The 57,671-nt window shown below is 39.2% G+C and carries 51 protein-coding genes, 2 tRNA genes, 1 rRNA gene and 1 riboswitch (1 of these 55 running past the window's edge); of the genes, 18 read left to right on the top strand and 36 right to left on the bottom strand.

Annotated elements, in window-relative coordinates; all coding sequences use genetic code 11:
- Positions 1–725: the 5' portion of a pyruvate dehydrogenase (acetyl-transferring), homodimeric type gene (gene aceE, locus DPV97_RS02810; RefSeq protein WP_070713593.1), read on the bottom strand. The gene continues 1,942 nt to the left of window position 1, outside the view; the window shows 725 of its 2,667 coding nt (coding positions 1–725); it begins with the start codon at positions 723–725; the stop codon falls past the left edge of the window.
- Positions 726–1,032: 307 nt separating this feature from the next.
- On the opposite strand from aceE, the gene mgsA reads away from it, so the two are divergent.
- The gene (gene mgsA / locus DPV97_RS02805) at positions 1,033–1,491 is read left to right on the top strand and encodes a methylglyoxal synthase (RefSeq protein WP_070713591.1); all 459 of its coding nucleotides are present in this window, start codon (positions 1,033–1,035) and stop codon (positions 1,489–1,491) included.
- A 55-nt stretch (positions 1,492–1,546) separates the two neighbouring features.
- Here the strand turns inward: mgsA and DPV97_RS02800 are convergent, their stop codons facing one another.
- Positions 1,547–3,043 carry a YdgA family protein gene (locus DPV97_RS02800; protein WP_070713588.1) on the bottom strand — a complete coding sequence of 499 codons (1,497 nt, stop codon included), beginning with the start codon at positions 3,041–3,043 and terminating at the stop codon, positions 1,547–1,549.
- A gap of 270 nt (positions 3,044–3,313) precedes the next feature.
- Here DPV97_RS02800 and dnaK point away from each other — a divergent pair, with 270 nt between their 5' ends.
- The 3 genes from dnaK to dnaJ all read left to right on the top strand — a co-directional run bounded on the left by dnaK (position 3,314) and on the right by dnaJ (position 6,957).
- Positions 3,314–5,212 carry a molecular chaperone DnaK gene (dnaK, locus tag DPV97_RS02795; RefSeq protein ID WP_049381367.1) on the top strand — a complete coding sequence of 633 codons (1,899 nt, stop codon included), beginning with the start codon at positions 3,314–3,316 and terminating at the stop codon, positions 5,210–5,212.
- A 141-nt stretch (positions 5,213–5,353) separates the two neighbouring features.
- Positions 5,354–5,758: a GyrI-like domain-containing protein gene (locus DPV97_RS02790; protein WP_049381369.1), complete on the top strand. Its 405-nt coding sequence runs from the start codon at positions 5,354–5,356 to the stop codon at positions 5,756–5,758.
- Between the two features lie 62 nt (positions 5,759–5,820).
- Positions 5,821–6,957, top strand: coding sequence for a molecular chaperone DnaJ (gene dnaJ / locus DPV97_RS02785; RefSeq protein ID WP_070713585.1), 1,137 nt, complete (start codon positions 5,821–5,823; stop codon positions 6,955–6,957).
- Positions 6,958–7,031: 74 nt separating this feature from the next.
- On the opposite strand, the gene modC is transcribed toward dnaJ, so the two are convergent.
- The 3 genes from modC to modA form a co-directional block, all read right to left on the bottom strand.
- Positions 7,032–8,087: a molybdenum ABC transporter ATP-binding protein ModC gene (gene modC / locus DPV97_RS02780; protein WP_049381371.1), complete on the bottom strand. Its 1,056-nt coding sequence runs from the start codon at positions 8,085–8,087 to the stop codon at positions 7,032–7,034.
- Positions 8,074–8,790: a molybdate ABC transporter permease subunit gene (gene modB, locus DPV97_RS02775; RefSeq protein ID WP_261670310.1), complete on the bottom strand. Its 717-nt coding sequence runs from the start codon at positions 8,788–8,790 to the stop codon at positions 8,074–8,076. The genes modC and modB overlap by 14 nt, the downstream gene beginning before the upstream one ends.
- A gap of 93 nt (positions 8,791–8,883) precedes the next feature.
- Positions 8,884–9,645 (bottom strand): molybdate ABC transporter substrate-binding protein, encoded by a 762-nt coding sequence (gene modA / locus DPV97_RS02770; protein ID WP_049381375.1) that lies wholly within the window; start codon positions 9,643–9,645, stop codon positions 8,884–8,886.
- A 137-nt stretch (positions 9,646–9,782) separates the two neighbouring features.
- Here modA and modE point away from each other — a divergent pair, with 137 nt between their 5' ends.
- Positions 9,783–10,550 (top strand): molybdenum-dependent transcriptional regulator ModE, encoded by a 768-nt coding sequence (modE, locus tag DPV97_RS02765; RefSeq protein WP_049381377.1) that lies wholly within the window; start codon positions 9,783–9,785, stop codon positions 10,548–10,550.
- Between the two features lie 50 nt (positions 10,551–10,600).
- Here modE and yfbR read toward each other — a convergent pair whose 3' ends face one another.
- From yfbR to DPV97_RS02720, 9 genes are all read right to left on the bottom strand, one after another.
- Positions 10,601–11,197, bottom strand: a complete 597-nt coding sequence (yfbR, locus tag DPV97_RS02760) for a 5'-deoxynucleotidase (protein ID WP_049381379.1) — start codon at positions 11,195–11,197, stop codon at positions 10,601–10,603.
- 6 nt (positions 11,198–11,203) lie between these two features.
- Complete coding sequence (degS, locus tag DPV97_RS02755) at positions 11,204–12,226, bottom strand: outer membrane-stress sensor serine endopeptidase DegS (protein WP_049381381.1); 1,023 nt, start codon at positions 12,224–12,226, stop codon at positions 11,204–11,206.
- A 3-nt stretch (positions 12,227–12,229) separates the two neighbouring features.
- Positions 12,230–13,360 (bottom strand): bifunctional diaminohydroxyphosphoribosylaminopyrimidine deaminase/5-amino-6-(5-phosphoribosylamino)uracil reductase RibD, encoded by a 1,131-nt coding sequence (gene ribD, locus DPV97_RS02750; RefSeq protein WP_070713581.1) that lies wholly within the window; start codon positions 13,358–13,360, stop codon positions 12,230–12,232.
- Position 13,361: 1 nt separating this feature from the next.
- Positions 13,362–13,811: a transcriptional regulator NrdR gene (gene nrdR, locus DPV97_RS02745; protein ID WP_005695670.1), complete on the bottom strand. Its 450-nt coding sequence runs from the start codon at positions 13,809–13,811 to the stop codon at positions 13,362–13,364.
- Between the two features lie 77 nt (positions 13,812–13,888).
- Positions 13,889–17,248: an exodeoxyribonuclease V subunit gamma gene (recC, locus tag DPV97_RS02740; protein WP_070713580.1), complete on the bottom strand. Its 3,360-nt coding sequence runs from the start codon at positions 17,246–17,248 to the stop codon at positions 13,889–13,891.
- Positions 17,249–17,285: 37 nt separating this feature from the next.
- Complete coding sequence (locus DPV97_RS02735) at positions 17,286–17,552, bottom strand: DUF5374 domain-containing protein (protein WP_049364346.1); 267 nt, start codon at positions 17,550–17,552, stop codon at positions 17,286–17,288.
- Between the two features lie 13 nt (positions 17,553–17,565).
- Positions 17,566–18,252, bottom strand: coding sequence for a DUF2572 family protein (locus DPV97_RS02730; RefSeq protein WP_070713578.1), 687 nt, complete (start codon positions 18,250–18,252; stop codon positions 17,566–17,568).
- Positions 18,249–18,965, bottom strand: a complete 717-nt coding sequence (locus tag DPV97_RS02725; RefSeq protein ID WP_083313291.1) for a PulJ/GspJ family protein — start codon at positions 18,963–18,965, stop codon at positions 18,249–18,251. Before DPV97_RS02725 ends, DPV97_RS02730 begins: the two co-directional genes overlap by 4 nt.
- Positions 18,962–19,480: a prepilin-type cleavage/methylation domain-containing protein gene (locus DPV97_RS02720; protein WP_070713571.1), complete on the bottom strand. Its 519-nt coding sequence runs from the start codon at positions 19,478–19,480 to the stop codon at positions 18,962–18,964. The genes DPV97_RS02725 and DPV97_RS02720 overlap by 4 nt, the downstream gene beginning before the upstream one ends.
- A gap of 200 nt (positions 19,481–19,680) precedes the next feature.
- Here DPV97_RS02720 and suhB point away from each other — a divergent pair, with 200 nt between their 5' ends.
- The gene (suhB, locus tag DPV97_RS02715) at positions 19,681–20,481 is read left to right on the top strand and encodes an inositol-1-monophosphatase (protein WP_070713568.1); all 801 of its coding nucleotides are present in this window, start codon (positions 19,681–19,683) and stop codon (positions 20,479–20,481) included.
- Positions 20,482–20,525: 44 nt separating this feature from the next.
- On the opposite strand, the gene bioB is transcribed toward suhB, so the two are convergent.
- The 9 genes from bioB to ompA all read right to left on the bottom strand — a co-directional run bounded on the left by bioB (position 20,526) and on the right by ompA (position 28,551).
- Positions 20,526–21,542: a biotin synthase BioB gene (bioB, locus tag DPV97_RS02710; RefSeq protein WP_070713566.1), complete on the bottom strand. Its 1,017-nt coding sequence runs from the start codon at positions 21,540–21,542 to the stop codon at positions 20,526–20,528.
- Between the two features lie 73 nt (positions 21,543–21,615).
- Positions 21,616–22,245: a thiamine ABC transporter ATP-binding protein gene (thiQ, locus tag DPV97_RS02705; RefSeq protein WP_049366108.1), complete on the bottom strand. Its 630-nt coding sequence runs from the start codon at positions 22,243–22,245 to the stop codon at positions 21,616–21,618.
- On the bottom strand, positions 22,238–23,842 hold the full coding sequence (gene thiP, locus DPV97_RS02700; protein WP_070713561.1) for a thiamine/thiamine pyrophosphate ABC transporter permease ThiP: 1,605 nt from the start codon (positions 23,840–23,842) through the stop codon (positions 22,238–22,240). Before thiP ends, thiQ begins: the two co-directional genes overlap by 8 nt.
- 5 nt (positions 23,843–23,847) lie before the next feature.
- Entirely contained in the window at positions 23,848–24,846 is a 999-nt protein-coding gene (thiB, locus tag DPV97_RS02695; protein WP_070713559.1) for a thiamine ABC transporter substrate binding subunit, read from the bottom strand.
- Positions 24,847–24,881: 35 nt separating this feature from the next.
- Positions 24,882–24,974, bottom strand: a riboswitch (TPP riboswitch).
- Between the two features lie 144 nt (positions 24,975–25,118).
- On the bottom strand, positions 25,119–25,445 hold the full coding sequence (grxD, locus tag DPV97_RS02690) for a Grx4 family monothiol glutaredoxin (RefSeq protein ID WP_070713555.1): 327 nt from the start codon (positions 25,443–25,445) through the stop codon (positions 25,119–25,121).
- Positions 25,446–25,520: 75 nt separating this feature from the next.
- Positions 25,521–26,321: a TPM domain-containing protein gene (locus DPV97_RS02685; protein WP_005699433.1), complete on the bottom strand. Its 801-nt coding sequence runs from the start codon at positions 26,319–26,321 to the stop codon at positions 25,521–25,523.
- The gene (locus DPV97_RS02680; protein WP_014065676.1) at positions 26,314–26,763 is read right to left on the bottom strand and encodes a TPM domain-containing protein; all 450 of its coding nucleotides are present in this window, start codon (positions 26,761–26,763) and stop codon (positions 26,314–26,316) included. The genes DPV97_RS02685 and DPV97_RS02680 overlap by 8 nt, the downstream gene beginning before the upstream one ends.
- 9 nt (positions 26,764–26,772) lie before the next feature.
- Positions 26,773–27,354, bottom strand: a complete 582-nt coding sequence (locus DPV97_RS02675) for a LemA family protein (RefSeq protein ID WP_049364356.1) — start codon at positions 27,352–27,354, stop codon at positions 26,773–26,775.
- Between the two features lie 102 nt (positions 27,355–27,456).
- Positions 27,457–28,551 (bottom strand): porin OmpA, encoded by a 1,095-nt coding sequence (gene ompA / locus DPV97_RS02670; protein WP_049366778.1) that lies wholly within the window; start codon positions 28,549–28,551, stop codon positions 27,457–27,459.
- A gap of 400 nt (positions 28,552–28,951) precedes the next feature.
- On the opposite strand from ompA, the gene ydiJ reads away from it, so the two are divergent.
- Positions 28,952–32,029, top strand: a complete 3,078-nt coding sequence (ydiJ, locus tag DPV97_RS02665; RefSeq protein WP_070713550.1) for a D-2-hydroxyglutarate dehydrogenase YdiJ — start codon at positions 28,952–28,954, stop codon at positions 32,027–32,029.
- Between the two features lie 82 nt (positions 32,030–32,111).
- Here ydiJ and valS read toward each other — a convergent pair whose 3' ends face one another.
- From valS to DPV97_RS02640, 5 genes are all read right to left on the bottom strand, one after another.
- Positions 32,112–34,976 (bottom strand): valine--tRNA ligase, encoded by a 2,865-nt coding sequence (valS, locus tag DPV97_RS02660; RefSeq protein WP_070713548.1) that lies wholly within the window; start codon positions 34,974–34,976, stop codon positions 32,112–32,114.
- An 82-nt stretch (positions 34,977–35,058) separates the two neighbouring features.
- On the bottom strand, positions 35,059–35,286 hold the full coding sequence (locus DPV97_RS02655; protein ID WP_070713544.1) for an HTH-like domain-containing protein: 228 nt from the start codon (positions 35,284–35,286) through the stop codon (positions 35,059–35,061).
- A 20-nt stretch (positions 35,287–35,306) separates the two neighbouring features.
- Positions 35,307–35,747 (bottom strand): DUF5358 family protein, encoded by a 441-nt coding sequence (locus DPV97_RS02650; RefSeq protein ID WP_070713542.1) that lies wholly within the window; start codon positions 35,745–35,747, stop codon positions 35,307–35,309.
- Between the two features lie 9 nt (positions 35,748–35,756).
- Positions 35,757–36,065 (bottom strand): N(4)-acetylcytidine aminohydrolase, encoded by a 309-nt coding sequence (yqfB, locus tag DPV97_RS02645; RefSeq protein WP_070713539.1) that lies wholly within the window; start codon positions 36,063–36,065, stop codon positions 35,757–35,759.
- Positions 36,066–36,138: 73 nt separating this feature from the next.
- Entirely contained in the window at positions 36,139–36,570 is a 432-nt protein-coding gene (locus DPV97_RS02640; RefSeq protein WP_070713538.1) for a DNA polymerase III subunit chi, read from the bottom strand.
- Positions 36,571–36,808: 238 nt separating this feature from the next.
- Between DPV97_RS02640 and fumC the strand changes: the two genes are divergently transcribed.
- Positions 36,809–38,203 (top strand): class II fumarate hydratase, encoded by a 1,395-nt coding sequence (gene fumC, locus DPV97_RS02635; RefSeq protein WP_070713535.1) that lies wholly within the window; start codon positions 36,809–36,811, stop codon positions 38,201–38,203.
- Between the two features lie 111 nt (positions 38,204–38,314).
- Entirely contained in the window at positions 38,315–38,917 is a 603-nt protein-coding gene (locus DPV97_RS02630) for a chalcone isomerase family protein (protein WP_070713894.1), read from the top strand.
- Between the two features lie 38 nt (positions 38,918–38,955).
- On the opposite strand, the gene DPV97_RS02625 is transcribed toward DPV97_RS02630, so the two are convergent.
- Complete coding sequence (locus DPV97_RS02625; RefSeq protein WP_070713532.1) at positions 38,956–39,855, bottom strand: RimK family alpha-L-glutamate ligase; 900 nt, start codon at positions 39,853–39,855, stop codon at positions 38,956–38,958.
- Positions 39,856–39,986: 131 nt separating this feature from the next.
- Between DPV97_RS02625 and DPV97_RS02620 the strand changes: the two genes are divergently transcribed.
- Positions 39,987–40,250 carry a GrxA family glutaredoxin gene (locus tag DPV97_RS02620; RefSeq protein ID WP_005695639.1) on the top strand — a complete coding sequence of 88 codons (264 nt, stop codon included), beginning with the start codon at positions 39,987–39,989 and terminating at the stop codon, positions 40,248–40,250.
- Positions 40,251–40,306: 56 nt separating this feature from the next.
- On the opposite strand, the gene DPV97_RS02615 is transcribed toward DPV97_RS02620, so the two are convergent.
- From DPV97_RS02615 to rsgA, 6 genes are all read right to left on the bottom strand, one after another.
- A complete protein-coding gene (locus DPV97_RS02615) occupies positions 40,307–43,333 on the bottom strand; it encodes a glycoside hydrolase family 2 TIM barrel-domain containing protein (protein ID WP_070713529.1) in 3,027 nt (1,008 codons plus the stop codon).
- Positions 43,334–43,453: 120 nt separating this feature from the next.
- The gene (manA, locus tag DPV97_RS02610) at positions 43,454–44,653 is read right to left on the bottom strand and encodes a mannose-6-phosphate isomerase, class I (protein WP_070713525.1); all 1,200 of its coding nucleotides are present in this window, start codon (positions 44,651–44,653) and stop codon (positions 43,454–43,456) included.
- Between the two features lie 74 nt (positions 44,654–44,727).
- Entirely contained in the window at positions 44,728–45,228 is a 501-nt protein-coding gene (gene crr, locus DPV97_RS02605; RefSeq protein WP_049366136.1) for a PTS glucose transporter subunit IIA, read from the bottom strand.
- A gap of 59 nt (positions 45,229–45,287) precedes the next feature.
- A complete protein-coding gene (ptsI, locus tag DPV97_RS02600) occupies positions 45,288–47,015 on the bottom strand; it encodes a phosphoenolpyruvate-protein phosphotransferase PtsI (RefSeq protein WP_070713523.1) in 1,728 nt (575 codons plus the stop codon).
- Between the two features lie 79 nt (positions 47,016–47,094).
- Positions 47,095–47,352 (bottom strand): phosphocarrier protein Hpr, encoded by a 258-nt coding sequence (gene ptsH, locus DPV97_RS02595; RefSeq protein WP_005695633.1) that lies wholly within the window; start codon positions 47,350–47,352, stop codon positions 47,095–47,097.
- A gap of 152 nt (positions 47,353–47,504) precedes the next feature.
- Entirely contained in the window at positions 47,505–48,542 is a 1,038-nt protein-coding gene (gene rsgA / locus DPV97_RS02590) for a small ribosomal subunit biogenesis GTPase RsgA (RefSeq protein WP_049370934.1), read from the bottom strand.
- Between the two features lie 76 nt (positions 48,543–48,618).
- Between rsgA and orn the strand changes: the two genes are divergently transcribed.
- The 8 genes from orn (at position 48,619) to glnE (ending at position 57,387) form a co-directional block, all read left to right on the top strand.
- A complete protein-coding gene (gene orn, locus DPV97_RS02585; RefSeq protein ID WP_049366140.1) occupies positions 48,619–49,167 on the top strand; it encodes an oligoribonuclease in 549 nt (182 codons plus the stop codon).
- Positions 49,168–49,260: 93 nt separating this feature from the next.
- Positions 49,261–49,336 (top strand) — tRNA-Gly (locus DPV97_RS02580).
- A 19-nt stretch (positions 49,337–49,355) separates the two neighbouring features.
- Positions 49,356–49,431 (top strand) — tRNA-Gly (locus DPV97_RS02575).
- A 115-nt stretch (positions 49,432–49,546) separates the two neighbouring features.
- Positions 49,547–50,017: a tRNA (adenosine(37)-N6)-threonylcarbamoyltransferase complex ATPase subunit type 1 TsaE gene (tsaE, locus tag DPV97_RS02570; RefSeq protein WP_005695630.1), complete on the top strand. Its 471-nt coding sequence runs from the start codon at positions 49,547–49,549 to the stop codon at positions 50,015–50,017.
- Positions 50,018–50,028: 11 nt separating this feature from the next.
- The gene (locus DPV97_RS02565; RefSeq protein ID WP_049370450.1) at positions 50,029–51,642 is read left to right on the top strand and encodes an N-acetylmuramoyl-L-alanine amidase; all 1,614 of its coding nucleotides are present in this window, start codon (positions 50,029–50,031) and stop codon (positions 51,640–51,642) included.
- 8 nt (positions 51,643–51,650) lie between these two features.
- The gene (gene mutL, locus DPV97_RS02560) at positions 51,651–53,495 is read left to right on the top strand and encodes a DNA mismatch repair endonuclease MutL (protein ID WP_070713521.1); all 1,845 of its coding nucleotides are present in this window, start codon (positions 51,651–51,653) and stop codon (positions 53,493–53,495) included.
- A 1-nt stretch (position 53,496) separates the two neighbouring features.
- Positions 53,497–54,450 (top strand): tRNA (adenosine(37)-N6)-dimethylallyltransferase MiaA, encoded by a 954-nt coding sequence (gene miaA / locus DPV97_RS02555; protein ID WP_111382862.1) that lies wholly within the window; start codon positions 53,497–53,499, stop codon positions 54,448–54,450.
- A 3-nt stretch (positions 54,451–54,453) separates the two neighbouring features.
- A complete protein-coding gene (gene glnE, locus DPV97_RS02550) occupies positions 54,454–57,387 on the top strand; it encodes a bifunctional [glutamate--ammonia ligase]-adenylyl-L-tyrosine phosphorylase/[glutamate--ammonia-ligase] adenylyltransferase (protein ID WP_111382860.1) in 2,934 nt (977 codons plus the stop codon).
- Between the two features lie 158 nt (positions 57,388–57,545).
- On the opposite strand, the gene rrf is transcribed toward glnE, so the two are convergent.
- Positions 57,546–57,661: ribosomal RNA gene (rrf, locus tag DPV97_RS02545) — 5S ribosomal RNA — on the bottom strand.
- Positions 57,662–57,671: the final 10 nt, after the last annotated feature.

Here is a 57,671-nt window from a genome sequence, read left to right as displayed (position 1 = left end):
CCTTTCGCTTCGATTTCATCCATCTCACCGTCACCAAGGAAAGCATAAACTTTTTGATCTTTAGTGTCTTTTAAACCACGATTATCTAAATATTTTAAGAAACGAGCAGAACGGATAGCATTCACTGGACCTAGCCCCATAGATACCGTAGAGAATTGCCAGAATTCAGGCATTAATTTTGGGTGTGGGTAAGAAGAAAGGCCTTTACCTGGTTCACATTCCTGACGGAAATTATTCATTTGATCTTCAGTAATACGACCTTCAACAAATGCGCGCGCATACATACCTGGTGCAGCATGGCCTTGGAAGAAGACTAAGTCACCGCCGTTTTTATCTGTAGCAGCTTTGAAGAAGTGGTTAAAACAAACTTCATACATGCTTGCGGCAGATTGATAAGTTGAAATGTGACCACCTAATTCAAGATCTTTTTTCTGACCACGTAATACCGCCATGATCGCATTCCAACGTACAGCACTACGAATACGACGCTCAATAACTTTATCACCTGGGTATGCTGGCTGTTCAGAAACTGGAATGGTATTAACATAAGGGGTTGTTACACCACCTTTTGCAATGTTCACACCACCATTACGTGCCTGATCGATCACCTGATTGATAATGTAATGCGCTCGCTCTGCGCCTTCTGCACGAATTAATGAATCAACAGCTGACAACCAATCTTGTGTTTCAATTGGATCAATATCGTTTACTAAGGTATCTGACATAGTCTTTCCTTATTTTACTGAGTGAAAATAAAGTTTGGTCATGACCAAACACGAAAATAAAGCTTGTTAATCAATGTTACAAACATTTAACAAATCTTGTAAATTTTAGAAGATTTTTTGCAAGAAAGATAGTAGATTTTCACTGTTCTCATGCATTTCTTCTTGTTATTGCCATACTCGTTACTAAAAGTGCGGTCATTTTAGAAGGATTTTCTGGTTTGAGTTAAAACATGCTTTACATATTGCATTCAATACCCGCTTTGATCTAAAGTGTTTGCATGCTTTTGAGCTTTTTAGAGGACAAAATATGAATACTACAACTCGCCCAATCTTTTCTCATAAACGAATAGCGCTCGTTGCACATGATAGCTGCAAACAAAACCTGCTCAATTGGGTAAAGAAACACAAAGAAGCACTCGCTCCGCATCAACTTTATGCGACAGGTACTACAGGCCATCTATTGGAAAGAGAAATCGGACTCAAAATAGCCTCGCTATTAAGTGGTCCAATGGGAGGCGATCAACAACTTGGTGGACTGATTGCCGAGAAAAAAATTGATATGATGATTTTCTTTTGGGATCCGATGAATGCTGCCCCACATGATCCTGATGTAAAAGCGCTCATGCGTATTGCAACCGTCTGGAATATTCCAGTAGCGATTAATCAAAGCACAGCCGATTTCCTTTTAACATCAAGTTTATTTGATCAAGAAATCAATATTGATATCCCCGATTATGAAGGATATTTAAAAGCACGTTTAAATTAACCAAATAAAAAGGAGATAAATCACTTTATCTCCTTTCTGTTTATTTACTCGTTAATTATTTACCCTGCATTGTAGCGCTCATGATTAACATAAATAGCACACCTTGCACCTGCTCTTCTGGAATCACTTGACCATTAAGTTTTAATTCACCTTTTTCAAGTACTAAGGCTAGCGTCACATTTTTATCGTTATTCACCACAATATTTTGTGCCGCGGCTTGTTTGGCTTGATCTTCAATTTTCTCTTTAATCAAAGCTTTATCTTCTTCTGGAGCAAATTGTGTTATGATTTTTTCTGCTGTCGCTTTATCTACATGAATATGCACAGCAAAATCCGTAAATTGTTTATATAAACTCCCTTTCATTAAATCAAATTTCGGATCTTTCTCTAATGCTACATTTAAATCTAATGACACTTTACCTTGATTATCTGAAATTGACACTGGGTTAAGTTTAATTTGAGGCTGATTATTAAAAATAGCCATACCATGATTTTCAACCCATGAACTTAAAATTTCAGATACCACTTCATCCTTCACATTTTTATCATCACTTACTGACTTAAAGACGGTGAAAAGGGCTTCAATCAAAGCATTTGCTGCGTTCGCTTCAATATGGTTTAATTCACCATTATAAGTTAATTTTCCAAAATCCTTCCCATCAACAGCTATCGAGTCTACCGTATTTTCACTTTTGGCACTCACGAAATCACCATCGAGCGAAATATCAGATTTTGCTTTAAAACCCTTTTCGACTACAGTGCTCTCTTTTCCCGCATGATCGAGCGTAGCCATTTCAAAACTGTCAATTAAAGAAGTGCTTTTTCCCGTATAAATGTAAGCCCACTTAGTTGGATTATATGAACCTTCGACTTTCATGCCTTTCATTTTCATTGTGATTGATTTAGGCATATCTTCGCCATCTTGCTCCCCCATAACTTCTGGCAAGACGGTAGCACTCACTTCATTTAAGTTCATATCATATTTGCCAGCGAGATCTTTATTAACATCAAAGCCCATATTGATATTTGACCAAGTAACTTTCGTTCCTGGTGACTCTGGATCTGTTAGCTCTCCACCCGCTAATTCAACTTTACCCTTTGTCGATAAGTTATAGCCAGTAGTTGCTTGATATTGAACAGGTTTATCCGATTTAAGCAAATCAAATAAAGCTTGGGTTGTTTCATTTTTACCAATCACACCTTGTGCTGAAAACATTGTTGGTAAAAAGTTGAATTTTTCTAGCTGATTAAGAGGAAATGGACCATGATAAAGCTTAGTTGAAAATGGAATAGTAAATACCTTCCCCTCTTTGGGTAAAGATATAACCACTTCATCTTCCACTTGAGAAGTAAAGAAACCGCGCTCAAACTGTTTATTTTGATAAACAACCTTAAATGAATCAGATGAGCCTAAAGCCAGAGCTTGTTTATTTGCTAATTCAATTTGGCGTAAATATTCAGTTTGTGCTTTTTCGCCTGTAAACCAAGCCCCACCGACACCTACCGCACCGAGAGCCACAATCACACCTAATGCTACGGTTGATTTTTTCATTTCGATTCCTTTGTTAAATTAATAGATGATTAAAATTGTCGGCAATTTACCACAAAACACAAATTTTTTCTTATTTTTCAAAAATAATTTTATATCCCCCCCTTGAACTTCTCATCTCTGGACTTACTTTGTAAAACAAGAACGGAAATAACCGCACTTTAAAAGGAAGAAAAAATTTTAAATCTCGCCTCTTGAAATGCGAAAAAGCATCCACATCTTATTCATCGTAACAATTTACAACGAATTTAAAATTTAATTAGGAGTAACAAAATGGGAAAAATTATTGGTATTGACTTAGGTACAACAAACTCTTGTGTCGCGGTAATGGATGGTGATAAACCACGCGTAATTGAAAACGCAGAAGGCGATCGTACTACCCCGTCAATTATCGCTTATACAAATGATAACGAAATTTTAGTGGGTCAACCGGCAAAACGCCAAGCAGTGACCAACCCGAAAAATACACTATTTGCAATCAAACGTTTAATCGGTCGTCGTTTTGAAGATGCTGAAGTAAAACGTGATATCGACATTATGCCATTTGAGATCACCAAAGCAGACAACGGTGATGCATGGGTAAATGTAAAAGGTGACAAACTTGCGCCTCCACAAATCTCTGCAGAAGTATTGAAAAAAATGAAGAAAACTGCGGAAGATTTCTTAGGTGAGCCAGTGACTGAAGCAGTAATTACAGTTCCTGCATACTTTAACGATGCTCAACGTCAAGCAACAAAAGATGCAGGTCGTATCGCAGGCTTAGAAGTTAAACGTATTATCAACGAACCAACAGCAGCAGCATTAGCTTACGGTTTAGATAAAGGTCAAGGCAACAAAACTATCGCTGTTTATGACTTAGGTGGTGGTACATTCGACTTATCTATCATCGAAATTGATGAAGTAGGTGGCGAAAAAACCTTCGAAGTATTAGCAACCAACGGTGATACTCACTTAGGTGGTGAAGACTTCGATAACCGTGTAATCAACTACTTAGTAGATGAGTTCAAAAAAGAACAAGGCGTTGATTTACGTAACGATCCACTTGCAATGCAACGTTTAAAAGAAGCAGGTGAAAAAGCGAAAATTGAACTTTCTTCTGCACAACAAACTGATGTGAACTTACCTTACATCACTGCAGATGCTACAGGTCCTAAACACTTAAACATTAAATTAACTCGTGCTAAATTAGAATCTTTAGTAGAAGATTTAGTGGCTAAATCACTTGAACCTGTAAAAGTTGCATTAAACGATGCTGGCTTAAGTGCATCACAAATTGATGATGTTATCCTAGTGGGCGGTCAAACCCGTATGCCATTAGTACAACAAAAAGTAGAAGAATTCTTCGGTAAAGCACCTCGTAAAGATGTGAACCCAGATGAAGCCGTTGCTATCGGTGCAGCAGTTCAAGGTGGTGTATTAGCAGGTGATGTAACTGATGTATTATTGTTAGACGTAACACCGTTATCTTTAGGTATCGAAACCATGGGTGGTGTAATGACTACCTTAATTGAGAAAAACACGACGATTCCAACTAAGAAATCACAAGTGTTCTCAACAGCAGAAGATAACCAAAGTGCAGTAACCATTCACGTGTTACAAGGTGAACGTAAACAAGCGTCAGCAAATAAATCTTTAGGTCAATTCAACCTTGAAGGCATCAACCCTGCTCCACGCGGTATGCCACAAATTGAAGTAACCTTCGACATCGACGCTGACGGTATCATCCACGTTTCTGCGAAAGATAAAGGTACAGGTAAAGAACAACAAATCACCATCAAAGCCTCTTCAGGTTTAAGTGATGAAGAAATTCAAAAAATGGTTCGTGATGCAGAAGCAAATGCTGAAGCAGACCGTAAATTTGAAGAATTAGTACAAGCTCGTAACCAAGCTGATCATCTTGTACACGGTACACGTAAACAATTAGAAGAAGCGGGTGATAAAGTTCCAGCTGAAGATCGTGCCGCAATTGAAAGCGCATTAAGCGATTTAGAAACTGCAGCGAAAGGCGAAGATAAAACAGCAATCGAAGCTAAACTTCAAGCGCTTGCAGAGGTCGCTCAAAAACTTGCTCAAGCGGCTCAGCCACAAGGTGATGCACAACAAGCTCAAAGTAGCAATCCAAATGATGATGTTGTTGATGCTGAGTTTGAAGAAGTGAAAGATAATAAATAATTCACCGCTCTTCTTACTATAAACAAAGGGCGTGGAAACACGCCCTTTTGGTGTATCTAACAAGTCCCCTCTTTAGAAAAGAGGGGAGTATGTTACAAGCGGTCAAATTTACCCAGAATTTTTTAAATTTAAGGAATGGTTATGCCACTTACACTTTATCCACTTACTAAAATTCGTACGCATAACACAAAGGAAAATCCCGCAGAAAAGATTGGACAGCTTTGGCAGAATAATTTTGCAAAATTGCCTCAAAATGAGCCTTATTATGGTGTTTATCTAAATTACGAATCGGATTTTACGGGCTATTATGATGTTGCTGTTGCTCAAGAAAGTAAACCTGAAGGCAGTTTTTCAACCATTGAAATTGAAGATCTGACTTGGTATGAAATCTTCCCTACGACTTATGAATCAGTAGTTCAAACGTGGCAACATATTTGGAATAAAGAAAAGCAAGGCTTATTAAAACGTGCTTATAAAGTGGATTTTGAAAAATATTATCCAAATGGGAAAGTGGATATTTACATTTCAATTTGCCCACATTGCTAAAAATAGCGAATGTAAGCGGTCAGAAATGACAAAATATTTGCAAATAAAAATACGGAAACATTATGGCAAAGAAAGATTATTACGACGTTCTTGGTGTTGAACGTGGCGCTGATGAAAAAGCAATTAAACGTGCTTACAAAAAACTCGCCATGCAATATCACCCTGATAGAACCAAAGGTGATAAAGCCAAAGAAGAAAAATTTAAAGAAATTCAAGAAGCCTATGAAATTTTAGGCGATAAAGAAAAGCGTGCTGCTTACGATCAATATGGTCACGCAGCCTTTGAACAAGGCGGCATGGGAGGCGGCGGTTTCGGTGGTGGATTCAGCGGTGCTGATTTTGGTGATATTTTTGGTGATATGTTCGGCGATATCTTTGGCGGTGGCGGACGTGGTCGTCAGCGTGTAGTTCGAGGTGAAGATTTGCGATATGACATCCAAATTACGTTAGAAGAAGCCGTAAAAGGTACAACCAAAGATATCCAAATCAATACGCTTGCGCACTGTGATAGCTGCGATGGCACTGGCGCAGAAAAAGGCTCAAAAGTTGAAACATGTCCAAGCTGTCATGGTTCTGGTCGTGTTCGTCGTCAACAAGGTTTCTTCGTAACCGAAGCCGTTTGTCCTACTTGTCATGGTTCTGGTAAGAAAATTGAAAAACCATGTAAAAGCTGCCATGGCGAAGGTCGTGTTCACAAGAAGAAAAACCTTTCTGTTAAAATCCCAGCAGGTGTGGATACCGGCAACCAATTACGTTTAAGTGGTGAAGGTGCGGCTGGCGAAAATGGTGCACCAGCAGGCGATTTATATGTGGTGATTCACGTTAAAGAACATCATATTTTTGAACGTGATGGCAATAATCTCTACTGCGAAGTGCCAATCAGTTTCTCAATGGCAGCGTTAGGGGGTGAAATTGAAGTCCCAACCTTAGATGGTAAAGTGAAACTCAAAATCCCTGCGGAAACCCAAACAGGCAAACTCTTCCGTATGCGTGGTAAAGGAGTAAGCTCTACACGTACTGGCTACGCAGGCGATCTCATTTGTCGCGTGGTGATTGAAACGCCGGTGAACTTAAATAAAGAACAAAAAGAATTATTAGAGAAACTAGAAGAAAGTTTGAAAGGGCAAAAATCGCATAGTCCGAAATCTTCAAGCTTTTTAGACGGTGTGAAGAAATTCTTTGATAACTTAGGTAAGTAATCCTAAACAGAAAGTGCGGTCAATTTTAAAACTATTTTGAAATTGACCGCACTTTTATTTTATAAGCAATGATTTTACACGACAGAAATGGCTTTTATTTGTACATAAACATCCATGCCTTGAGCAAAATGCAATTCATTAAACGCCCATTTACTGATACTTGCCCAAACTTTATGCCCCTCCACCAACACCGCAATATCAATGCGATTCTCTTGCGGAACGATTTGTACAATTTGCCCTCGTAAGATATTACGAATGCTCGTTTGCTCTGGCTTACTGAGAGTGAGTGACACATCGGAACTATAAATACAGACACGTACTTTTTCATTCGCTTGATGATGTACTTCATTAATCCAAAGCTGTTGTTCGCCCAAAGAAAGTGCGGTCATTTTATAGGTTGGATTATGTAAATATACTGGCAACGCCAACACACTACTCTGCTCCGATTCGTCTTTCCAAGGGGCAAATAACGGACTGTTCCACACATTTTCTAAGGTGTCATAGGCTTTTACTTTGCCGTTTTCCATCAGCACAACGCGATCGGCCAAACGTAATAATTCGTCCAAACTATGCGTCACATATAAAATCGGCACATTAATTTCTTTGGATAGACTTTCCAGATATTGCATAAGCTCACGTTTGCGAGGCACATCTAAAGCAGAAAGCGGTTCATCCATCAATAAAATATCAGGATCTGTTAATAAGGCTCGCCCAATCGCCACACGTTGTTTTTCACCACCCGATAAAGTAAGCAGATAGCGTTTGAGCAATGGTTCAATACCAAGTAGCTGAACGATATAGTCAAAGTCTTCACTGCTGACATTCTTCATGCCATAACGTAAATTGCCTTTGACATTGTAATGCGGAAATAAACGGGCATCTTGGAATACGTAACCAATTTTGCGCTGATGTACAGGGAGATTCTCACCGTTCTCCACATCCACCAAAGTGCGGTCATTTAAACGAATAAATCCTTGATCAGGATGAGTTAAACCACTCACCAAATTAATCAATGAGGTTTTACCCGAACCTGACAAGCCAAAAATCGCCGTCACACCTTGAGTTGGCAGTTGCAGATCCGCACGTAAGGTCAAGCGACCTAATTGTTGTTGTACATTAATGTGTAGCATCGCCCTGCCCCAATTTTTTCTGCATCCGTTTACTTAAGGCTTCGGAAAGCAATAAAGAAATTAATGAAAGGATCACCGCAAACAAGCAAAGTCGTGCAGTTTGTGCTTCTGCGCCAGGTGTTTGGATAAATGAATACATCGCTAAAGGAATGGTTTGAGTTTCCCCCGCAATATTAGATACGAAGGTAATAGTTGCGCCAAATTCCCCTAAAGAGCGAGCAAAACCTAATACTAAACCCGCCAATACACCTGGGAGAGAAAGAGGTAGCGTGATTGTAAAAAAGACTCGCCAAGGCGAAGCGCCAAGTGTTTGTGCAGCTTGCTCTAATTTAAAATCAATGCTTTCCAAGGAAAGACGTATCGCCCGCACGACCAATGGAAATGCCACCACCGCTGAAGCTAATACTGCCCCCTTCCAGCTAAAGCTGAAGGATAAGCCAAACCATTGATATAAATACTTACCAATAAAGCCATTACGTCCCATGGCGACTAATAATAAATAACCGATTACCACCGGCGGCAATACCAAAGGGAGATGAATAATCCCTGTAACCAGCGACTTACCGTAAAATTCCTTACGAGCTAGTAACCAAGCAATAAAAATTGCAAAGGGCAAACTCCAAAGCATAGAACTCAATGCGACACTCATGCTTAAGTGAATCGCATCCCATTCCATCGGGCTTAATTGAAACCAAGAGAGCAAAATATTTCCTTGTGTATATGTCGATATGTCGAAATTTCTTTAGAGATAACAAAAAGGACAGTTGCCTGTCCTTTCTTTATAAAGTCTAGCTCATTATTTCACAGAGAAACCATATTCAACAAATATTTTTTTCGCTGCGCTCGATTCTAAGTAATTAAGGAAATCACGGGTATCCGCATTGTCATGATCTTTTAAAATCGCAACGGGATATTCAACCGGTTTATAACTGTCTTTCGGGAACACACCTACTGCTTTCACGTCTTTACTCACTTTCGCATCGGTGCTATACACAATACCATAAGGGGCTTCAGCACGTTCAACTAAGGCTAATGCACCACGCACATCTTTCGCACGCGCTAATTTATCTTTAACTTGATCCCATAAATTTAATTTGGTTAATGATTCTTCTGCATATTGTCCTGCTGGAACGTGCGCAGGATCACCTACAGATAAATAGCTATCTTTTAAGCCGTTAATCCATTCACCTTTGGCAATATCCACTGAATTAGCGGCACTTTTAGCTGGTGCAATTAATACTAATTCATTGCCTGCTAATACTTTTTCAATCTCTTTAACAGTAAGATTCTTATCAGATAAATATTTCATCCATTTGTTGCTTGCTGAAATAAATAAGTCTGCAGGTGCACCTTCTTCAACTTGTTTTGCAAGGGTGGAAGAAGAAGCAAAAGAGAAAACGACAGTATTATTTGGCTTTTCAGTTTGGTATTGATCCGCAATTTGTTGTAACGCATCAGTCATTGAAGCGGCAGCAAACACAGTCACTTTTGCTGATGCAGCAAAAGATACGCCCATGCCTGCAATTAAAAGTGCGGTTGCAAATTTAGTTAATTTCATTATTTATCTCCTATATAAATGAAACTATATATAAAAAAATATACTACGCATAAATTATAACTTGAATTTTTAAATAAGCATACAGAAAAACTTAAAGATCAAGTAAAATAAACAGAATTGTGTATTAGGAGGAGATGATGAAACAAACTGAAATTTTACTGACGATTAAACTTCATCAAGAATTATTTATTGATCCAAAACGTGTTCGCCTCTTAAAAGAAATTAAAGAATGTGGCTCAATCAACCAAGCAGCTAAAAATGCTAAAGTGAGCTATAAAAGTGCTTGGGATCACCTTGAGGCGATGAATAAAATCAGCCCCAAACCGCTTTTAGAACGTAATATAGGTGGGAAAAATGGGGGCGGTACCTCATTAACCACTTATGCCGAGCGTTTACTGCAGCTTTATGATTTGCTCGAACAAACACAAGAGCACGCGTTTCATATTCTGCAAGATGAGACGATCCCACTAAACAGTCTCCTTTCAGCAACGGCAAAATTCTCCTTACAAAGTAGCGCGCGCAATCAATTTTTCGGTAAGGTGGCAAGCCAACATATCGTGGACTCTCGCTGTATTGTTGCAGTAAACATTCAGGATTTAGCTCATCCATTACATGTTTCGATCACAATGCGCAGCGCTGAGCGTCTCAGACTCATTACTGAAAAAGAAGTGATGGTAATGTTTAAAGCCCCTTGGGTGAAAATTAGTGCCACCCCATTAGAAGAAAAAAATAACCTTTTCCAAGCAACAATTCTTTCAATGCAGAATGAAGAAGCGATTCTACAAATAAAAGATAGCTCAATTGAATTTTGTGCCAGCATTCATAGCAAAGATGGTTGGAAAGTGGGACAAGATGTGTGGTTACACGTGGATCCAGAACAGATCATTCTAGCGACATTGAAATAATCCTCAAACAAAAAGTGCGATCAAAATTGATCGCACTTTATTATTTGCGCTTATAACGCAATCTCATCAATCGAGCGTCCAAAACTTGGTAAAAAGACTTGTAAAAAATAATCCATTTCTTGGCTGTGCCATTGTTCCATTAAATTTTCTAAGCGTTTTTTCGCAGTTTTAAATTCATGGTTACCATGCTCTAATTCAAATTGAGCCTTGATATAAGCACAAATCAAATCTGCTTGTTTTACTAAATGCTTTTCTTCTGGGCTAAATTGCTCACTATCTAAATATGGTGCAAAACTCTCTTGCAATTCAACCGGGAGCAAACTAATTAAATGCAATTCTGCAGCTGCTTCAATATCTTTATAAGCATGGGTGATTTCAGAGTTGAAATACTTAATTGGAGTCGGTAAATCACCGGTGAAAATTTCAGAGGTATCATGATACATCGCCATCACCGCAATACGCTCAGGATTCACTTTCCCACCAAAAAATTGATTTTTAATAATGGCTAAGGCTTGTGCCACAAAGGCAACTTGCAGGCTATGCTCCGCCAAGTTTTCCTTTTCAATATTGCGCATCAATGACCAACGCTGAATTAAGCGAAGACGATCTAAACAAGCAAAAAAGTGACTAGTTTTAACTTCCACAATATATCCTTAATTAGACGGAAATTCTTCAATAATCACGGGAAGATCAATCATTTTACCTAAACGTGAAATTGTGACGATGACTTCTGTATTCGGTTTAGTATCACTGATAATTTGCATCATTTCACGAATAGACAGATTATCTTGTTTATTTAAACGCAAAATCACATCCCCCACTTGGATACCCGCTTTCGCTGCAGGGCTATTGGCGGTCACACCTGTAATTACAATACCACCGTTTGAGTTAGCGGTGATTTCACTTTGTACCCCAAAATAACCACGAATCACGCGTCCATCGCGAATAATTTTATACAACACATCATTTGCAATACTGATTGGAATCGCAAAATTTAACCCTTCTGCAATTTCATTAGCTGTTTTACCAATACTTAACGTGCTAATCCCCACTAATTCACCAGCTGAGTTAATCAACGCGCCACCAGAGTTACCGCGGTTAATCGATGCATCCGTTTGAATAAAGTTTTGACGACCTAAAGAATCCCCTACGGCACTACGCCCTACCGCACTGATAATCCCTTGGGAAACACTTTGACCGAGGTTATACGGATTACCAATAGCAAGAGCAATATCGCCAACTCGTACTTGGCGTTCTTTATTTTGTGGAATCGTAGAAAGATTGGTTGCTTTGATTTTTAATACCGCAAGATCCGTCAAATTATCCGAACCAATTAAATTCGCTTCATAAATATTACCGTTTTGCAGTGCCACCACAATTTGATCAGCATTTTGGATAACATGTTTATTGGTAAGAATATAACCGTCTTTGGTCATAATCACGCCAGAACCTAAGTTATTTACCTGTAATTGATCGCTATCATTAATGCTGGCAGAAGAAAAAGATCGGTTGTACACGTTCACCACCGCAGGCGAAGCAATTCTCACCGCACTATTGAACGAAACGATATCATCAGCAGAGAAAAGGCTGCTGTTATTGAGCTTAGGAACGGCAAATAAAATAACACCTGCCGCAGCAAGCCCCCAAAGGGCGGAATGGAAAAGTTTTTTAAACATTTTTTATTCTTTTATTAATAAGTTAGGTAAATAACTGAGCTTTAAATCATCCCCAATTCTTTCACATTCTTGCAATTGCCACAATGAGGCATCCGCAAGTTTTTCCAAATGCGGGAGTTGGCATAATCCTCGAGCTTTATCCCCCAAGAGTTTCGGGGCGACATAAATGATTAATTCATCTACAGCATGTTGTTCAATCAGGCTTCCCGCTAAATTGGCGCCGGCTTCAACCCAAACAGAATTCACTTGTCGCTTACCTAATTCTGTCATCAATAGATCAAAATCATAGTTTTCTGGCAGTAACATTTGCTCACAGAAATCAGGGAATAGAGACATATCCCGTGGAATTAAACCCACAAGCCAAACTGGCGAATGGGTATGGAATAATTGATGGTTTGGTTGAACTCGATTTTTAGAATCTAAGATTATGCGAATAGGCTGACGCACAGTATCTTCAGCATATTTCGTTTTTAGATCATCGGGGAATTGATTCCAACGCACGTTCAAGCTTGGATCATCGGCTAACACGGTAGCACTTGTAGATAAAAGTGCGGTCGCTTTGGCTCGCATTTTTTGTACATCTGCACGAGCTGCTGCACCAGTGATCCACTTACTTTCACCGCTCGCCATGGCTGTTCGGCCATCTAAACTCATGGCTAATTTTAGCTGCACATAAGGCTTGCCTGTTCTCATACGTTTGAGAAAACCTTTATTTAAAGCTTCTGCTTGTTCGTTCAATAAATTGACCGCACTTGGGATGCCTGCATCGGCTAACATTTTTAAGCCCTTGCCCGCCACTTGAGGATTAGGATCTGCCATGGCTGCGACAACTCGACTGATCCCCGCTTCAATTAAACCTAATGCACAAGGCGGTGTACGACCATAATGAGAACAAGGTTCAAGTGTCACATAAGCCGTTGCGCCTTTTGCTTTATCACCGGCATCTGCCAACGCTACTCGTTCTGCATGAGGCTGACCGGCTTTAAAATGAAACCCTTTCCCGACAATTTCACCGTTTTTAACCAACACACATCCTACGGATGGATTAGGCGTCGTGGTGTACTGCCCTTTTGCCGCAAGCTCAAGAGCCAGTTGCATAAATTTCATGTCATCAGGGGAAAAGGTGTCACTCATATTAATCCTTTAAGCTTTCAATTTCTTTGGTGAATTCATTGATATTATCAAAGCTCAAATAAACGGACGCAAAACGGATATACGCCACTTTATCTAATTCTTTCAGCTCATTCATGGCTAATTTACCTACGAGATGGCTTGGCACTTCGCGCTCACCCGTCGCGCGTAATTGGATAATAATATGGCTGATGGCTTTTTCCACATCATCCGAACTTACAGGGCGTTTTTCTAATGCATGTTGAATACCGCTACGCAATTTATCTTCATTAAACGGCTCGCGTGACCCGTCATTTTTAATAATTTTTGGCACCACTAATTCAGCCGTTTCAAAGGTGGTAAAGCGTTCATGACAATTCCCGCATTCCCGACGACGACGCACTTGATACCCATCAGAAACCAAACGGCTGTCAATCACCTTAGTTTCTTCAGTTGAACAAAACGGACAACGCATTTTAGATCCTTTTCAAAATTATTCTTAAGCCATTATCTTATCAAAAATCCAGGATCTTTTCGATCTGAAGATCCGCTTTAAGACAACATTTCTCCAAACCAGGATGTGGTTTGTTTCACCAACTGCAAGAGACCATCCTGCGATTTAAATTGTTCTGTTTGCCCCCACACCCTCGCCCAATAAGGATCAGCTTTTCCATAGCCATAAGGATCATATTTCGCAAGGGATTCGATATTCGTCAAAACATTGTCAAATTTGACCGCACTTTCATCTTTTTCAATAAACTTCGCTATATTTTCCGTTGGAATGAGCTGAATTTGTTGCTGGCTTCGTAAATAAGCCTCTACATACATTTTCAGTTTCTCAAGTGCGGTTGATTTTTCTATTGTTTTTAATGTTAAATCCTTATCTTTAGCGATAATACGTGGTGGCAGTGCGTTCTCTTTTGTCGCCAGTTGAATGAGATAATAAAGCCATGGGCGAATACGATAACGCTCTTTATATTTTGCAAATCGCCATTCGATTATCTGATTTTCATCACCAAATAATGGCTCCATATAGCCAAACAAGCGAATACAGCCTTGTGCCGTTTCCACCACAAAATCAACACTCTCACTGTGGGGTGAAGAATAATCCTTAATTTTCTCTTTAAAAGCCAATACATCAGCACGAATGGATTGCGCACAAACTTTCGCAAACTCACCGCGTGGCATGATGCCTTTCACTCGCTGTTTGGCGAAATAATCGTTAAATTGCGCTTCCTCTAAATGCAATAACTCATTACTAATGCGATAATGATCCAAACCATTTAACGTGAAGTTTTCACTTTCTTCAATGCGATCGTCTTCATCTCGGAAATACACGCCAAGCTGTTTTTCAAAAAAGAATTTCACTGGATTTTCAACAAAACTCACAAAACGATCGAGTTCAATTTCCGTTATTGGCTCTTGATTTTCGCCCATCGGCACAACAAATTCATGACATTTTCTTTCTTGGAATTGAGCAATCGGCAGCCATTTTTTTGCAAAAGAGCGGTTAATTTTCCCTTCATTTTGGAAATTACTTGGACTAAACGCCGTCATTGGATGTTGTTTAATTCTCAAGCCATTGTCTGAATAATGATTAATATAATCAATTAACTGGCTCACCAATACTGAAGGTTCTTTAGGTTGATTATCAATAATTGAAGAGCCCACATAACTCAGATAAAAATGAGATCTTGCAGCCAGTAAGGCTTCAAGGAATAAGTAACGATCATCATCTCGACGAACACGATCGCCTTTTTGATGATGATATTGCATTAAGTCAAAACTATTTGGCGTATGACTGCGTGGGTAATCCGCTTCATTCATTCCGAGCAAACACACCACTTTAAAAGGAATAGAGCGCATTGGTAAAAGTGTGCAGAAATTCACTTTCCCCGCTAAGAAACGAAGGCTGTTTGGTGTTTCTTCTAAACGTGCAGACATCACTTCCGCAATCACATCCGCTTGCAAAGTTTCTTCAAAATTGACGGTCTGCAAATCATCGGCAAAGGCATTGATACAATCTTGAATATAAAATAAGGTATCCGCAGTTTCTTCATTTTGCACAAAGAAATCTGTCAAAAGTGCGGTCAATTTTTCACGCCATTTTTCAATATTGTGTGCCTTTTGCAAATCTTGATGCCATTTATTTAGGGCTGTAAAAAATTGATTCACCGCACCGACTAACTGGCCTTTCAATCCATAGCTACTATCAAGTCCAAGACTGTCTTGCCAAACGCCTTGCTCTTCACGCATCGCATAGCCTAAAGTCATACGTTCAAGTCCAGCCTGCCACGCATTAAAATTCAGTGTATTCTGCAATTTTTCTAAACCAAAGCGAATGCCCGACTCTTTCACCCATTCGCGAATTTGTTCGAGATCTGCAAGAGCAATATTAAAACGTTCACGGATAGCCGGAATATCCAATAAAGCCAGTATCTCTTCGGCACCAAACTGACTTTCTCTTAAATTTAACAGGGAAAGATAGCTCGACACGATCACATCACTTTCAGACAATTTACTGTCTGAAATTGAGAACGGAATAACGGGTGTGTCCGCACTATTTGCACCAAAGACAGCCTGAATATAAGGCGTATATTGGTTAACATCGGCAACCATGACCACCACATCTTTTGGTGTAATCTGTTCTTCTTTTGGTTTATGCTGATTTTGATTGAATAAATCCAACAAATAATCATGCAGCACTTCAACTTCTCGCATCGCGCTATGACAAGATTTCACGACCAAAGAGCGGTCATTTTTCTCTGCATTTAATGAACCATGACTCAACGTCAAAATTTGATTTTGGATCTGCCCTAACAACGTTTTTTCGGGAAATTCTGCATAGTAATCACGGGAAATGGCTTGAATATTTTCCTCATCACGCACTAATTGATAGAGAAAATCCCGTCCCATTTTTCCCCAAGAGGCTAAAAGCGGATTCCCGCTGAACAATTCTTCTTGTTGATTGGTATAATCAAGATCGGTGGGTTCCCATGACACTTGCTCGGCTGAAATTAAAGGCTTCACATCATCACTTTCTTGCACGAAACGCTGTCTTTCTAATAAATAGGATTTACTCAGATCTCGCAAATCGCCCCAATATTCTTGACATGGATTATTGAAGAATAAATGCACGTCTGTTTTAGCTGAAATACCTTGGAAAATATTGAGATAAACCGTTGGCAATGCTGGAATACCAAAAATAAAAATACGTTCTGGTAAGTTGAGTGTCGCATTGGGATCACGACATAATGCTAAAAATTGTTGATTGAGTGCAGCACGATGTTTTGCTTTTCCACCGAAATCACGTTGGACATCATCCACCAAGGCTCGCCATAAAATTCCCTGCCAGTGAATATTGCCTTTAATTTGAGAAAGAAAGGTAGGATTTAATGCCGAAAGCCCCTGCTTTTGCTGATTAATTTGAGCCAAGATCTTTTCATCGTTATTTTCCTCCCATGCGGCAATCCATTCGGGGCGATAGACGAGATATTGGTCAAATAAATCAGCAACTTTTAGGCTTAATTGATAAAGTTTTTGCTGTTCTAACGCAGGTGAAGACGCTAAATATTTTTTTAATGGTTCAAATTCTTTTTGCTGTAAAAAAGTAGGGATTAATCGCATTAATCGCCATAACGTTGAATCTTTTTCAAAAGGGTTTTGCGTGGAAACATTCGGCAAATTATCAGCGTAAAGTTTCCAAATAAAACTGGAAGGCATGGGGAATTGAAAATTCGCTGCAACGCCGCGTTTTTTAGCAATTTCCATTTGCAACCATTGTGCCATACCTGGACTTTGCACCAACACAATGTCAGATTGAAACGGATCATGTTGCGGTAAATTTTCCAACAGCAAAACTAAAATATCCTTTTGAATTTCTGGTTGGTTTGAATAATAAGTAACGAACAAAGTAACGCCCTTTTGAAAGCAAAAACAATGCGTTATTTTACTCGGTTTTCAATAAAAATTCACCTTGAGGATAGCGTATATTCACTTGATGATGACTGCATTGAATTGCAAATTGAATGCCATTTTGTTCTACGCTATTTTCACAAGACAAGCCTAAAAACTGACGTTGAGCCTGATTCTCAGCAATTTGAATTGCCTGAAATTCTTGAAAAATTCTGACCGCACTTTTTCGTTGCTCAGTCGTCCATCGGTTAAAAATCAAAAATAACCCGCTGAAAATCGATAAGGCTAATAAAAGTGACATTAACGACATTCCTTTATTCACTTTGATCTTGCGCACTTAAATCACTCCAACTTTTATCCACCAAACGCCATTGGCTATATTCTTGTACGAGTTTTGTCACCACGGCTTTACCGTAAGCCACCGTCACTCCCTCCTCTAACTTAAGCGAACCACCTGTAATCACTGCACCGCTTATTCGTCCTTTGCCGGTTAAGGTTAGATTTCCTTCTGCTAGCAGAATACCACTCACATTCCCTTTAATTTCTAATTGACTTTGCGTTATCCAATACACTTGTGGTGTTTTTTGAGCAGTTAAAACTGACTCTACTTTCACAAAGTGCGGTTGAAAATCAGCTTGTTTTTCGCTGGAAATAAAATCTCGCAGCATATTTTCATTAATGCCTTTTGTGGGCGATTTCTTAAATAACTCTGCACGTTTACACCAAACAGAATAGACCACTTTATCCTCTGCCCCTGAAGACTCGAAAAAGACTTGTTTCACTTTTTCAGGACCATTTAAAGGCAAGTTTTGACAAATGTGCGTTTGTTGGTGCTGACTGATTTTCTGTAACGCAAGGCTTTGTTCTACATAATATTTTCGCTGACTCATTTGAGCTCGAAAAAATGCAAAGATCTGTTCATCAAATAATAAGATCAATGCCAATAATCCCGAAAGTAAAATTAGCGCCGTCAGTGTCACAATCCCTTTTTTCATGATCATTCTTCTTGGTTTAATAAAGATACCACAAGCGAAGTTTCATATTGAATATGCTTATGTGTTGTAAGATTTCCCGCGAGTTTGATTTCAATCCCTTTCCCCGCCTTTAACCAATCAAAACGTAATTGAGAAATCTCAAACTCTTTTTCATCCAATAAATCTGTCCATCCACCACCAGCGTTACAAGTAGATTGGGTTAAAGCACGCTGACATTCTGCTGAACGACAATCCGCATTTACCGCATTTTTATAAGTTTGTTTGGTTTCGATCATTTTGCCGTTAAGTTTGTAACCAAATAGCTCCTTTTCGATATTTTTTGCCACATTTTTAACGCCATTTACGCAGGTATTTTTTGTGTATTTTTCACCAATACAACCATTACTATTCAAATCATAAAAAAATAAAACACAGCTATTTGATGGTGCATTGTCTGCTTGAGCGATGGTTATTGCTGTACCCTTTTCGTCTAATTCGAATAAAGCCAGATTATCTTCAATGAGTTTTTGGTTTACAGCTCGAAAGCCTACCCGACGCAGATCTTTCCCGATGAGTTGAATGGTACGTTGTAATTCCGCTTGTAATTTGAGTTGTAACATTAAACGCTGATTTTGCTGTTGAGTTTGGGCATAAAATTGTGCAACTAATAACAATAATAAAGCGGATAAGCCGAGTGAAATCAACAAGCTCACCAATGTTTCGCCTTTTAGAGGTTTCATCTTGTACATGCACTCGCCGCTTGATCAGACTTTAATTTGATGCTGCCAACATTGAAAAAAGAGAACAATGTTCGATGCTCTTCAGCTTGTAACATAAAACAATTCGTTTCCATGGTATTTCTGGCCCCATTAAATTTCACCGCCACTTCTGACGGATATAATTTAGGGCCTATCAGCATCGTTTTTCCTTCAAAATAAGGATAGTAAAAATGCGCATAAAGGTTTTTAGGACAATTCTGGGGATAAAAACAATCACAAAAATGATCACTTTTTACTTGAGCTGTGATACACCAACGTTGATTTGCCCTATCTTGATTGGCCAAAATAAACCAAATCGCCGATGAGTTTTCTGCCCTCGCTTGAATATTACGTAAGAAAAAATAAAGCCGTTGTTGCTCTTTTTCGAGAAAATATTTGGGATCGTTTTTCTGCCATTTAGGCAATGCAAACGCTAACGTTAAGCTTAAAATAAATAACGTAATCAAGGTTTCTAATAGCGTTATCCCTTTATACATAAAATGCCTTCTTTTTTGACCGCACTTTAAAAGTCCTTTAGAAGAAAGCCAAATTGGCTACTTTATTTTTGCGATACTGATCGCAAATTTCCTTTAAAAAACGGGAAAAACTGTGAATTAAACATTTTCAACTGGCTATTTACTAAAACTCCCTTATAATAGGCGACCTATTTATCTGTTCTTTAAAATCTGGTGGAAATATGAATCCAATGTTAAATATCGCTATTCGTGCGGCACGAAAAGCGGGCAACGTGATTGCTAAAAACTATGAGCGCCGTGATGACATCCAAACAAGTAAAAAAGGTATTAATGATTATGTGACTAGCGTCGATAAAGCCGCTGAAGCAGAGATCATTGAAATCATTCAAAAATCTTATCCTGATCATACAATTATCAGTGAAGAGCGTGGTGCATTAGAAGGCAAAGACAGTGATATTCAATGGGTAATTGATCCACTAGATGGCACAACCAACTTTGTAAAAGGTTTGCCACATTTCTCTGTATCTATTGCTATCCGTGTAAAAAACCGTACCGAAGTAGGTGTGGTTTACGATCCTATTCGTAATGAATTATTCACTGCTGTTCGTGGCGAAGGCGCAAAATTAAATGAAGTGCGTTTACGTGTCGATAGCCAAAATGAACTTAACGGGGCGATTTTAGCCACCGGTTTCCCATTCAAACAACCAAGCTTGATGCCAACTCAATTTGCTATCATGAATAACTTAATTGATGAAGCTGCCGATTTCCGTCGTACGGGTTCTGCCGCATTAGACCTTTGCTATGTGGCTTCAGGTCGCGTTGACGGTTATTTCGAAATAGGCTTAAAACCTTGGGATTGCGCAGCGGGTGATTTAATCGTGCGTGAAGCAGGCGGTTTAGTGTGTGATTTCAATGCGGGTCACGGCTATTTACGCTCAGGCAACATCGTGGCTGCTCCAGCGCGTATTTTAAAAGAAATGCTGAATAAAATTCAGCCTTGCTTAACGGAACAAGTTAAGTAAGACTCAATAAAAGTGCGGTAGGTTTCACCGCACTTTTTTTATGACTAATTTCTGTCGAGTGGTTTTCTATTTTCTTCCGTTTCTGGCTCAAGATCTAATTTAGCCATGAGCATCTGATCGCCATCTTCTTCTGGGTTGCCTGTCACTAACAATTTATCGCCATAGAAAATAGAGTTAGCACCAGCCATAAAACACATCGCTTGCATTTCTTCACTCATGCCTTGACGACCTGCAGAAAGACGAACATAACTTTTCGGCATAGTAATACGCGCAACGGCAATAGTGCGAACAAACTCTGTCCAATCTAAATCAGCTGCATCTGCCATTGGTGTGCCTTCTACTTTCACTAATTGATTAATTGGCACGGACTCTGGTTGCGGATCAAGATTTGCCAAACTTGCAATGAGACCAGCTCGCTCTTTACGGGTTTCGTTCATGCCCACAATACCGCCACAGCAAACTTTCAAACCGGCATGACGCACTTTTCCTAATGTGCTTAAACGATCATCAAAACGGCGTGTGCCAATAACATTGTGATAATTTTCTGGTGCGGTATCTATATTGTGGTTGTAATAATCCAATCCTGCATCTTTTAACTCTTCCGCCATACCATCTTGCAACAACCCAAAGGTCCCGCACGTTTCTAAGCCAATATCTTTTACCGCACGAATAATCGCCGTGACTTTTTCCATATCTTTAGGCTTAGGACCACGCCATGCCGCGCCCATACAAAAACGTCCTGCACCACGTGCTTTAGCAATTTTGGCTTTTTCGACAATTTCATCAATATCCAAGATCTGCTGATTTTGTACGCCTGTTTGATAACGGGCAGATTGTGGGCAATAACCACAGTCTTCAGGGCATCCACCCGTTTTAATCGACATCAACGTCGATAACTGTATCGCACCTGGGTTAAAATGCTCTCGATGCACTTGAGCCGCACGATAGACTAATTCTAAAAAAGGTGTTTCAAATAACGCTTCTACTTTACAAACAGACCAATACTCTACTGAGGGATGGGGCGTAATAGATGAAAGCTGTACTACATTTGTTGTGGTCATTATATTTTCCTCGTTTAAGCTATATAGCTTTTATTAAGTTGAGCATATTACTCTGCAATATGATAAAAAGAGATCAGATCACTTTTCCTTGATGAATTTCAATCACTCGATCAATATGCCGTTCAATTTCTTTGGGTTGATGTGTCACCAGTAACATGGTGAGTTTTTTCTCTTCACATAATTGATCCATTAAATCCTGCATTTCAATGCGTAGTTTAGGATCAAGCGCTGAAAAAGGCTCATCCAATAATAAAATGGGTTTATCTCGTAGCAAACAGCGCGCTAATGCCACTCGCTGTTTTTGTCCACCTGAAAGTGCGGTCGGTTTTCTCGTTAAAAAATCCTGTAAATTAACTGCTCTAGCAGCTTGTTCTACAAGTGCTTTTTCTTCTGCATTTAAGGCTAAATTCGGTTTTAAACCTAAGGCGACATTATCTTCTACGGAAAGATGAGTAAAGAGATTATTTTCCTGAAATAGCATGGAAACAGGGCGTTCAAAAGGTGCCGTTTTAGTATGGTTTTCACCACTGAGCCAAATCTCGCCACTATCAGCATATTCAAAGCCGGCAATTAAATTCAGCAAGGTACTTTTTCCTGCACCACTTTCACCAATGATGGCGATTTTTTCCTGGGCTTGAATATGTAAATCAAATACCATCGGCATGGATTGATAATTGAAGACTACATTATTTAATTTAATCATGTTGTTCCTTCTGCCCTTCAATGAACATAAATAAACCTAAACATAAGCCCAATAAAATCAATGCCGTCACTGCCGCTTCTTGGCTTCGATATTGCCCGATTTGTTGATAAAGCAAATGAGGCAAAGAAGTAAAATCAGGGCTACCAAATAAGGCTATCGCTGTAAAATCGCCGAGTGATAAAGTTGTCGCAAGCGCCAAGGCATATTTCAACGGTGCTTTTAGTAGCGGATATTCAATTAAACGAAAACGCTGCCAGCCTGTAATATTCAGCGATAAACAGAGTTTTTCATAATATTGCATTGATTGATTCATTGGTGTATTGAGAATTTTGATCACAAATGGCAAGGCAGCCAAGGCGTTACAAACAGATACCACTACAAACAAATGTCCTGCTGAAAAATCAATATCTTGTAACCAAAGGAATAAGCCGACTGCTAAGACAATCGTCGGAATGGCTAAAATCATCATTCCCCCCGTTAAAATAAAGTGAGCTAATTTAGGGTGATATAACCATTGTAGTTGACGAGAAAGTAACAATAAGAAAAATCCAAATAATACCGATAAAATACCTGCTGCTGGTGCCATGGTTAATGAATAAGCAATCGCCTTCCATAATTGTGGATTTTGCCAATAGCTAAATAATTGGGTAGCTGACAAACCTTGTAAAACAATATTGAATAAGGGACTTAAAATAAATAAGCACACCGAGAATAAGACAAAAACATGTCCAAATTTGACCGCACTTGAAACAGGTAAAACCCATCGATAACGTTGCGATATCTGCGTTTCAGGTGCTTTCGCCCAATATTGTGAAAGCGAAAATAACGCAAAACAAAAAGCAAATTGTACAAGCGCAAAAAGTGCGGCTTTAGGTAAATCAAACTCAAAGAAAATGGCTTGGTAAATGGCGACTTCTAATGTGCTGTTTTGTGGTCCGCCACCCAGTGCCAAGACAATCGTAAAACTAGTGAAACACAACATAAAAATCAGTACAAAGGCAGACACTATTTGGCTTTTCAAATAAGGCCATTCAATTAAGCGGAAAAATGTGAAACCTTTGATATTCAATTGTGCCGCGAGTTGATGCTGTTCAGTCGGTACACTTTGCAAAGCTTGCAAGCTCATTCGTGCCGCTAAAGGAATATTAAAAAATAAATGAGCAATGAGAATGCCATTTAAACCATAAATGGAGGGGTTACATGATATACCTAAGGTTTTCAGTAGTTGTGTTAGCCAACCGGCAGTGCCATAAATACCAATTAGACCGAAAATAGCCAGTAATGCAGGCAAGACAAAGGTAAGTGAAAAAATGCGTAAAATGAGCAATTTGCCTTTGAAATCTAAATAGAAGAAAGCACGTGCAAATAACGTTCCAATTACGCTAGAAAACAAGGCTGATAAGAATGCCTGCCCAAAGCTAAAGGCAATGACCTGATGTAAATAATCGTCTTTTAAGAAATCAGATAAGGCATAACCACTTCCTACTGAAAAAACCGCAGAAAGGGAAAAACCATAGAGTAAAACAATGAAAAAAATGACCGCACTTCCGCCCAAATAATGGCGAGGACGAAAATGCGGATGTTGCAATAAGCGCATTAAGATTACTTAGATAAGGCTTTTTGCCATTGGTTGATCCAGCCTTTAAGCTGCTCACTTGTCACCTTAGTGGTATCTAAAATACGCATTGATTTTGCACGAGAATTAAGCGCATCAATATGACTTTCGATATTGGTTTCTACCACAGGTAACATCACATTATTTTTGGCAATATCCGCTTGAGCTTGCGGTGAAAGCAAGAATCCTAAAAATTCATCAGCACAGGTATTATTACGGTCAGCGACTTTTGCCGCAACTTCAACTTGTAATACGCTCCCCTCTACAAATTCCGTTGCCACATAATTGTCCTTTTGTTCAGAAAGAATATGGTAAATCGGTGAAGTATTGACGCTTAAAACCACATCACCTTCGCCTTTTAAAAAGGCCCCATAAGACTCAGTCCAACCTTTGGTGACCGTGACCGTATGTTTAGAAAGGGTTTTCCAAGCATTTGCGACATCTGCTGCTGGATAAACGGCATTCATCCAAAGCAATAAGCCCCGTCCAATACTGCTTGTACGCGGATCTTGATATAACACTTTAAGATCTTGACGCTCAACTAATTCTTTTAAGCTCTTTGGTGGGTTTGCCAATTTATTCTTGTCATAAATAAACGCATACTGAGCATAATCAAATGGTAAGAAAGTATTATTTTCCCATTTTATTGGTAAACGTAACTGGCTTAAATCTACTTTATTTGGCTCAAAAATATTGAGTTTTTGTGCATCCTCAATTTGATAGCTATCTAAACCAAGCACCACATCCGCCTTAATTTTTTTACCTTCTAGACGAACACGGTTAAACAAGGTGCCATTATTATCAAAAGCCACATAATTCAGCTTACATTGCGGGAATTGTTGTTCAAAAGCCGCTTTAACTTTTGGTCCAGCACTCCAATCAGCACTAAATGAATCATAAGTATAAACATCTAATATTTGAGGAGCAGCTTGTGCGAAAGTGGAAGTGGTAAAAAGTGCGGTTAAAATGGGAAGAGTTTTGTTCATTATGCGTTCTCCTTATTTTTGCATAACGAAACAGCATAATGAGATGATTAGTTTCCTACGCCAGCATTATCTGTTTCAGGTTCACGGGTATTTCTCAGCCATTAATAGAGGCACCCCGACTAACGCGATGTAGTCTATCTTAAGGAAATTTAATCAACAAGTTATTTCATTTAAAAATGTTAATTAGATCACACTTTTCTATCTGGTTTATCATTTTTTGAGCAAAAGAAAACCTGCTAAAAAGCAGGTTTATCTTGATAATCAGTCATCAATTAAGCTTGATGTTTAGCCGCTACTTCGCTTAATAAAGTTTGAAGTTCGCCAGCTTGATACATTTCTAAAATAATATCACAACCACCAATTAACTCACCTTCTACCCATAATTGTGGGAAAGTTGGCCAGTTCGCATAAGTCGGTAATTCAGCACGAATATCTGGGTGTTGAAGAATATCAACATAGCCGAAAGGCACTTTGCAATTCATTAATGCTTCAGATGCACGCGCAGAGAAACCACAAGAAGGTAATTTTGGTGAACCTTTCATGTAAATTAAAATTGGATTTTCAGCGATTTGTTTTTTGATTTTGTCTAACGTTTCCATAATGTTCCTTGTTCAAATAAGTCTGAATAGGGCGCTATTCTAGCATAAGATAGAACCTGAGTGAAAGACTTGGTCTTACCAACTTCCACCTGCTCCACCGCCGCCGAAGCTACCGCCGCCAAAGCCACCACCGGAAGAACCGCCTCCGCCGAATCCTCCACCAAATCCGCCTCCGAAACCGGAGCCACCACCACGGCGACGAGAAATCGTACTTTGACGAATGATTTTATTCAGTTGGTCGCGTTGATTCGGGCTAATATATACTTCATCTTTGTGATATTGGAATTCACCAAATAATACAATAGCAATAAACGCCAATACCATTAAGAATGGAATGTACTTATCGAACGCATCTTCTTCAACTTGTGCTGCATCAAACTCGCCTTTACTTGCCGCAATAATTTGGTTTAAGCCGTCATTAATACCTTGCGCATATTGGCCTTGTTTAAATTGTGGCAAAATTGCCGAACGGATGACTTGCGATAAAAAAGCATCGGGCAAAACACCTTCTAAACCTTGCCCTGTTGCAATAAAGACTTTGCGATCATCCTTCGCAATCAGCATCAACACACCATTATTCAGATTTTTACGTCCAATGCCCCATTTATCACCTAAAGCAAAGGTATAATCAGCAATTTCATATTCACCGGTTGTCGGAACTAAAACGACAGCGATTTGTGAACTCGTTTCTTTACTATAAGCAATCAGTTTATTTTCTAAAATTTGCTTATGTTCTGATGAAAGTGTGTTGGTGTAATCGTTTATGTAATGGAAAGGATTTGGTGCAGGCGGAAATTCTGCCGCAACAACCATTTGAGCAAAAAAAACAAGGCTAAAAACAACCGCACTTTTCATAAAAGATAAAAGCTTAGCCATTAATAATTACCTCATTAGATAATTCATTCACATCATCAGGCTGAATAGGGAAATGGCGAGATAAAATATCACTGATACGATCAATCGCATCGACAATACCTTGTGTATAAGCTTTTTGTTTAAACTGCTCAATCATTAAATCGCATTGTAACTGCCAATAAGCCACATCAACAAATTGATGAATGCCTTTATCACCTACGATTGCACAGAGATGATTTTTATATCCCACATAAATCAACACGGCATTTTGTGCCGCTGTTTTATGCATTTCCAGTTCATCAAACACTTCTAAAGCACGTTCCATTGCTGATAATTGTGCTGAAGCCTTTGGTACTTTGCGTTCAATATAAACACGTAACTCAGCCGAACTTAAGCTTTCGAGGCGACTAATCGCCGCCTCGATTTGCTTTTTATCTACCGGAATTCTGGAAAAGAATGGCATAGATAAACCTTAGTTAAAGTTTACAGTCGGTGCGTTTTCAGCGCCTGCAGCTGATTTAAAGTAAGGTTTAGCTTTAAAACCAAAAATCATTGCCGCTAATTTAGTTGGGAATTGACGTACTTTTTCATTATAAATACGCGCTGCTTCATTAAATTTATTACGAGCGACATTGATACGGTTTTCTGTACCTTCAAGTTGCGCTTGTAAGTTCATAAAGCCTTCGTTCGCTTTTAATTGTGGGTATTGTTCTACAGTAACAAGTAAACGAGATAATGCTGAGCCTACTTGATTTTGGTTTTGTTGGAATTCGTTTAATTGTTCTTCCGTTAAATTAGACGGATCAATTTTAGTTTGTGTCGCTTTTGCACGCGCTTCGATTACATTGGTTAATGTTTGTTGTTCAAAATTAGCTTGACCTTTTACAGTATTCACTAAGTTTGGAATTAAATCAGCACGACGTTGATAAGATGATTCAACATTTGCCCAAACAGAATCAATTTCAGTTTCTGCTTTAACTAAGCCATTGTAGCTAGACATTAAGCCAAAACCTGCAGCAACTGCGATAATAATCAAGATAATCCACTTTTTCATTCAAAAATTCCTTCAATTTATAGGTTTAATTTATATAAGAAAAGACCTAAACCGAAGTTTAGGTCTTCTAATGCTAATCCGTTAATGGATAACTAAATAAAATTATTTAGTACCGTTAACTGCGATTTCAACACGACGGTCTGGTGCTAAACAAGCGATAAGTGCTTTACGACCTTTAACCGCATCACAAGTAGAACCTGTAACTGGGTTAGCTTTACCGTGACCAGTTGCAGAGATGTTTTGAGCAGGAACACCTTTAGCTACTAAGTAGTTAGCTACAGAGTCTGCACGACGTTGTGATAATTTTAAGTTTGGTGCATCTTTACCGATACGGTCTGTATAACCAGCAACTGCTACGTTAGCGTTGTTGATTTGAGCGATTTCACCATAGATACCGTCTAAAGTTGCTTTAGCTTGTGGTTTTAAGTTAGCTTTACCGAAAGCGAAAGTTACATCAGAGCTTAAGTTGAAAGTTTTGCTTACAACTTCAGGTGCAACAACTGGAGCAGCACCTTGACCGAAACGGTAAGATAAACCAGCGTTGATAGAACCGATCCATGGGTTGTAGTCAGCTGCTTGACCTTGAACACCATTATAATTACGTAATTTACCTACGCGAGTTAACCATTGGTATTCTAAACGTAATGCTAACTCTGGTAATGATGGTAATGCATATTCAACACCAGCTGCGAACATTGGAGAAACTCGTAAGCTGTGTTCACCTTTAGCGTGGTTACGTGCACCAGAAGTTGCATCGTAATCTTTATAGTCTGAACGTACTAAAGCTGCACCAACACGACCATAAACATCTAAGCCTTCTAAAGCAGAAGTTAAACCACCAAGACCGTAGCTACCTTTAAAGCTTAAGTGTGCACCGTGGTTAGTGTGTTTAAAGTCAGTTTTACCAGCTGTACGGAATTTAGCACGACCAAAATCGTCATAACCCAATTCTACCGCTAAACCTAAGTTATCACGGTTTAAGATTTGATAACCACCAAATACACCATATGTAACAGAGTTACGGTGGTAACCTTCACCAAAGTTTAATGCTTTACCTGCATTAGCTTTGATACCATCGTGGAAAGAAGCTTGACCAACTTTAGCACCTGCATAGAAAGTATTTTCTTGTGGAGCTGCTTGAGCTACAGAAGCTGCTGCTAAACCAGCAACGACTAATGCGATTGCAGTTTTTTTCATTTTGATGTCCTCTATTTAGTCATCGTTATTAATAAGAAAAGTTTCCTTGTTTATTGTGAACTTTATAAAAAAGAAACACTCTAAACGTTGCTTAACTAGGGTTTTGAATTTGCCCTAACTTATCCTTTTGACAAATTCAATTCCTTTGCCATAGCCAAAGGAACGTTCAAAAGTATGGTTATTATCCTATAAAAACACCAAAGATCAAACTTTTTTTGCCCTTTTTGGTTATTTTATAGACAAACAACCCCTAAAATGAACATTTGTTCACAAAAATCGGGTTACTTTTTAACCCGATTTCTATTCTAACAAAAAATATCTTTTGTTGAAATCGACTTTTTTTTGAGCTTCATATATCATCAAATTCACTTTCTTCTCTTATATATAGGTGAGTGATTTTATGTTGCCCCGTCTTTCTAATGTGCCACAACTTAATAACGTGGTAAGTGATTATCTTAACGAACTCCAAAAACAGCATTTTGAAGGTGATATTGCCTCAAATTATGCTGACCGCTTAAGTCTTGCGACAGATAACAGCGTTTATCAACAACTTCCACAAGCTATTTTATTTCCTAAATCGGTCGCAGATATAGTACGTATCACCAAATTAGCGAATAAAGAGAAATACCTTCATCTAACCTTTACACCTCGCGGTGGCGGCACGGGTACCAATGGACAATCTATAAATAACAACATTATTGTCGACCTCTCTCGCCACATGATGAGCATTTTAGAGCTTAATATAGAAGAACGTTGGGTTCGCGTGCAGGCGGGCGTAGTAAAAGACCAACTCAACCAATTTCTAAAACCACACGGATTATTCTTTGCACCAGAGCTCTCCACAAGTAATCGAGCAACACTAGGTGGCATGATTAATACCGATGCTTCCGGTCAAGGCTCATTACAATACGGAAAAACCTCTGATCATGTTTTAGCATTACGTTCTGTTTTAATGAATGGTGAAATATTAGATACAAGTGAGATCAAATCTGATGATGTTTTAGAAAACTACCCACTTGCAGAAAATGGCAAAACGTTACATCAAACGATTTTCCAACGTTGTAAAGAGAAGCGCGCCTCAATCATTCAAGATTTACCACAACTCAATCGCTTCCTCACCGGTTACGATCTTAAGAATGTCTTTAATAAAGATGAAAGTGAATTTAACCTCACCCGAATTTTAACGGGCTCAGAAGGTTCACTTGCGTTTATCTGTGAAGCTAAACTTAATTTATTGCCGATTCCTAAATATCGCACCTTAATTAATGTGAAGTACAGCTCATTTGATGCTGCGCTTCGCAATGCACCGTTTATGGTGAAAGCCAATGCTCTTTCCGTTGAAACCGTCGATTCCAAAGTGCTGAACCTTGCTAAGCAAGATATTATTTGGCATTCAGTGAAAGAACTTTTAACAGAAGAAGAACAAAATCCAATTCTAGGTTTAAACATTGTGGAATATGCGGGCAACAATCAAGCCAAAATCGACAGCCAAGTGAGCGCACTTTGTCAGCAATTAGATGAAAAAATTGCACAAGGCCAAGATCACATTATCAGCTATCAACTTTGTTCTGACTTGCCTTCTATTGAACGTATTTATGCTATGCGTAAAAAAGCGGTGGGGCTATTGGGGAATGCGAAAGGTGCACCCAAACCGATTCCTTTTGTGGAAGATACCTGTGTGCCACCAGAACATCTTGCGGATTACATTGCAGAGTTTAGAGCCTTATTAGATAGTCACAATCTGCAATATGGGATGTTTGGCCATGTTGATGCTGGCGTATTGCATGTTCGCCCCGCTTTAGACCTATGCGATAAAGAACAAGTAAAGCTCTTTAAACAAATTTCAGATGAAGTAGCTGAACTCACGGTGAAATATGGCGGTTTGTTATGGGGGGAACACGGCAAAGGCGTACGATCTCATTATGGAGAGAAGTTTTTTACACCTGAACTTTGGCAGGAATTGCGTTATGTGAAATTCTTATTTGATCCAAATAATCGTCTCAATCCAGGTAAAATCTGTACACCACTTAATAGCGATGCGGAGCTCTATTCGATTCTCTCGCCGATGCGTGCGGACAATGATCGCCAAATCCCGATTCAAATGCGAGATGAATTCAAAGGCGCAATGAACTGTAACGGCAATGGACTTTGCTTTAACTTTGATGAGCACAGTATTATGTGCCCTTCCATGAAAGTGAGTAAAAATCGCGTATTCTCACCAAAAGGACGAGCCGCGATGGTGCGTGAATGGTTGAGATTAATGGCCAATGAAAACGTATCGCCTGATCAATTAGATTTTCATAAAACACAAGTGAAACTGACCGCACTTGTGGAGCGTTTCCGCAATAGCGTACAGAAATGGCGCGGTGAGTATGATTTCTCACATGAAGTGAAAGGCGCAATGGATACTTGTCTGGCTTGTAAAGCCTGTGCAAGCCAATGCCCGATTAAAATTGATGTACCAAGTTTCCGTGCAAAATTTTTCCATTTTTACCACAGCCGGTATTTGCGTCCAGCCAAAGATCATATTGTGGCGAATTTAGAAGTAGCAGCACCTTATATGGCGAAACAACCGGCATTATTCAATTATTTCACCAAACTGAAAGTTACTCAAAGCTTGGTTGAAAAAACGCTTGGCATGACAGATTTGCCTCTCCTTTCAGAGCCAAACCTTCAACAGCAATTAGTGGAAATTGGCTACCAAGGCAAAAAATTAGAAGAATTAGAAGATCTCAGTGCTACAGAAAAAGCCAATATGCTCTTTATCGTGCAAGATCCTTATACCTCTTATTACGATGCCAAAGTCGTTCGCGATTTTGTCGCTCTCACACAAAAACTAGGTTTTGAGCCAATCCTTCTCCCTTTTAAACCGAACGGCAAAGCCATGCATATTAAAGGTTTTTTAACTCGCTTTAGTAAAACAGCGAAAACACAAGCGGAGTTTTTAAATCGCGTCGCCAAATTAAATGTGCCTTTAGTCGGCGTAGATCCAGCGATTGTGCTTTCTTATCGAGATGAATATAAAGAGGTCTTAGGTGATTCTCGCGGTGACTTCCATGTACTCACAGCACATGAATGGCTGACCAATCAATTAGAAAGTAACGCATTACAAAGTGCGGTGAAAAATATCGCGAAATCTGACCGCACTTTTGAGTGGCATTTATTCCCTCATTGTACTGAATCCACCTTTATGCCAAACAGTCCAAAAGAATGGCAGCATATTTTTTCACAATTTGGACAAACCTTGAATGTTGAAAAAGTCGGCTGTTGTGGCATGGCGGGCGTATTTGGCCATGAAGTTCAAAATCAAACTATGTCAAAAGATATTTACGACGTATCATGGGGCAAAAAATTACAAGGTAAAGATCCGAATCATTGTCTCGCAACCGGCTATTCCTGCCGTAGCCAAGTGAAGCGATATGAAAAAGCTATCTTGAAACACCCTGTTCAAGCATTGCTTGAAGTGCTGAATAACTAGAATAGATTTTCTACTTACCACAATATCGCAGAAAATAAAAAGCGGCCAGATTTTAAATCTGACCGCTTTCTTTATTTAAAAACTACAACGCTTCAATCGCTTTATACTGCTCTTGGATTTTTTCTAATCCAGATTGGTATTCTGCTTGTTTTTCTCGCTCTTTTGCAATCACTGCTTCAGGTGCTTTAGCCACGAAAGCTTCGTTGCTGAGTTTATTCTCGATACGTTTAACTTCATTTTGATATTTTTCAATCTCTTTAGTTAAACGCGCAATCTCTGCTTCTTTATTGATAAAGCCAGCCATTGGTACGAGCAATTCCGCATTGCCGACGAGTTTCGCTACCGCAAGCGGTGCAGTTTCATTTGCAGCTAATACTTGAACGTTATCTAATTTCGCCATGGCTTTTAAAAGAGCGGTCTGTTTTTCGAGAATTTTTGCGTTTTCTGCGCTTAAATTACGGAATAACAGATCTAAACCTTTGCTTGGTGCGATGTTGCTTTCTGCACGGATATTACGTACCGCAACGATCACTTCTTTTAACCACTCAATTTCAGCTTCCGCCTCTGGATCAAAGCCGTTTTCTTCCACTTGTGGGAAAGATTGCAACATAATGCTGTCTGCAGTAATGTCCACAAATCCTTTCACTTTTTGCCAAATTTCTTCGGTAATAAATGGAATGAGTGGATGTGCTAAACGTAATAATTTTTCTAATATATGAACCAAGGTTTGGCTTGCCGCACGGATTTGTGCTGCGTTGCCGTTTGCAAATACTGGTTTAGTCAATTCTAAATACCAGTCACAGAATTGGTTCCAAGTAAACTCATAAATCGCATTGGCACAAAGGTCGAAACGATATTGGCTTAATGAATTACGGAAAGTTTCCACGGTACGATTGAATTCTGATTGAATCCAACGATCCACTAATGAGAATTCGATCTCGCCTTCGCTTAAATCTAATTTTTCATTCGTTAAGACGAAACGGCTTGCATTCCATAATTTATTACAGAAGTTGCGGTAGCCTTCTAAACGTTTCATATCCCAGTTGATATCACGACCGTTTGAAGCCAATGCGGCTAATGTGAAACGCAATGCGTCTGTGCCGTGAGCAGCAATGCCGTCCGCAAATTCTTTACGGGTTGCTTTAGCAATTTTCTCTGCCAATTGCGGCTGCATCATGTTGCCAGTGCGTTTTTCAAGTAAATCTTCAAGGCTGATACCGTCAATCATGTCGATTGGATCGAGCACGTTACCTTTTGATTTCGACATTTTTTGACCTTGCTCATCACGGATCAAGCCTGTTACGTACACGGTTTTGAATGGCACTTGCGGTTTGCCATTTTCATCTTTCACGAAGTGCATCGTAAACATAATCATACGCGCAACCCAGAAGAAGATGATGTCGAAGCCAGTGATTAACACATCCGTTGGGTGGAACATTTTGAGCTCTTTAGTTTGCTCTGGCCAACCTAAGGTAGAGAACGTCCATAAGCCTGATGAGAACCATGTATCTAACACGTCTTCATCTTGTTTGAGTTCAACCGCAGAATCTAAGTTGTATTTTGACCGCACTTCGGCTTCGTTGCGAGCCACATAAACGTTACCTTCCGCGTCATACCACGCTGGAATACGGTGTCCCCACCAAAGTTGGCGAGAGATACACCAATCTTGAATATCACGCATCCAAGAGAAATAAAGGTTTTCGTATTGTTTTGGCACGAATTGGATTTCGCCGTCTTCCACTGCTTTAATCGCTACATCAGCAAGCGGTTTCACACTCACATACCATTGGTCGGTTAGCATCGGCTCAATCGGCACGCCACCACGGTCGCCATAAGGCACTTTCAAATCGTGCGGTTTGATTTCGTCTAATAAACCAAGTGCTTCAAAATCTGCCACGATTTTCTTACGCGCAGCAAAACGCTCTAAACCACGAAAATCTGCAGGAATTGCCGCTTCATAGCCAGAAAGTGGTTTGCCATCTGTGCCGATAATTTCCGCTTCATCACGAATATCTGCGTTTAAGGTTAACACGTTAACCATCGGCAAACTGTGACGTTTACCCACTTCATAGTCGTTAAAGTCGTGCGCAGGGGTGATTTTCACCACACCAGTACCAAATTCACGATCCACATATTCATCGGCAATAATCGGAATTTCACGGTTTGCCAATGGCAGAACCACAGTTTTTCCGATTAAAGATTGATAACGCTCATCTTCAGGATGCACCGCCACCGCTGTATCGCCCAACATGGTTTCTGGACGCGTGGTTGCCACCACTAAATAATCTTTACCATCTGCCGTTTTTGCACCGTTTGCTAACGGATAACGGAAATGCCAAAGGGAACCTTTGCTCTCTTTGTTTTCTACTTCTAAGTCAGAAATTGCGGTATGAAGTTTTGGATCCCAGTTTACTAAGCGTTTGCCACGGTAAATCAAACCTTCTTCGTGCAAACGAACAAACACTTCTTTTACCGCATTCGATAAACCATCGTCCATCGTGAAACGCTCACGTTCCCAGTCGATAGAGTTCCCTAAACGACGCATTTGTTGGCTGATTGTGCCACCAGAATAGGCTTTCCAATCCCAAATTTTGTTGATAAACGCTTCACGGCCATAATCATGGCGGGTTTTGCCTTCTTCAGCCGCAATTTTACGTTCCACCACCATTTGGGTTGCGATACCCGCATGGTCTGTCCCCGCTTGCCATAAGGTGTTATGCCCTTCCATACGATTGAAACGGATTAAGGTATCCATTAAGGTTTGTTGGAAAGCATGCCCCATGTGTAGAGAACCTGTTACGTTTGGCGGCGGAATTGCAATGCAATAGCTCGGTGCATTTTCATTTTCAGACGGTTTAAAATAACCGCTCTCTTCCCAATGTTGATAAAGGGCTTGTTCTACCGCAGACGGATTAAAACGGTCTGCCATTTCGAATTTTTGTGTCATTTATTTTTCTCTTTGATAGGGTGCAACTTGTTACACCCTTTGATTAAAAGGATAATGGTGCAATAAGTTGCACCCTACAAATTTAAATAATCTTTTTCCCTTTACTTTTTATATGGTTAGCTAACTTAATCATTTTCCTAAATTCTGATTTATATCCATCTGTCAAAGATAACTTTTGGCAAAATTCTTCAGCATCAATATCTTTTAACTCATCAGCATTAATTAGAACTTGATAATGAAATTCAGCTGTTTTATTACCTTCTCTTTCTGAATTTATGAGATTATTCTTTATTTTATCGATAATATTCATAATAACTGAACCACATTTATTTAATATACAATAATGCCAACCTTCGGAGAGGAGGAACGACCATATTTTCTATTATGAACTTCTTCTAAAAACTTCCTTGACAATTCTTTGCATTCCTCTTTAGAAGCCGTAATCTTCTTAGTTTTTAATGCATTTTCTCTTTCTTCAAAGTATTTATACGAAACTTCATTTTTTAATACCTTGCTTAAGTTATTTTGTCCAATAATATTACGAAGAACATCTCCCCTAGCATCAGTAAGCACTCTTCGTTCTAAATCACTTAGAGTATTTATCCTAGTCCCCTTAGGCAAACAGTATTCAATATTATTAACCTCTTCTATGTACTGTAAAACATCTTGATCTGAAATCATATATGGCTGTTCTACACTCTTACTACTATTATTCGATGCGGAACAAGCTGTTAATAAAGAAAATAAAAAATAAAATGTAACTTTTTTCATAGAAAATCCTTATGGTAAAACACAAAATCTAATTACATAAAACAGTTCTTCAATGGGATAAATATCCCGAATCACTTCTTTCAACTCTGCCAAACTCATATTCTCCTGTGTTGCATGTTGTTCCGTCAGTTCATCAAGGGTAATCGGCGACACGCTTAACACTTCAATGGTGCAGAAATATTGATTATCTTCAAATCGACCAACACGCAAAATATCACCTGCTTTAAAATGGCTTTCGGATTTATCTCGAATCGTGATGGTTTTGCGCCCGGCGAGAATATCGGCTTCGAAACGTTGATAAAAGGTAATATCGTTCATAAAGTGCAGTCAATTTTTAAGTGTTTTTGTAACCATCCCCCTCTTTAGCAAAGAGGGGTGTTTTTTTATATCGTTATACCTGCTCCGTGCTCAACGTCCAGCCTAACTGTCTAAGTTGTTTATAACGTTCACGCGCTAGGGCTTTTTGTGTTTCTTCTACCGGTACAAAATCAATTAATTGCGTAAAGCTGTGGCTAAAATCCGGCACTTCCATTTGTAAATTGATCAGCAAATCTCGACGTTGGGCATTGCGTTTGCCTTTCCAACTAATCTCAATTGGCGGAGCATATTGTGTTGCTTCGCCTGAAAGATTATGAGGAACAAACTCATTTGGATCCCGTTGCCATAATGCTTCATCAATTAAAAATGCTTGCTCTTCTGTTTCGCACGCGATTAAAACTCGCTTGCCTAAACGCCACGCTTGAGCAGCAAGATCACAGGCAAGTTGCTCAACTGTTATCTTCTTTTCTGGATTTAAGAGATAAAATTGTGCGTTTTTTGCCATGATTGCGACTTCTCCATTTATCGTTTTGTAAACTGGCGGATTTTATCAAAAAAGCAGCAAAAAATAAATCATCTACAAGGTGATTAAAGTAAATAGAAAAAACACGGAAATTTTTTACCGCACTTTTATGATCTACATCACAAAAGTAACTTTTAACCTTTATGTTACATTCCATTCATAACTCGTAGGTGTTAGAATTTCGAAGACTTATTTTTATTTTCGATGATAGGAGTATCACATGGCATTTCGTATTGAAAAAGACACTATGGGCGAAGTTCAAGTTCCTGCAGACAAATACTGGGCAGCACAAACCGAACGTTCTCGCAACAACTTCAAAATTGGTCCGGCAGCTTCTATGCCGCACGAAATTATTGAAGCGTTCGGTTATTTGAAAAAAGCCGCTGCTTTCGCAAACTGTGATTTAGGTGTATTACCTGCAGAGAAGCGTGATTTAATCGCAACCGCCTGTGATGAAATCCTTGCAGGAAAATTAGACGACCAATTCCCGTTAGTCATTTGGCAAACCGGTTCAGGTACACAATCAAACATGAACGTGAACGAGGTGGTGGCAAACCGTGCTCACGTTTTACATGGTGGTAAATTAGGCGAAAAATCTTTCGTTCACCCAAATGATGATGTAAACAAATCACAATCTTCAAACGATACCTTCCCAACTGCAATGCATATTGCGGCATACAAAAAAGTGGTTGAACACACCATTCCTTGCGTAGAACGTTTACAAAAAACTTTCGCTAAAAAATCTGCAGAATTTAAAGATGTGGTAAAAATTGGTCGTACTCACTTAATGGATGCAACCCCATTAACATTAGGTCAAGAATTCTCTGCTTATGCAGCACAATTAGATTTCGGTTTACGCGCACTAAGAAACACTCTTCCACACTTAAGCCAATTAGCACTTGGTGGTACTGCAGTGGGTACAGGTTTAAATACACCAAAAGGCTATGATGTGAAAGTAGCGGATTACATCGCGCAATTCACTGGCTTACCATTCGTGACTGCGGAAAACAAATTTGAAGCACTAGCAGCACATGATGCAATCGTTGAAACTCACGGTGCAATTAGACAATTAGCGATGAGCTTATTCAAAATTGCAAACGACATTCGTTTATTAGCATCAGGCCCGCGTTCTGGTATCGGTGAAATCTTAATTCCTGAAAATGAACCAGGTTCTTCAATCATGCCAGGTAAAGTGAACCCAACTCAATGTGAAGCGTTAACCATGGTGTGTGCACAAGTATTCGGTAACGATACCACTATCGCATTCGTTGGCTCACAAGGTCACTTCCAATTAAACGTATTTAACCCTGTCATGGTGGCGAACTTCTTACAATCTGCACAATTATTGGGTGATGCTTGCGTATCATTTGATGAACACTGCGCAACCGGTATTCAACCGAACTACCCTCGCATTAAACAACAATTGGAAAATTCATTGATGTTAGTAACCGCACTTAATACACACATTGGTTACGAAAATGCAGCGAAAATTGCGAAAACTGCACACAAAAATGGTACAACTCTACGTGAAGAAGCGATTAACTTAGGCTTAGTTTCAGCCGAAGATTTCGACAAATGGGTTCGTCCAGAAGATATGGTGGGTAGCTTAAAATAAACTCAGCCCATAATTTGATGTCAAAGGCAGGTATTCCTGCCTTTTTATTTGTATTTTTTTAGAGGGCTTTTTTGTTATAATCACGGCAATATTTTTGACATGAAAAAAACTATGAAACTGAAATTTATTATTGCTGCCATTTCAGCCTTATTTTCCACCGCACTTTTTGCCCAATGGCAACCGGTCGGCAATGCTGAATACACATGGGGGCCATTCCATGTTTATACTGTCGGCTTATATTCTGAAACGGGTTCCTATGAAAACAATGAACGTCCATTAATGTTTTCGATTAAATATGAAAAACCAGTAGAAGGAAAAAACTTCGCCATTGCTTTAACCAAAGAAATGGAATCACAAAATTTAAGTAAAGATGACACTACGGCATGGCTCAAAAAAATGCAGGAAATCTTCCCTGATTTTTCACCAAACGATATCTTAAATTTTGTTGCTTTATCGGATAAAGGCTATTTTGTTTTAAATGATACCGTGTTAGATCACGAATTCGATCAAAAATTTACACAAGCGTTTATTGATGTGTGGCTTTCAGATAAAAGTAGTTTTATCAAATTACAACCGCAATTATTAGGTAAAGAAAAACCGGCTCACGATAGCAAAGAATTTCAACATCAACCCGCAAGCGAGCCTTTTGATGAAGAAAATACGACGCCGGAATTACCACCAAATTACGATTTTAAACAAGACGCAAAAGGATAAACAACAAGGGCGAATATGATATGGTTCGCTCTTTTCTTTTATTGTTTCACTTGCTGTTCTAAAAACAAGATCATCTGCAATGCAATATCAATGCCACTGGTTTTCTCAATCATTTCTAACCCTGGGCTAGCATTTACTTCAAGCACCAATAAACCTTCTTTTGAACGAATCAAATCAACACCAGCTACAACAAGCCCTAAGGCTTTAGTGGCTCGAATGGCAATAGATTTTTCCTCTTCAGTGAGTTTAATTTTTTCTGCTGCACCACCACGGTGAAAATTTGCACGAAACTCGCCATCTTGTCCAATACGCTGCATTGTGGCGACCACTTTATCACCGATCACAAAACAGCGAATATCAGTCCCTTTTGCCTCTTCGACAAAATCTTGTAACAAGACAGGGACATTCGCATCTTTTAACGTTTCTAAAATACTGACCGCACTTTGTGGACGTTCAGCTAAAATCACACCAATACCTTGTGATCCTTTTAAGGTTTTAATAATCATTGGAGCAGTTGTTTGCTTAATGGCTTGTTTCGGCTCCACTTCACAGCCCGATAAGACAGAATTTGGTATTGCAATACCTTGCTCCAATAATATCTGCAAAGTACGCCATTTATCGCGTGCGGCTAAAAATGCTTGTTCTTTATTAAGGCAATAGACGCCTTTTCCTTGGAAATGTCGCAATACTGCACACCCCATTGGGGTGCTTGTCGTCCCAAAGCGTGGTAGTACAGCATCATAATCAGGCAATAAATAAAGCTCACTTTCTGCATTTTGTTGATAATACAAAGAAAAGTGCGGTTGATTTTTGTCGAGTTTTAAAATGCAACGATTAGGATCCAAAATATCCATTTGATGCCCACAACTTTCCGCTGCTTCTTTTAAACGCTGGCAGCTATAAAGGCGAGGCTCACGGCAAAGCATCAATAATTTCATTCAGCTATATCCTTAGGAAAAGAGGAGTTGATATATTACACCAATCACAATAATCCTGAAAAATGATTTCTGCTTTTGTGGAAATAGAGTAGAATTAGGGCTAGTTTTTATTTAAATAAAAGGAAAATTTTATGTTCGTAGTTATTTTTGGTCGTCCAGGCTGCCCTTATTGTGTACGTGCAAAAAACCTTGCTGAAAAATTAAAAGGTGAAGTGGCGGATTTCGATTATCGCTATGTAGATATTATCGCTGAAGGCATTTCTAAAGCAGATTTATCAAAATCTGTCGGTAAAGAAGTGGAAACTGTGCCACAAATCTTTATCGATGAAAAACCAATCGGCGGTTGCACTGATTTCGAAGCATTAATGAAAGAACAATTTAACGTTGTTGCTTAATTTTTGCTAAAAACATAAAAGTGCGGTTAATTTCAACCGCACTTTTTTATTTCATCTTAGTTAATTTGTAGCGAGATCGACCAATCCCATTCTGTTTCACCCAAACGATACTGTTCTTTTAATCTAGGCCCACAAGAATTGGAGCCTACCCCGCTCATTTTGTAATCCACACACAAGATCGTACTGCCACTTTTTTCCAAATCATATTGGTGCTTTTTACTGCCCAATTCTTCTTGAGAATAAGGGGAAACATTCATACTAAAAGGCGCATGACTTTGCACGGTAAAGCAATCAGACGAATGCGCCACCGTCACTTCATGACAACCATAATGACTGCCATTTTCTTGCGGCTTTAAATAAGGTACATGATTACTTTCTGGCGTTGTCTTATAACGACCGAAAACCGTGGCGTGATGTTTATCCAGATAATTTTCCGTTGGACCATAGCCTACATACTCCACTTGGTTAAATCCTTGATTAAGGAAGAAACGCAAACCAAAGCGTGGTAAGAATGGCAAGTGCGGTTGTTTTTCAGAATGAATATTAATCTGAAGCAGCCCATTTTGCTCAATACGATACACCACATTCAATGTCAATATTCGTGCTTTTGATACGGCGACCAATCCTAATTTAAAGGTAATTTCAACCGCACTTTCCTGCTCGGTTAAATGGTAATCATAGACTCGACTCGTCGCACGATCGTAACCTGCAGCAAGCCAATGTGCTTTCATTAAACTATCATTATCTAAAGGTGCTCGCCAAATATTGAAATCAGTAGGTTGATTCAACCAAGGCTCGCCCGCTTTGAGAACTTGATGAATAGTGCCTTTATATTGATCAAACTGGTATTCAATATCTGCCACTTTAACTGAAATTAAATTGGCATGTTCTGAAACAGAAATCGGTTGGAGATTTGATTTGAGCTCATCAGCGAATAAATGAGGTTGCTCCGACAAAATAATCTGATCAAATCCCAAACTATACCCTTGGGGAATTAAATTAGTTTCTATTTTTTGATGATAAGCCAATGTCAAAATTTGTAATGAACCGTTACTTGCCGGCAATGTTAAAGGCAAAAGTGCGGTTGATTTTGGCGCAATGTTTAAATCATCTATTTGGCCTTTTTGTATAACAACAAAATCTTCAGTGATTTGATAATGAATCGAAATAGCCTCTGCCGCATCTGTAAAATCTAAATAATTTTTGAGTTCAATGTGACCATTTTTTAATGCAGCTCGAAGTGGGCGATACACATTTTTGTATTCCAATAAATTGCTTTGAATTTGACGATCAGCTGTTACTAATCCATCAGCACAAAAATTACCGTCATTCGGTGTGTCATTAAAATCCCCGCCATAGCCCATCTTGCTTGAGTTTGGCAAATAAGGCGAATGATTGCACCACTCCCATACAAAGCCACCACAAGCGCCTGCGTGTTGTTCCATAGCTTGGAAATAATCTTCTGTGTCACCGCAAGAATTTCCCATCGCATGCAAATATTCGCAAAAGAGATACGGCTTTTGATTTTGGGCATCGGCAAAATAAGCATCCAATTCTTCCGTACTGGTATACATTTCGCTATGAAAATCTAAATTGGATGTGTCATTTTGATGGGCTGAATGTTGAAAGATCGCATTTTCATAATGCACTAAGCGACTTGTATCGCGCTGTTTCACCCAAGCGGCAGCTTGCTCAAAGTTCTCACCGTAACCACTTTCATTTCCCAATGACCAAATCACAACAGAAGGACGATTTTTATCTCGCTCAACATTGGCATAAGTGCGGTCTAAAATGGCTTGATTAAATTCAGGGCTTCGAGCCATATAGCAATAATTGTCGATTGTTTTTTGACGAATTGCTTCATGATCAATCTCTGTTTTTACCCCTAACAAAATACTTGTTTTTGGCGACTCTGCATAAACTGCATTCGTGCCGTGTGATTCAATATCACTTTCTGCAATCACATAAAAACCATATTCATCACACAATTCGGTAAACCAAGGGGCATTTGGATAATGGGCTGTACGAATAGCATTAAAATTATGCTGTTTCATTAAGCGTAAATCTTGCAACACTTGTTCGCGACTAATGACATAACCGGTTTTAGGATCGCTATCATGGCGATTAACACCTTTAAACTTAATCGCTTGCCCATTAAATAATATTACGCCATTCTTCACTTCGATATGACGCAAGCCAACCTTTTGGCAAATCACTTCTGATCCATATTGCAAAATCAACGTGTATAAACGAGGGTTCTCCGCATGCCATAATTGTGCATTTTCAATTGCAGCATGAAAGGCCCCTCCCTTTTGTTCAGTTATTAATTTGTCTTGAGGATCAAATAATTGCCAAGAAATGGGTTGTTCATGTTCAACAAACTGACAGGCTACATGTAATTGAGCCTTGGTAAGCTCTTGATTAAATTGTGTTTGAATGAAGAAATCCTGTAAGTAATTTCTTTCTCGCTCTAACAGATAAACATCTCGAAAAATACCAGACATTCGGAATTTGTCTTGGTCTTCCAAATAACTACCATCACACCATTTCAGCACTAAAACATGTAAATGATTTTCCCCTTGTTGTAAAAAATCAGTGATATCAAATTCGCTAGTGCAATGACTAATTTGGCTGTAGCCCACAAATTGTTGATTCACATACACAAATAAGCAGCTATCTACCCCTTCAAAATTTAAGAGATACCGTTTTTCTGGATTGATTTCAACATTAAAAACGCGGTGATACAAACCACAAGGGTTTTTAATGGGCACATAAGGCGGATCAAAAGGGAAAGGATAATTTACATTAGTATATTGATGATTATCGTAACCATGATTTTGCCAATTGGAAGGAACGGGGATTTTATCTGTAAATAAAAAATGAAGGAAATCTTGAGGCAAATGAGTATAGCTTTCAAAATAAGCAAAATCCCATTCACCATTTAGTAAGGTGAAGTAAGAGGAAAATTCTCGTGTCTTTTTGACCGCACTTTCTGTTGAAGAAAAAGGAATAAAATAAGCATGATGTGGTGTGGTATTCACGTGCAAGATTTGCGGATCTTCAAAATAGCGAGGCAACAACATAAAAACTCCCAATGCAATTTAGACGCATAAAAAAGGGCGCCTGAATGACGCCACTATACCTAAAATCTTCGACTAATCTAGCGATAAGTTCACAAATCGTGATACTTATCACATTAATTTTTATGGCAATTTTGCCAAGAAGGCATAACCGCCTTTTTCACTCATTATCTCAACGTTAGAATCCGCTGTAATGAATGCTGACTCACCTTGTTTCAAGGTAAGTGCGGTTGATTTTTCTTGTATTTTCAGCTCACCTTGCATCACCAACAAAATACCCGCACTTTGAAGATTTACTTCTGTGTGCTGTTCGGGCTCGAGACGAATTTGAGCTAAAGCAAAATCGTTTACTGGCGTTTTATAAGTAAATTCTGACTGATTTTGAGGCGCGGCTGAGATAATTTGTGGTATCACTTCGCGACAATCCACAATTTTTAATAATTCGACAATATCGACATATTTTGGTGTTAATCCACCACGAATCACATTATCAGAACATGCCATTAACTCCACGTTTTGTCCGCGAAGATAAGCATGAGGAATGCCTGCATCTTGGAAAATACCTTCCCCTTCTTTTAAATGTACGATATTAAAGAGATAAAAACACACCAAGCCAGCATCTAATTTTTCAGGCGAAATTGCCATGGCTTCCATGGTATAAAGCACCCAATAATCGGGGTTGTCTAGCGCCAACTCACCATTTTTATAAGACTGTTGGTTAGCTTCAATAATGGGTAATAGCCAATTTGCGAGCGTTGATTGATCCGCCAACATCACATCCGCATAGAATTCAGCAAGATTTTGTGTGCCAAGTTTTTCAGCCAAAGGTTGCAAAGAGGGGCGTGCATTTAATGTAGCAAGGATTTGAGCTTTTGTTTTAAAACCATGTAAAAGCCAGAAATTAGATAAGGCAATCATCATTTCTGGTTTATGATTTCTATCTTTATAAGTCCTAGTGCTGTCTGTTAATGCCACGCCTTTTGCATTTTCAGCCTCAAAGCCCTTTTCAGCTTGGGCCTTAGTCGGGTGCAATTGAATCGATAACGGCTTTTCAACATCTAAAATCTTTAACAAATAAGGGAGTTCATCACCAAATTGCTGACGGCTTGCCTGTCCAAGTGCGGTCGGATTTTGCAATAAAAATTCAATAAGGGATTGCTTACCTGTTACATTCTCAATTTCAGAAGGTGCTGATGGATGAGCACCTAACCACCACTCAGCACAAGGTTGATCTTTCGCTGAATGTAATCCAATCAATGATGCAATATAGTTTTTTCCGCCCCATGCATAATGCTGTACTTGGCCAGTTAATCGATAAATCATCTTTACCTTCTTTAAAAAAAGAATAAGGACAAAAAAATCCGCTTATTTAAAGCGGATCTTTTAGTCTATAAATCTTATTTTGTTAAACTTAAAACAACCGATTCTCCAGCAATCACTTCACCTGATTTTTTCTCGATAGATGAGATTTCATCCATGTTAGAGATAACCACTGGTGTTAAAACTGATTTTGCTTTTGATTCTAATGTTGCTAAATCAAATTCGATTACTGTGTCGCCGCGTTTTACGCTTTGACCTTCTTGTGCGATGCGAGTGAATCCTTCACCTTTCAATTCAACGGTATCAATACCGAAGTGAACGAATAATTCAACACCCTCTTTTGATTCCATTGAAAACGCATGGTTGGTTTCAAAAATTTTACCAATTACACCATCAACAGGCGCCACAATTTTGTTACCTGTTGGGCGAATCGCGATACCATCACCTACGATTTTTTCAGAGAAAACAACATCTGGTACATCTTCGATATTCACAATCTCACCAGAAAGTGGCGCATAAATTTCGACTTCCACTGTTTTGTTTTCTTTTGAACCAAATAATTTGTCAAATAAGCCCATTTTAATCTCCTATCTATTAAAGATGGCTAGTATTTTAACGTAAAACTCTGTTTTTGTATCTAGTTTAACGATTTTTCTGCTAAAAAAGCTTGAATTAATTGCTCAATTTCAGCAGCGGTTGGTTTTTGTAATACTTCATCAGCTAAGGCTTTCGCCTCTTGGTAACTCACATGACGCACTAATTTCTTGATATGTGGTACTGAAATGGCACTCATACTAAATTCATCTAAGCCCATACCGAGTAACAATAAGGTAGCACGTTCATCACCAGCTAACTCACCACACATCCCCGTCCATTTACCTTCAGCATGAGAGGCATCAATCACTTGTTTAATCAAACCAAGTACTGAAGGTGACATTGGATTGTATAAGTGAGAAATTAATTCGTTACCACGGTCAACGGCTAAGGTATATTGCGTTAAATCGTTTGTACCAATACTAAAGAAATCTACTTCTTTCGCTAAGAATTTCGCATTCACTGCGGCAGATGGGGTCTCAACCATGACCCCCACTTGGATGTTTTCATCAAAAGCCTTACCTTCTGCACGTAATTCTGCTTTTAAGGTTTCAAGCACAGATTTTAACTCGCGAATTTCTTCTACCGAAATAATCATCGGGAACATCACCGCAAGTTTACCAAATGCCGAAGCTCGTAATACCGCTCTTAATTGCGCATGTAAAATCTCACGACGTTCAAGGGCAATACGCACAGCTCGCCATCCAAGGAATGGGTTCATTTCTTTTGGTAAATTCAAATATGGGAGCTCTTTATCACCACCGATATCCATGGTACGTAATACCACTAAGCGACCTTCCATTGCTTCAACCACTTCTTTATAAGCAATGAATTGCTCTTCTTCGCTTGGTAATTGATCACGATCCATAAAGAGGAATTCAGTACGGTATAAACCTACCCCTTCTGCACCATTACGATGTGCCCCTTCGCAATCGCGAATCGTACCAATATTCGCTACCACTTCAACTTTATGGCCATCAAGGGTCACTGCCGGTAAATCTTTTAATTTCGCTAATTCTGCTTTTTCTTCAGCAAGTTTTGCTTCTAGTGTTTTTAATTCGTCAATTTCAGCTTGAGTCGGATTCACGTAAACACGGTTGTTCACAGCATCTAAAATAAGATAATCACCGGTATTCACTCGCGCTGTGACATCATTTGTCCCAACAATGGCTGGCAATTCAAGTGAACGAGCCATAATGGAGGTGTGAGAGGTTCTACCACCAATATCAGTGATAAAACCTAATACTTTTTCTAAGTTTAATTGAGCGGTTTCTGATGGAGTTAAATCATAAGCCACAAGGATAGACTCTTCGGCAATATCACCAAGATCGACGATGTGCATACCTAAAATATTTTTGATTAAACGATTACCGATATCACGAATATCACCTGCACGTTCTTTTAAGTATTCATCATCAATTTCAGACAACATTTCAACTTGTTGATCGATGATTTTACTTGCAGCGACACTCGCATTTACTTTATGTGAACGAAGATAATCAATAATTTCTTCTTCTAATTCTTCATCTTCAAGGATCATTAAATGGCCTTCAAAGATGGCCGCTTTTTCTTCACCTAAAGATTTTAATGCACGTTGATGAATAGAATTAAGTTGCTCAACAGCCGCTTCACGCCCAGCATAAAAACGGGCAACTTCTGCCTCAACTTGATCTTCTGAAATTTTTTGCGTATCAAGAACAATTTTTTCTTCTTTTAATACTAAGGCTTTACCAAAAACGATACCTGGTGACGCTGGAATACCTGTAATCATACTTTTACCTTCCGAGATAATTTATTAAAGGTTAGATAAACAATAGCCATAGAATAGAAATCCTATGGCTAATCGTAAATTATTCTAAAGTAGGAATTAATGCGACTAAATGTTCAACGGCTTGTTGTTCGTCTTCACCTTCCGCCGAGATGGTGATTACAGTTCCTTGCGTTAAGCCTAAAGTTTGTAGCTTAAATAGGCTTTTCGCACTTGCACTTTTACCACCGGAGGTCACTGTTACATCAGAAGCAAACGCTTTCGCTTCTTTAACAAATTGCGCCGCTGGACGGGTATGTAAACCATTAGGAGCTGTAATTTCCACATCTTTTGAGAACATAATGTTACCTCTATAGTAATTGTAAAATTTAATCTATAAATCTGCTGTAGTATCTCTATTAAATGCCCAATAATCAAGGCTAAACACAAAAAAACTTGAGCTACATCACGAAATTAGGGGTACTTTATACCTAATTTACAGTAAATTGTCCACTACACAGAAAAATGACGTTGTGATTTTGTCTCACTTAAACTCTCAATTAAGCGATGATAATTCTCATAACGTATTAGTGAAATCCGACCTGCGTCTACCGCTTCACGTAATGCGCAGCCTGGATCATTCAAATGTTTGCAATCTCGGAATTTGCACGTGCCTAAGACATATTGAAACTCACGATAACCTTTGGTGATTTGATCGGGCTCCAAATGCCATAGCCCAAACTCACGAATCCCTGGTGAGTCAATCAAATTACCACCTTGTGGTAAGTGATATAAACGAGAAGAGGTTGTGGTATGTTGTCCCAAGCCAGAGGTTTCACTGATACCGCCTACTTGTGCATTGACTGTTGGTAAAATATGGTTAATTAAACTGGATTTGCCTACCCCTGACTGCCCCACAAAAATGGATGTTCCATCACTTAAAAGTGCGGTCAATTTTTCCATATTTTTTCCGGTTTCAGCAGAAATGATGATGGTCTGATAACCAATATCACGGTAGATCTGTAACTGGCTTTCCACTTCCTGCTCTTGCTCGGCATCCAGTAAATCGCCTTTATTTACCACAATGACAGGTTCGATCCCCGCATTTTCACACACCACTAAATAACGATCGATAATATTGAGTGACAGTACCGGCACCACCGCAGAAACAATAATAATACGATCGATATTCGCCGCGATGGGTTTCAACCCATCATAATAATCTGGACGAGCAATTTCATTTTGTCTTGGGTGAATAGCTTCAATCACGCCACTCACACCTTGGAGTTGCTCATTGCCTTGTCGCCAAATCACTTTGTCACCAACCACGAGACTAGAAAGTGTACGACGTAAATTACAACGGAAAATTTCGCCTTGTGTATTTTCCACATCAGCATGAACCGAATAACGCGTAACGACTACCCCATCTTGGCTTTCACCTAGCATATCATCTTGCCATTCCACTTCTTTTTTCTTGTGGCGATGCAAAGCTTTCGCGTTATTTGATTGAATTCGACGAGTTTGATTTTGCGTTAGTTTACGTTTGCTCATAAAGTGCGGTCGTTTTTTCCGATGTTTTTCGTTAAAATAAACGGGATTAAAAAATGTTCATAGGATACCTTATATTATGCAATTAGATAAACAAAATCTGATTTGGATCGATTTAGAAATGACAGGATTAGATCCTGAAAAAGAACGAATTATTGAAATCGCAACCATCGTGACAGATAAAGATCTCAATATTTTAGCGGAAGGACCTGTGATTGCGGTGCATCAAAGTGATGAATTATTAAACAAAATGTCGGAATGGTGCGTAAAAACCCATACAGCAAATGGCTTAGTTGACCGTGTCAAAGCGAGCAAACTCACCGAACGTGCAGCTGAATTACAAACGTTAGATTTTTTAAAACGATGGGTACCGAAAGGTGCTTCACCGATTTGTGGCAACAGCATCGCACAAGATAAACGCTTTCTTTATAAATATATGCCTGATTTAGCCGATTATTTCCATTATCGTCATCTAGATGTCAGCACGTTAAAAGAATTAGCTGCTCGCTGGAAACCCGAAATTTTAGACGGGTTTAAAAAAGGCAATACTCATTTAGCCCTTGATGATATTCGAGAGTCAATAAAAGAGTTAGCTTACTACCGTGATCACTTTATTAATCTGGGTTGATGAAAACTTAGGCAAACTCAATCATTTGCGAAATCTGCACTTGCGTTGAATAAATTTTTTCGTATAATGTTGCCTCATTCACCAATGTGAAATGCGGGAATAGCTCAGTTGGTAGAGCACGACCTTGCCAAGGTCGGGGTCGCGAGTTCGAGCCTCGTTTCCCGCTCCAAATTTTCACATGATGCCCTGCGGGAATAGCTCAGTTGGTAGAGCACGACCTTGCCAAGGTCGGGGTCGCGAGTTCGAGCCTCGTTTCCCGCTCCAAATTCTCAATCCGTTGCTGAAAAGCAGCGGATTTTTTATTGTATTTTCCCTACATATTCCCTTCAAAATACGATAAAATCCCCCAGAAACTTTAACCTAAAAAATCACTCTAATAATGACCGAATTAACCCAATACATTCCTGATGAAGGCACGATGCTCCGTTTTGGTAAAAAACTCGCAGAAGTGCTTGTAAAACAACCGAAAGATAATGCCATTGTGCTTTATTTTAATGGCGATCTTGGTGCCGGGAAAACCACCCTGACTCGCGGAATGGTGCAAGGTTTAGGCTACCAAGGCAATGTTAAAAGCCCTACTTATACGTTAGTGGAAGAATATAGCATTGCAGGGAAAATGATTTATCACTTTGATTTATATCGTCTTGCCGATCCTGAAGAATTGGAATTCATGGGCATTCGTGATTATTTCAGCCAAAATTGTATTTGCTTAATCGAATGGGCAGAAAAGGGTGAAGGCATCTTGCCTGAGGCTGATTTATTGGTGAATATTGATTATTACGACGATGCTCGCAACATAACGCTAATTGCTCAAAACTCAGTGGGCGAGCATATTTTGACACAACTATAAAATTGATTTACATGAAAGCAAAATTTTCGTTTCTTTTTGGAATATTTTCTCTAATTTCTACTACTGTATTTGCCGCGCCACAATGGACAATTGCCATTGATCCCGGCCATGGCGGTAAAGATCCCGGTGCTATCGGAAAAAATTTAGGCATTTATGAAAAGAATGTCACCCTTTCTATCGCGCGAGAATTAAAAGCCTTATTAGATAAAGATCCTAATTTTAAAGGCGTTTTAACACGCAGTAGCGATTACTACATTTCTGTGCCAGAACGTTCTGAAATTGCACGTAAATATAAAGCAAATTTTCTCGTATCTATCCATGCGGACTCCTCTCTTAATTCAGACCAACGTGGCGCATCAGTTTGGGTACTATCCAATCGTCGAGCCAATGATGAAATGGGACAATGGTTAGAAGACGATGAAAAACGCTCTGAGCTTTTAGGCGGTGCAGGTAAAGTACTTTCCAATAACAATGACAAATATTTAGATCAAACCGTACTCGATCTACAATTTGGTCATAGCCAACGTACAGGCTATGAACTTGGTAACAGCATTTTACGTCGCTTTGCTCGAGTCACATCCTTAAGCCGTAGTACCCCACAACATGCAAGCCTTGGCGTATTACGTTCACCCGATATTCCTTCAGTTCTGGTGGAAACGGGATTCCTTTCCAATATGGAAGAAGAACAGAAACTGAATACCATTGCTTATCGTCGTCGTATTGCTTATATGATTTACGAAGGTTTGGTTGCTTATCGTAATGGTAATTTAAAAGCAATTGCCGTTCCACCTAGTGATGAGCAAGACAGCAAATCTACAAAATCAAACGATAAAAACAATGAAAAATCTGACCGCACTTCTGATGTGAAAGACAGCGGTATTCGCCATAAAGTGAAACCAGGTGAAAGCATTGGTAGCCTAGCAAATAAATATGATGTCAAAGTCAGCGAAATCATTGAGTTAAATAAACTGAAACGCAAAGAACTTTGGTTAAATGAAACCATTAAGATTCCTGATAATGGCAAAGGCAAAAAAGCGGAAGAACCGATCAAAAAAGAAGAGAAAAACACCGAAAAAGCTGACCAAACTTCCGATGTCAAAGACAGCGGTGTACGTCATAAAGTGAAACCAGGTCAAAGCATTGGTAGCTTGGCGAACAAATATGATGTGAAAGTCAGTGAAATTATTGAGTTAAATAAACTGAAACGTCAAGAGCTTTGGCTGAATGAAACCATTAAAATTCCTGATAACGGCAAAGGCAAAAAGGTAGAAGAAAAACCTAAAGCAGATGATAAAGCCAAAGCCGACAACAAAGGAAAAAATAGCAAGATTGTTGAAGCTGAAAAAGCCGTTTCTAAAAAAGATAAAAAACAAGAAAAAACCGAGAGTAAAAAAGAACCTGAGAAAAAAGGTAACGATAAAAAAGACGCATCTTCAAAAGAGAATGACAAGAAAGATAATAGTAAGAAAGAAACTCCGCTTTACCATACAGTAAAAGCTGATCAAACTCTCTATGCTATCTCTCGTGAATACAATGTACCGGTTAATCGTCTTTTAAAACTGAACCCGACATTGAAAAATGGCAAAGTCGTGACTGGGCAAAAAATCAAACTTAAAGAAAAATAAGGAATCCTATGGCAATCAAAATTCTTTCTCCACAGCTGGCTAATCAGATTGCCGCAGGTGAAGTGGTCGAACGCCCTTCTTCTGTAGTGAAAGAATTGGTGGAAAACAGCCTTGATGCGGGTGCCAATAAAATTCATATCGATATCGAAAACGGCGGCGCCAACCTAATTCGTATTCGAGATAATGGCAGTGGCATTCCTAAAGAGGAATTAAGCCTCGCACTCGCTAGACACGCAACCAGTAAAATTGCCGATCTCGATGATCTCGAAGCCATTTTAAGTTTAGGTTTCCGCGGTGAAGCCCTTGCCAGTATCAGCTCGGTTTCTCGTCTCACGCTTACCTCTCGCACGACAGAGCAAAATGAAGCGTGGCAAGTCTATGCGCAAGGGCGAGAAATGGAAACCACAATCAAACCTGCGTCTCATCCAGTCGGCACGACGGTTGAAGTGGCGAATCTCTTTTTTAACACGCCAGCTCGTCGTAAATTCTTACGCACCGATAAAACAGAATTTGCTCATATTGATGAAGTCATTCGCCGAATTGCTTTAGCAAAATTTAATATCGCTTTTACGCTCACTCATAACGGCAAAATTGTTCGACAATACCGCCCTGCGGCAAATGAAGAACAACAACTAAAACGCGTTGCTACCATTTGTGGCGATGATTTTGTTCAACATGCCTTACGTATTGATTGGAAACATGATGATCTGCATCTTTCTGGCTGGGTGGCGACACCTGAATTTACCCGTTCTCAGAATGATTTAAGCTATTGCTATATCAATGGACGAATGGTGCGTGATAAAGTGATCACCCACGCCATTCGTCAAGCTTATGCGGAGCATTTGCATACTGAGCAATACCCTGCATTTGTACTATTTATCGATCTCAATCCACATGATGTCGATGTCAACGTGCACCCAACAAAACACGAGGTACGTTTCCATCAAGCGCGTTTAATTCATGATTTTATCTGCCAAGGCGTAACAAATGCGCTCAATGCCATTCCTCAAGCTGAATTGGATTTAGCGTCAACGATGAATGAGGCAAGAGAGCCTTCGGCTTCATATCAAACCCACTATGAACCTAAACCCAATCGTGCGGCGGCTGGGCAAAATATTTTTGCCTCGCATTATCATCAGCCTCGTGAAAAACAATCAGAGAATCGACCGCACTTTTCAAACCGTAGTGACTACGTTCCGTCATATGGTTATCGTGAACAACCGACAAAGACCGAACAACGCTTATATGGGGAATTAGTACGCCCTGCGGAAAGTTCTCAAGTTTCAACAACACCTGTCGTTGAACAACTCCCACAGACAAGTGAAACAGGCTATTTACGTGCATTGGCATTAATTGAAAATAAAGCATTGCTTTTACAACAAAATCAGCAGTTTTATTTGATGTCATTAACTAAATTGCAAACCTTAAATTATGAATTAACCTTACAGCAAGGTGAAATTCCACAACAACCATTGCTCATTCCGATTATTTTCCGTTTAGATGAAAAACAATTTGAACAATGGCAAAAACAAAAAGCTTTTTTCCAACAAAGTGGTTTTGAATTTATTGAAAATGAAGCCCAGCTACGCCTTACATTAAACAAAGTACCCGCTATTTTACGTACACAAAATTTACAAAAATGTGTGGTGGGTCTGCTTGCTGAACATCTAGAAAATATGCCTGATTTCCTGACCGCACTTTGTCATACGCTAGAGATGAAACCAATTCAAGTATTAGCGGATGCGGTCAGCTTATTAAGTGAAACGGAACGCTTACTGAATAAAACTCATCAAGAAAAATTTAATACATTACTGAAACCGATTAACTGGCAGCCTTTTTTAAGCGATTTGTAATATGACACAAAAAACTGACTCCAAACCAACCGCACTTTTTCTGATTGGACCGACGGCCTCAGGAAAAACAGATCTTGCTATTCAATTACGTCAAAGCCTGCCTGTGGAAGTGATCAGTGTCGATTCTGCATTAATTTATAAAGGTATGGATATTGGTACGGCAAAGCCTTCTAAAGAAGAACTTGTCCTTGCCCCTCACCGCTTAATTGATATTTTAGATCCCGCTGAAAGTTATTCTGCGATGAATTTTCGTGACGATGCGATCAGAGAAATGGCCGATATTACCGCGCAAGGCAAAATTCCACTTTTGGTTGGCGGCACCATGTTGTATTACAAGGCATTGATTGAGGGACTTTCCCCCCTTCCGTCTGCTGATGAAAAGTTACGATTAGAGATTGAAGAAAAAGCACAAAAACTTGGCTGGCCAGCACTTCATCAAGAATTACAAAAAATTGATCCTATTTCGGCAGAGCGTATCAACCCAAATGATTCACAGCGTATTAATCGTGCATTAGAAGTATTCTATTTAACGGGTAAATCATTAACGGAATTAACCGAACAAAAAGGCGAAGAATTGCCTTATCAATTTTTACAATTTGCTATTGCACCAGAAGATCGTGCGGTATTACATCAACGTATTGAACAACGTTTCCATAAAATGATCGAATTAGGCTTCCAAGAAGAAGTGGAAAAACTCTACCAACGAGAAGATCTCCATCCAGATTTGCCTTCTATCCGCTGTGTAGGCTATCGCCAAATGTGGGAATATTTACGTGGTGACTATGATCATGAAGAAATGGTCTTCCGCGGTATTTGTGCAACTCGACAATTAGCCAAACGACAAATCACCTGGCTACGCGGCTGGAAAACACCATTAAATTGGCTAGATAGTCTACAACCGCAACAGGCCAAAGAAATCGTACTACGCAAGATTGACGAACATTTTAAGGGGTAAATTATGGCGCTTTCACTTCCGCTTTCGACTGAAAAACTCATTCAACTTGGCGAAGTGCTTTGCCAACATTTCCCTGAAATGAATCTTGATGAAATAACCCAACAAATCGAGCGGGACTCGACAGATCTCACGACACCAATCGGACAAATAAACTATGCTATCAGTCTGTCTGATTTCGTAGAAAAAGTCTTAAAAAAACACCCGCACTTTTTAGCCCAATGGTGGCAAACACCTCCTCAATTTTCAGATTGTCAACATTATGCTAGCCGTTTAGCTGACCAACTCTCCACTATCCAAAACGAAGAACAGCTTTACAAAACGCTACGAAATTTTCGTAATCAAGAAATGGCAAAACTTAGTTTCTGTCAAAGTTTGAATCTTGCCACCGTAGAAGAAATTTTTATTCGTCTTTCTCAACTTGCTGAAAGTCTTATCATTGGTGCGAGAGATTGGCTGTACAAACAAGCTTGCGAAGAAATGGGCACACCTTGTGATAAAAATGGCAATCCTCAGCAACTCTATATTCTTGGTATGGGAAAATTAGGTGGTTTTGAACTAAATTTCTCCTCTGATATTGATTTAATTTTTACCTATCCTTCACAAGGCGAAACCGTTGGAGCAAAACGAGCCGTTGATAACGCCAAATTTTTTACCCGTTTAGGACAACGTCTAATTAATGCGTTGGATCAATTTACGCCAGATGGTTTTGTCTATCGTACGGATATGCGCCTTCGCCCTTTTGGTAACAGTGGTGCACTTGCCTTAAGTTTTTCTGCAATGGAACAATATTACCAAGATCAAGGGCGAGATTGGGAACGCTATGCCATGATCAAAGGGCGTATTTTAGGCGCAGATGAGCAAGATCCCAATGCAAAAACCTTACAACAATTACTTCGCCCCTTTGTTTATCGCCGTTATATTGATTTTAGTGTGATTCAAGCTTTACGTGAAATGAAAGGTAAAATTGAGCGTGAAGTGCGTCGTCGTGGCTTAAAAGACAATATTAAACTAGGGGCAGGCGGGATTCGAGAAATCGAATTTATTGTGCAAGTTTTTCAGCTAATTCGCGGTGGACGTGAGATTAAGCTCCAACAACATGAATTGCTTAAACTTCTCCCTGAAATACGAGATCTTGGTTTAATTACGCCTCAGCAATATCATGAATTAAGAGAAGCTTATATCTTTCTACGACGTACTGAAAACGTGCTACAAGCCATTGATGACCAACAAACGCAACTACTTCCAACAGATGAAGAAAATCGCCTTAGATTAATGGTTGCTTGTCGAGAATACACTTATTTAGATGAGAACAATCAGGCTACGATAAAATCTTATCCAATTGAAAACTGGGATGATTTCTATCAAACATTACAGGCACACCAACAAAAAGTGCGGTCAGTTTTTGATGCATTAATTGGTGAAGAAAAAGATGAACCTAACGATGACAATAATCAGTGGATTGATTTTTTAGAAGGTGATCTCGATGATATTGAACAAATGCTGGTCGATAACCATATTGATGAGGACGCGATTTCCGATATCTTAGATAAACTTATTCAATTCAAAGAGGGGCTTGCGCGCCGGGTTATTGGCTCTCGAGGTCGAGAAGTTTTAGCTCACTTATTGCCAAATATCTTCACCCAAATATTTAAACAAAAAAATTACCGCACTTTATTGCCACGCATCCTCAATATTGTCGATAAAATTGCGAGTAGAACGACATATTTAGAATTACTCTTAGAAAATCCCCAAGCAATTGAGCAGCTCATTGAACTATGTGCGCAATCCCAGTTGATCGCTGAACAAGTGGCTCGTCACCCTATTCTACTCGATGAATTATTAAATACTGAAGCGCTACGTAATCCATTACCGTTCACCCAATATCCTGACGAATTGAAGCAATATATGCTGCGATTACCGCAAGACGATGAAGAGCAATTTATTGACGGTTTACGCCAATTCAAACAGTCTATTTTATTACGTGTTGCAGCCGCTGATATTCTCGGTGTATTGCCTGTTATGAAAGTAAGCGATCATCTCACTTATCTGGCTGAATCAATCATTGATGCCGTTATCAATTTTGCTTGGCAACAAGTCAGTCAACGATTTGGAGTCCCCGAACACCTTGTAGATAAAACTGAAAAAGGCTTTTTAGTTATTGGCTACGGGAAATTAGGCGGAATTGAACTCGGTTATAAATCTGATTTGGATTTAGTCTTTTTATACCAAGCTGTTGAAGGCCAAACCATTGGTGGGAAAAAATCCATTGATAGCAATCAATTCTATTTAAGACTGGCTCAAAAAATTGTTAGCATTTTTAGCATGAATACCAGTGCAGGCGTACTTTACGATGTTGATATGCGATTGCGTCCTTCAGGCGATGCAGGCTTATTAGGCTGTTCGCTTCAAGCATTTGAAAACTATCAACTCAATGAAGCATGGACTTGGGAAAAGCAAGCGCTTGTCCGCAGTCGTGCCATTTTTGGTGAAACTGAATTAAAAGCAAAATTTGAAAAAATTCGCTGTAATGTACTTTCCGCTCAAAGAGATATTAATCAGCTAAAAATCGAAGTAAGAGAAATGCGCGAAAAAATGTACGAACATTTATCTCATACAAAAGACGGCTTTTTTAATATCAAAACCGATCGTGGCGGCATTACCGATATTGAATTTATCGCCCAGTATCTGATGCTTGCGAATGCCCCAGCTAATCCAATATTGACCAAATGGTCTGATAACGTTCGTATCTTTGATTCAATGGCAGAATATCACATTATTTCTCTAACAGAATGTGAAAAGCTCAAATCCTGCTACGTGACACTACGTAATAAAATTCATCACCTGAACTTATTAGGAAATCCTGTCATTGTTGATGATTCGGCGTTTGCAGAAGAAAGAGAGTTGGTCTGTTCTTTTTGGAATAAGCTATTTTCTTAAAAGATTAAAGGAGTCTATCCTCAGATATTTGGGATAAACTCCTTTTTATATATTCTCTACGTAAAAACAGCCTAACTTTCTACCGCACTTTTAGTTTATTAAAATCCAATCTAAAAACAAAAACCCCAAGCCATTCAGCTCGGGGTTCTACATTCAGTACCTGGCGGTGTCCTACTCTCACATGGGGAAGCCCCACACTACCATCGGCGCATCGGCGTTTCACTTCTGAGTTCGGTATGGGGTCAGGTGGGACCACCGCTCTATCGCCGCCAGGATTATTCCTT

This window comes from Haemophilus parainfluenzae, assembly GCF_003253005.1.
Taxonomy (GTDB): domain Bacteria; phylum Pseudomonadota; class Gammaproteobacteria; order Enterobacterales; family Pasteurellaceae; genus Haemophilus_D; species Haemophilus_D parainfluenzae_M.
This window is presented reverse-complemented; position numbering and strand designations above follow the sequence as displayed.

Excerpts from the sequence above, each read along its gene's own strand:
- degS (WP_049381381.1), bottom strand. The coding sequence starts at position 12,226 with ATGTTTAAAAAACTTTTCCATTCCGCCCTTTGGGGGCTTGCTGCGGCA.
- DPV97_RS02640 (WP_070713538.1), bottom strand. The coding sequence starts at position 36,570 with ATGGCAAAAAACGCACAATTTTATCTCTTAAATCCAGAAAAGAAGATA.
- DPV97_RS02650 (WP_070713542.1), bottom strand. The coding sequence starts at position 35,747 with ATGAAAAAAGTTACATTTTATTTTTTATTTTCTTTATTAACAGCTTGT.
- crr (WP_049366136.1), bottom strand. The coding sequence starts at position 45,228 with ATGGGCTTATTTGACAAATTATTTGGTTCAAAAGAAAACAAAACAGTG.
- DPV97_RS02675 (WP_049364356.1), bottom strand. The coding sequence starts at position 27,354 with ATGAAAAAGTGGATTATCTTGATTATTATCGCAGTTGCTGCAGGTTTT.
- fumC (WP_070713535.1), top strand. The coding sequence starts at position 36,809 with ATGGCATTTCGTATTGAAAAAGACACTATGGGCGAAGTTCAAGTTCCT.
- ydiJ (WP_070713550.1), top strand. The coding sequence starts at position 28,952 with ATGTTGCCCCGTCTTTCTAATGTGCCACAACTTAATAACGTGGTAAGT.
- manA (WP_070713525.1), bottom strand. The coding sequence starts at position 44,653 with ATGATTTATCGATTAACTGGCCAAGTACAGCATTATGCATGGGGCGGA.
- DPV97_RS02790 (WP_049381369.1), top strand. The coding sequence starts at position 5,354 with ATGCCACTTACACTTTATCCACTTACTAAAATTCGTACGCATAACACA.
- suhB (WP_070713568.1), top strand. The coding sequence starts at position 19,681 with ATGAATCCAATGTTAAATATCGCTATTCGTGCGGCACGAAAAGCGGGC.
- ribD (WP_070713581.1), bottom strand. The coding sequence starts at position 13,360 with ATGAGTGACACCTTTTCCCCTGATGACATGAAATTTATGCAACTGGCT.
- DPV97_RS02565 (WP_049370450.1), top strand. The coding sequence starts at position 50,029 with ATGAAAGCAAAATTTTCGTTTCTTTTTGGAATATTTTCTCTAATTTCT.
- DPV97_RS02800 (WP_070713588.1), bottom strand. The coding sequence starts at position 3,043 with ATGAAAAAATCAACCGTAGCATTAGGTGTGATTGTGGCTCTCGGTGCG.
- DPV97_RS02630 (WP_070713894.1), top strand. The coding sequence starts at position 38,315 with ATGAAACTGAAATTTATTATTGCTGCCATTTCAGCCTTATTTTCCACC.
- DPV97_RS02730 (WP_070713578.1), bottom strand. The coding sequence starts at position 18,252 with ATGATCATGAAAAAAGGGATTGTGACACTGACGGCGCTAATTTTACTT.
- DPV97_RS02685 (WP_005699433.1), bottom strand. The coding sequence starts at position 26,321 with ATGGCTAAGCTTTTATCTTTTATGAAAAGTGCGGTTGTTTTTAGCCTT.
- DPV97_RS02725 (WP_083313291.1), bottom strand. The coding sequence starts at position 18,965 with ATGAAACCTCTAAAAGGCGAAACATTGGTGAGCTTGTTGATTTCACTC.
- modE (WP_049381377.1), top strand. The coding sequence starts at position 9,783 with ATGAAACAAACTGAAATTTTACTGACGATTAAACTTCATCAAGAATTA.
- dnaJ (WP_070713585.1), top strand. The coding sequence starts at position 5,821 with ATGGCAAAGAAAGATTATTACGACGTTCTTGGTGTTGAACGTGGCGCT.
- DPV97_RS02615 (WP_070713529.1), bottom strand. The coding sequence starts at position 43,333 with ATGTTGTTGCCTCGCTATTTTGAAGATCCGCAAATCTTGCACGTGAAT.
- yqfB (WP_070713539.1), bottom strand. The coding sequence starts at position 36,065 with ATGAACGATATTACCTTTTATCAACGTTTCGAAGCCGATATTCTCGCC.
- DPV97_RS02735 (WP_049364346.1), bottom strand. The coding sequence starts at position 17,552 with ATGTCACTTTTATTAGCCTTATCGATTTTCAGCGGGTTATTTTTGATT.
- DPV97_RS02680 (WP_014065676.1), bottom strand. The coding sequence starts at position 26,763 with ATGCCATTCTTTTCCAGAATTCCGGTAGATAAAAAGCAAATCGAGGCG.
- DPV97_RS02625 (WP_070713532.1), bottom strand. The coding sequence starts at position 39,855 with ATGAAATTATTGATGCTTTGCCGTGAGCCTCGCCTTTATAGCTGCCAG.
- valS (WP_070713548.1), bottom strand. The coding sequence starts at position 34,976 with ATGACACAAAAATTCGAAATGGCAGACCGTTTTAATCCGTCTGCGGTA.
- tsaE (WP_005695630.1), top strand. The coding sequence starts at position 49,547 with ATGACCGAATTAACCCAATACATTCCTGATGAAGGCACGATGCTCCGT.
- ompA (WP_049366778.1), bottom strand. The coding sequence starts at position 28,551 with ATGAAAAAAACTGCAATCGCATTAGTCGTTGCTGGTTTAGCAGCAGCT.
- ptsI (WP_070713523.1), bottom strand. The coding sequence starts at position 47,015 with ATGATTACAGGTATTCCAGCGTCACCAGGTATCGTTTTTGGTAAAGCC.
- orn (WP_049366140.1), top strand. The coding sequence starts at position 48,619 with ATGCAATTAGATAAACAAAATCTGATTTGGATCGATTTAGAAATGACA.
- mutL (WP_070713521.1), top strand. The coding sequence starts at position 51,651 with ATGGCAATCAAAATTCTTTCTCCACAGCTGGCTAATCAGATTGCCGCA.
- DPV97_RS02620 (WP_005695639.1), top strand. The coding sequence starts at position 39,987 with ATGTTCGTAGTTATTTTTGGTCGTCCAGGCTGCCCTTATTGTGTACGT.
- modC (WP_049381371.1), bottom strand. The coding sequence starts at position 8,087 with ATGCTACACATTAATGTACAACAACAATTAGGTCGCTTGACCTTACGT.
- rsgA (WP_049370934.1), bottom strand. The coding sequence starts at position 48,542 with ATGAGCAAACGTAAACTAACGCAAAATCAAACTCGTCGAATTCAATCA.
- miaA (WP_111382862.1), top strand. The coding sequence starts at position 53,497 with ATGACACAAAAAACTGACTCCAAACCAACCGCACTTTTTCTGATTGGA.
- thiP (WP_070713561.1), bottom strand. The coding sequence starts at position 23,842 with ATGCGCTTATTGCAACATCCGCATTTTCGTCCTCGCCATTATTTGGGC.
- DPV97_RS02655 (WP_070713544.1), bottom strand. The coding sequence starts at position 35,286 with ATGAATATTATCGATAAAATAAAGAATAATCTCATAAATTCAGAAAGA.
- bioB (WP_070713566.1), bottom strand. The coding sequence starts at position 21,542 with ATGACCACAACAAATGTAGTACAGCTTTCATCTATTACGCCCCATCCC.
- nrdR (WP_005695670.1), bottom strand. The coding sequence starts at position 13,811 with ATGCGTTGTCCGTTTTGTTCAACTGAAGAAACTAAGGTGATTGACAGC.
- modA (WP_049381375.1), bottom strand. The coding sequence starts at position 9,645 with ATGAAATTAACTAAATTTGCAACCGCACTTTTAATTGCAGGCATGGGC.
- glnE (WP_111382860.1), top strand. The coding sequence starts at position 54,454 with ATGGCGCTTTCACTTCCGCTTTCGACTGAAAAACTCATTCAACTTGGC.
- ptsH (WP_005695633.1), bottom strand. The coding sequence starts at position 47,352 with ATGTTCTCAAAAGATGTGGAAATTACAGCTCCTAATGGTTTACATACC.
- grxD (WP_070713555.1), bottom strand. The coding sequence starts at position 25,445 with ATGGAAACGTTAGACAAAATCAAAAAACAAATCGCTGAAAATCCAATT.
- thiQ (WP_049366108.1), bottom strand. The coding sequence starts at position 22,245 with ATGATTAAATTAAATAATGTAGTCTTCAATTATCAATCCATGCCGATG.
- thiB (WP_070713559.1), bottom strand. The coding sequence starts at position 24,846 with ATGAACAAAACTCTTCCCATTTTAACCGCACTTTTTACCACTTCCACT.
- mgsA (WP_070713591.1), top strand. The coding sequence starts at position 1,033 with ATGAATACTACAACTCGCCCAATCTTTTCTCATAAACGAATAGCGCTC.
- dnaK (WP_049381367.1), top strand. The coding sequence starts at position 3,314 with ATGGGAAAAATTATTGGTATTGACTTAGGTACAACAAACTCTTGTGTC.
- DPV97_RS02720 (WP_070713571.1), bottom strand. The coding sequence starts at position 19,480 with ATGTATAAAGGGATAACGCTATTAGAAACCTTGATTACGTTATTTATT.